The organism is Pseudomonas sp. EA_65y_Pfl2_P78 (assembly GCF_963970495.1).
GTDB lineage: Bacteria > Pseudomonadota > Gammaproteobacteria > Pseudomonadales > Pseudomonadaceae > Aquipseudomonas > Aquipseudomonas baetica_A.
The window spans coordinates 1-54,450 of the sequence record NZ_CAXAON010000023.1 but is presented as its reverse complement, the minus strand read 5'-3'; the positions used below and the strand labels follow the sequence as shown (position 1 = coordinate 54,450).

General features: G+C 57.2%; 53 protein-coding genes, 1 tRNA gene and 9 pseudogenes (1 of these 63 only partly in view). 35 read left to right on the top strand and 28 right to left on the bottom strand.

Annotated features, from left to right (window positions below):
- Positions 1–494: the 3' portion of a DUF2786 domain-containing protein gene (locus tag AACY02_RS17660; protein ID WP_339433047.1), read on the top strand. Its footprint begins 283 nt before the window's first position; only the last 494 of its 777 coding nucleotides appear in the window; its start codon lies off the left edge, out of view; it ends in the stop codon at positions 492–494.
- Between the two features lie 323 nt (positions 495–817).
- Here the strand turns inward: AACY02_RS17660 and AACY02_RS17655 are convergent, their stop codons facing one another.
- Positions 818–1,576, bottom strand: coding sequence for a hypothetical protein (locus AACY02_RS17655; protein ID WP_339433046.1), 759 nt, complete (start codon positions 1,574–1,576; stop codon positions 818–820).
- Positions 1,577–1,636: 60 nt separating this feature from the next.
- Between AACY02_RS17655 and AACY02_RS17650 the strand changes: the two genes are divergently transcribed.
- The gene (locus AACY02_RS17650) at positions 1,637–2,266 is read left to right on the top strand and encodes a hypothetical protein (protein WP_339433045.1); all 630 of its coding nucleotides are present in this window, start codon (positions 1,637–1,639) and stop codon (positions 2,264–2,266) included.
- A 51-nt stretch (positions 2,267–2,317) separates the two neighbouring features.
- Here the strand turns inward: AACY02_RS17650 and AACY02_RS17645 are convergent, their stop codons facing one another.
- Entirely contained in the window at positions 2,318–2,965 is a 648-nt protein-coding gene (locus AACY02_RS17645) for a hypothetical protein (RefSeq protein WP_339433044.1), read from the bottom strand.
- Positions 2,966–3,381: 416 nt separating this feature from the next.
- Between AACY02_RS17645 and AACY02_RS17640 the strand changes: the two genes are divergently transcribed.
- The 4 genes from AACY02_RS17640 to AACY02_RS17625 all read left to right on the top strand — a co-directional run bounded on the left by AACY02_RS17640 (position 3,382) and on the right by AACY02_RS17625 (position 5,525).
- Positions 3,382–3,816 carry a hypothetical protein gene (locus tag AACY02_RS17640; protein ID WP_339433043.1) on the top strand — a complete coding sequence of 145 codons (435 nt, stop codon included), beginning with the start codon at positions 3,382–3,384 and terminating at the stop codon, positions 3,814–3,816.
- A 147-nt stretch (positions 3,817–3,963) separates the two neighbouring features.
- The gene (locus AACY02_RS17635; protein WP_339433042.1) at positions 3,964–4,179 is read left to right on the top strand and encodes a hypothetical protein; all 216 of its coding nucleotides are present in this window, start codon (positions 3,964–3,966) and stop codon (positions 4,177–4,179) included.
- Positions 4,180–4,231: 52 nt separating this feature from the next.
- Positions 4,232–4,474 carry a DUF4224 domain-containing protein gene (locus AACY02_RS17630; protein ID WP_095190012.1) on the top strand — a complete coding sequence of 81 codons (243 nt, stop codon included), beginning with the start codon at positions 4,232–4,234 and terminating at the stop codon, positions 4,472–4,474.
- 1 nt (position 4,475) lies between these two features.
- Positions 4,476–5,525 (top strand): tyrosine-type recombinase/integrase, encoded by a 1,050-nt coding sequence (locus AACY02_RS17625; RefSeq protein WP_339433041.1) that lies wholly within the window; start codon positions 4,476–4,478, stop codon positions 5,523–5,525.
- A 323-nt stretch (positions 5,526–5,848) separates the two neighbouring features.
- On the opposite strand, the gene AACY02_RS17620 is transcribed toward AACY02_RS17625, so the two are convergent.
- A complete protein-coding gene (locus AACY02_RS17620; RefSeq protein WP_339433040.1) occupies positions 5,849–7,279 on the bottom strand; it encodes an aldehyde dehydrogenase family protein in 1,431 nt (476 codons plus the stop codon).
- A 122-nt stretch (positions 7,280–7,401) separates the two neighbouring features.
- On the opposite strand from AACY02_RS17620, the gene AACY02_RS17615 reads away from it, so the two are divergent.
- Positions 7,402–8,316: a LysR family transcriptional regulator gene (locus tag AACY02_RS17615; RefSeq protein ID WP_339433039.1), complete on the top strand. Its 915-nt coding sequence runs from the start codon at positions 7,402–7,404 to the stop codon at positions 8,314–8,316.
- A gap of 343 nt (positions 8,317–8,659) precedes the next feature.
- Here AACY02_RS17615 and AACY02_RS17610 read toward each other — a convergent pair.
- A pseudogene (locus AACY02_RS17610) lies at positions 8,660–9,131 on the bottom strand (aldo/keto reductase); the annotation flags it as partial.
- Between AACY02_RS17610 and AACY02_RS17605 the strand changes: the two are divergent.
- The 3 genes and pseudogenes from AACY02_RS17605 to AACY02_RS17595 form a co-directional block, all read left to right on the top strand.
- A pseudogene (locus AACY02_RS17605) lies at positions 9,128–9,671 on the top strand (LysR substrate-binding domain-containing protein); the annotation flags it as partial. The pseudogenes AACY02_RS17610 and AACY02_RS17605 overlap by 4 nt on opposite strands.
- 194 nt (positions 9,672–9,865) lie before the next feature.
- Entirely contained in the window at positions 9,866–10,435 is a 570-nt protein-coding gene (locus tag AACY02_RS17600) for a DJ-1/PfpI family protein (protein WP_339433037.1), read from the top strand.
- A 207-nt stretch (positions 10,436–10,642) separates the two neighbouring features.
- A pseudogene (locus AACY02_RS17595) lies at positions 10,643–10,759 on the top strand (transposase domain-containing protein); the annotation flags it as partial.
- A gap of 23 nt (positions 10,760–10,782) precedes the next feature.
- Here the strand turns inward: AACY02_RS17595 and AACY02_RS17590 are convergent.
- Both AACY02_RS17590 and AACY02_RS17585 read right to left on the bottom strand, forming a co-directional pair.
- The gene (locus AACY02_RS17590) at positions 10,783–11,265 is read right to left on the bottom strand and encodes a GNAT family N-acetyltransferase (protein WP_339433036.1); all 483 of its coding nucleotides are present in this window, start codon (positions 11,263–11,265) and stop codon (positions 10,783–10,785) included.
- 362 nt (positions 11,266–11,627) lie between these two features.
- Positions 11,628–11,759: pseudogene (locus tag AACY02_RS17585) on the bottom strand (LysR family transcriptional regulator); the annotation flags it as partial.
- Position 11,760: 1 nt separating this feature from the next.
- Between AACY02_RS17585 and AACY02_RS17580 the strand changes: the two are divergent.
- Positions 11,761–12,499 (top strand): annotated as a pseudogene (locus AACY02_RS17580) (oxidoreductase); the annotation flags it as partial.
- Here the strand turns inward: AACY02_RS17580 and AACY02_RS17575 are convergent.
- Positions 12,490–12,984: a DUF1652 domain-containing protein gene (locus tag AACY02_RS17575; RefSeq protein WP_339433035.1), complete on the bottom strand. Its 495-nt coding sequence runs from the start codon at positions 12,982–12,984 to the stop codon at positions 12,490–12,492. The pseudogene AACY02_RS17580 and the gene AACY02_RS17575 sit on opposite strands and share 10 nt — an antisense overlap.
- Between AACY02_RS17575 and AACY02_RS17570 the strand changes: the two genes are divergently transcribed.
- Complete coding sequence (locus AACY02_RS17570; protein WP_339433034.1) at positions 12,958–13,167, top strand: hypothetical protein; 210 nt, start codon at positions 12,958–12,960, stop codon at positions 13,165–13,167. The two genes, AACY02_RS17575 and AACY02_RS17570, sit on opposite strands and share 27 nt — an antisense overlap.
- On the opposite strand, the gene AACY02_RS17565 is transcribed toward AACY02_RS17570, so the two are convergent.
- On the bottom strand, positions 13,105–14,070 hold the full coding sequence (locus tag AACY02_RS17565) for a transcriptional regulator GcvA (protein WP_339433092.1): 966 nt from the start codon (positions 14,068–14,070) through the stop codon (positions 13,105–13,107). The genes AACY02_RS17570 and AACY02_RS17565 overlap by 63 nt on opposite strands.
- Before the next feature lie 109 nt (positions 14,071–14,179).
- Here AACY02_RS17565 and gstA point away from each other — a divergent pair, with 109 nt between their 5' ends.
- Positions 14,180–14,791 carry a glutathione transferase GstA gene (gene gstA / locus AACY02_RS17560; RefSeq protein ID WP_339433033.1) on the top strand — a complete coding sequence of 204 codons (612 nt, stop codon included), beginning with the start codon at positions 14,180–14,182 and terminating at the stop codon, positions 14,789–14,791.
- Between the two features lie 92 nt (positions 14,792–14,883).
- Positions 14,884–15,264 (top strand): RidA family protein, encoded by a 381-nt coding sequence (locus AACY02_RS17555; RefSeq protein ID WP_339433032.1) that lies wholly within the window; start codon positions 14,884–14,886, stop codon positions 15,262–15,264.
- A 109-nt stretch (positions 15,265–15,373) separates the two neighbouring features.
- Here AACY02_RS17555 and AACY02_RS17550 read toward each other — a convergent pair whose 3' ends face one another.
- Positions 15,374–15,640 carry a hypothetical protein gene (locus AACY02_RS17550; protein ID WP_339433031.1) on the bottom strand — a complete coding sequence of 89 codons (267 nt, stop codon included), beginning with the start codon at positions 15,638–15,640 and terminating at the stop codon, positions 15,374–15,376.
- A 442-nt stretch (positions 15,641–16,082) separates the two neighbouring features.
- Here AACY02_RS17550 and AACY02_RS17545 point away from each other — a divergent pair, with 442 nt between their 5' ends.
- Positions 16,083–18,071, top strand: a complete 1,989-nt coding sequence (locus AACY02_RS17545; protein WP_339433030.1) for a peptidase U32 family protein — start codon at positions 16,083–16,085, stop codon at positions 18,069–18,071.
- Between the two features lie 115 nt (positions 18,072–18,186).
- Here the strand turns inward: AACY02_RS17545 and AACY02_RS17540 are convergent.
- Positions 18,187–18,261, bottom strand: a tRNA-Gln gene (locus tag AACY02_RS17540).
- A gap of 445 nt (positions 18,262–18,706) precedes the next feature.
- Here AACY02_RS17540 and AACY02_RS17535 point away from each other — a divergent pair.
- A pseudogene (locus tag AACY02_RS17535) lies at positions 18,707–18,859 on the top strand (alpha/beta hydrolase); the annotation flags it as partial.
- A 7-nt stretch (positions 18,860–18,866) separates the two neighbouring features.
- Here AACY02_RS17535 and AACY02_RS17530 read toward each other — a convergent pair.
- Positions 18,867–19,877, bottom strand: a complete 1,011-nt coding sequence (locus AACY02_RS17530; RefSeq protein WP_339433029.1) for a GlxA family transcriptional regulator — start codon at positions 19,875–19,877, stop codon at positions 18,867–18,869.
- A gap of 81 nt (positions 19,878–19,958) precedes the next feature.
- Between AACY02_RS17530 and AACY02_RS17525 the strand changes: the two are divergent.
- A pseudogene (locus AACY02_RS17525) lies at positions 19,959–20,066 on the top strand (LysR family transcriptional regulator); the annotation flags it as partial.
- Positions 20,067–20,085: 19 nt separating this feature from the next.
- On the opposite strand, the gene AACY02_RS17520 reads toward AACY02_RS17525, so the two are convergent.
- Together AACY02_RS17520 and AACY02_RS17515 are read right to left on the bottom strand one after the other, a co-directional pair.
- The gene (locus tag AACY02_RS17520; protein ID WP_339433028.1) at positions 20,086–21,246 is read right to left on the bottom strand and encodes a radical SAM protein; all 1,161 of its coding nucleotides are present in this window, start codon (positions 21,244–21,246) and stop codon (positions 20,086–20,088) included.
- Between the two features lie 144 nt (positions 21,247–21,390).
- Positions 21,391–21,858, bottom strand: a pseudogene (locus tag AACY02_RS17515) (LysR substrate-binding domain-containing protein); the annotation flags it as partial.
- 7 nt (positions 21,859–21,865) lie between these two features.
- Here AACY02_RS17515 and AACY02_RS17510 point away from each other — a divergent pair.
- The 5 genes from AACY02_RS17510 to phnE all read left to right on the top strand — a co-directional run bounded on the left by AACY02_RS17510 (position 21,866) and on the right by phnE (position 25,675).
- Positions 21,866–22,267 carry a RidA family protein gene (locus AACY02_RS17510; RefSeq protein WP_339433027.1) on the top strand — a complete coding sequence of 134 codons (402 nt, stop codon included), beginning with the start codon at positions 21,866–21,868 and terminating at the stop codon, positions 22,265–22,267.
- A gap of 168 nt (positions 22,268–22,435) precedes the next feature.
- Entirely contained in the window at positions 22,436–23,299 is an 864-nt protein-coding gene (locus AACY02_RS17505; RefSeq protein WP_221732561.1) for a putative selenate ABC transporter substrate-binding protein, read from the top strand.
- Complete coding sequence (locus tag AACY02_RS17500; RefSeq protein WP_339433026.1) at positions 23,296–24,093, top strand: phosphonate ABC transporter ATP-binding protein; 798 nt, start codon at positions 23,296–23,298, stop codon at positions 24,091–24,093. The genes AACY02_RS17505 and AACY02_RS17500 overlap by 4 nt, the downstream gene beginning before the upstream one ends.
- Positions 24,087–24,911 carry a PhnE/PtxC family ABC transporter permease gene (locus AACY02_RS17495; protein ID WP_221732563.1) on the top strand — a complete coding sequence of 275 codons (825 nt, stop codon included), beginning with the start codon at positions 24,087–24,089 and terminating at the stop codon, positions 24,909–24,911. Before AACY02_RS17500 ends, AACY02_RS17495 begins: the two co-directional genes overlap by 7 nt.
- Positions 24,908–25,675, top strand: coding sequence for a phosphonate ABC transporter, permease protein PhnE (gene phnE / locus AACY02_RS17490; RefSeq protein ID WP_339433025.1), 768 nt, complete (start codon positions 24,908–24,910; stop codon positions 25,673–25,675). Before AACY02_RS17495 ends, phnE begins: the two co-directional genes overlap by 4 nt.
- A gap of 14 nt (positions 25,676–25,689) precedes the next feature.
- On the opposite strand, the gene AACY02_RS17485 is transcribed toward phnE, so the two are convergent.
- From AACY02_RS17485 to AACY02_RS17470, 4 genes are read right to left on the bottom strand one after another with little or no spacing between them, the layout of a single operon-like run.
- Positions 25,690–28,596: a bpX6 domain-containing protein gene (locus AACY02_RS17485; protein ID WP_339433024.1), complete on the bottom strand. Its 2,907-nt coding sequence runs from the start codon at positions 28,594–28,596 to the stop codon at positions 25,690–25,692.
- Positions 28,583–30,409 (bottom strand): hypothetical protein, encoded by a 1,827-nt coding sequence (locus AACY02_RS17480; protein WP_339433023.1) that lies wholly within the window; start codon positions 30,407–30,409, stop codon positions 28,583–28,585. The genes AACY02_RS17485 and AACY02_RS17480 overlap by 14 nt, the downstream gene beginning before the upstream one ends.
- Positions 30,409–30,843, bottom strand: a complete 435-nt coding sequence (locus tag AACY02_RS17475) for a bpX5 domain-containing protein (protein WP_339433022.1) — start codon at positions 30,841–30,843, stop codon at positions 30,409–30,411. Before AACY02_RS17475 ends, AACY02_RS17480 begins: the two co-directional genes overlap by 1 nt.
- Positions 30,840–31,961 carry an AAA family ATPase gene (locus AACY02_RS17470; protein WP_339433021.1) on the bottom strand — a complete coding sequence of 374 codons (1,122 nt, stop codon included), beginning with the start codon at positions 31,959–31,961 and terminating at the stop codon, positions 30,840–30,842. The genes AACY02_RS17475 and AACY02_RS17470 overlap by 4 nt, the downstream gene beginning before the upstream one ends.
- A 317-nt stretch (positions 31,962–32,278) precedes the next feature.
- On the opposite strand from AACY02_RS17470, the pseudogene AACY02_RS17465 reads away from it, so the two are divergent.
- Positions 32,279–32,530 (top strand): annotated as a pseudogene (locus tag AACY02_RS17465) (MFS transporter); the annotation flags it as partial.
- 43 nt (positions 32,531–32,573) lie between these two features.
- On the opposite strand, the gene AACY02_RS17460 reads toward AACY02_RS17465, so the two are convergent.
- The 5 genes from AACY02_RS17460 to AACY02_RS17440 form a co-directional block, all read right to left on the bottom strand.
- A complete protein-coding gene (locus AACY02_RS17460) occupies positions 32,574–32,804 on the bottom strand; it encodes a hypothetical protein (RefSeq protein WP_339433020.1) in 231 nt (76 codons plus the stop codon).
- Positions 32,801–33,730 (bottom strand): catalase family peroxidase, encoded by a 930-nt coding sequence (locus AACY02_RS17455; protein WP_339433019.1) that lies wholly within the window; start codon positions 33,728–33,730, stop codon positions 32,801–32,803. The genes AACY02_RS17460 and AACY02_RS17455 overlap by 4 nt, the downstream gene beginning before the upstream one ends.
- 98 nt (positions 33,731–33,828) lie before the next feature.
- A complete protein-coding gene (locus tag AACY02_RS17450) occupies positions 33,829–35,286 on the bottom strand; it encodes an aldehyde dehydrogenase family protein (protein WP_339433018.1) in 1,458 nt (485 codons plus the stop codon).
- Positions 35,287–35,305: 19 nt separating this feature from the next.
- Entirely contained in the window at positions 35,306–36,799 is a 1,494-nt protein-coding gene (locus AACY02_RS17445) for a GMC family oxidoreductase (protein ID WP_339433017.1), read from the bottom strand.
- A 116-nt stretch (positions 36,800–36,915) separates the two neighbouring features.
- On the bottom strand, positions 36,916–37,845 hold the full coding sequence (locus tag AACY02_RS17440) for a LysR family transcriptional regulator (protein WP_339433016.1): 930 nt from the start codon (positions 37,843–37,845) through the stop codon (positions 36,916–36,918).
- A 198-nt stretch (positions 37,846–38,043) separates the two neighbouring features.
- Between AACY02_RS17440 and AACY02_RS17435 the strand changes: the two genes are divergently transcribed.
- From AACY02_RS17435 to AACY02_RS17405, 7 genes are all read left to right on the top strand, one after another.
- Complete coding sequence (locus AACY02_RS17435) at positions 38,044–38,988, top strand: LysR substrate-binding domain-containing protein (protein WP_401137122.1); 945 nt, start codon at positions 38,044–38,046, stop codon at positions 38,986–38,988.
- Between the two features lie 225 nt (positions 38,989–39,213).
- Positions 39,214–39,432 carry a hypothetical protein gene (locus tag AACY02_RS17430; protein ID WP_339433014.1) on the top strand — a complete coding sequence of 73 codons (219 nt, stop codon included), beginning with the start codon at positions 39,214–39,216 and terminating at the stop codon, positions 39,430–39,432.
- Between the two features lie 127 nt (positions 39,433–39,559).
- Entirely contained in the window at positions 39,560–40,000 is a 441-nt protein-coding gene (locus AACY02_RS17425; RefSeq protein WP_339433013.1) for a hypothetical protein, read from the top strand.
- Positions 40,001–40,303: 303 nt separating this feature from the next.
- Positions 40,304–41,143, top strand: coding sequence for a glutathione-dependent disulfide-bond oxidoreductase (yghU, locus tag AACY02_RS17420; protein WP_339433012.1), 840 nt, complete (start codon positions 40,304–40,306; stop codon positions 41,141–41,143).
- Between the two features lie 186 nt (positions 41,144–41,329).
- Positions 41,330–42,571, top strand: a complete 1,242-nt coding sequence (locus AACY02_RS17415) for a cation:proton antiporter (RefSeq protein WP_339433011.1) — start codon at positions 41,330–41,332, stop codon at positions 42,569–42,571.
- A 167-nt stretch (positions 42,572–42,738) separates the two neighbouring features.
- Positions 42,739–43,932, top strand: a complete 1,194-nt coding sequence (locus tag AACY02_RS17410) for a GAF domain-containing sensor histidine kinase (RefSeq protein WP_339433010.1) — start codon at positions 42,739–42,741, stop codon at positions 43,930–43,932.
- Positions 43,933–44,085: 153 nt separating this feature from the next.
- Positions 44,086–44,772, top strand: a complete 687-nt coding sequence (locus tag AACY02_RS17405; RefSeq protein ID WP_339433091.1) for a phytanoyl-CoA dioxygenase family protein — start codon at positions 44,086–44,088, stop codon at positions 44,770–44,772.
- Positions 44,773–44,885: 113 nt separating this feature from the next.
- Here AACY02_RS17405 and AACY02_RS17400 read toward each other — a convergent pair whose 3' ends face one another.
- Both AACY02_RS17400 and AACY02_RS17395 read right to left on the bottom strand, forming a co-directional pair.
- Positions 44,886–45,227: a hypothetical protein gene (locus AACY02_RS17400; RefSeq protein ID WP_339433009.1), complete on the bottom strand. Its 342-nt coding sequence runs from the start codon at positions 45,225–45,227 to the stop codon at positions 44,886–44,888.
- An 86-nt stretch (positions 45,228–45,313) separates the two neighbouring features.
- The gene (locus AACY02_RS17395; protein WP_339433008.1) at positions 45,314–45,952 is read right to left on the bottom strand and encodes an ATPase; all 639 of its coding nucleotides are present in this window, start codon (positions 45,950–45,952) and stop codon (positions 45,314–45,316) included.
- 169 nt (positions 45,953–46,121) lie between these two features.
- Between AACY02_RS17395 and AACY02_RS17390 the strand changes: the two genes are divergently transcribed.
- Both AACY02_RS17390 and AACY02_RS17385 read left to right on the top strand, forming a co-directional pair.
- Positions 46,122–46,370: a hypothetical protein gene (locus tag AACY02_RS17390; protein WP_339433007.1), complete on the top strand. Its 249-nt coding sequence runs from the start codon at positions 46,122–46,124 to the stop codon at positions 46,368–46,370.
- A 135-nt stretch (positions 46,371–46,505) separates the two neighbouring features.
- Entirely contained in the window at positions 46,506–47,000 is a 495-nt protein-coding gene (locus tag AACY02_RS17385) for a PaaI family thioesterase (RefSeq protein WP_339433006.1), read from the top strand.
- A gap of 179 nt (positions 47,001–47,179) precedes the next feature.
- On the opposite strand, the gene AACY02_RS17380 is transcribed toward AACY02_RS17385, so the two are convergent.
- Positions 47,180–49,375 carry an OsmC domain/YcaO domain-containing protein gene (locus AACY02_RS17380; protein ID WP_339433005.1) on the bottom strand — a complete coding sequence of 732 codons (2,196 nt, stop codon included), beginning with the start codon at positions 49,373–49,375 and terminating at the stop codon, positions 47,180–47,182.
- 103 nt (positions 49,376–49,478) lie between these two features.
- A complete protein-coding gene (locus tag AACY02_RS17375) occupies positions 49,479–49,697 on the bottom strand; it encodes a hypothetical protein (protein ID WP_339433004.1) in 219 nt (72 codons plus the stop codon).
- A 167-nt stretch (positions 49,698–49,864) separates the two neighbouring features.
- On the opposite strand from AACY02_RS17375, the gene AACY02_RS17370 reads away from it, so the two are divergent.
- Together AACY02_RS17370 and AACY02_RS17365 are read left to right on the top strand one after the other, a co-directional pair.
- A complete protein-coding gene (locus AACY02_RS17370) occupies positions 49,865–51,991 on the top strand; it encodes a TonB-dependent receptor family protein (protein ID WP_339433003.1) in 2,127 nt (708 codons plus the stop codon).
- Positions 51,976–52,242 (top strand): hypothetical protein, encoded by a 267-nt coding sequence (locus AACY02_RS17365; protein WP_339433002.1) that lies wholly within the window; start codon positions 51,976–51,978, stop codon positions 52,240–52,242. Before AACY02_RS17370 ends, AACY02_RS17365 begins: the two co-directional genes overlap by 16 nt.
- Positions 52,243–52,435: 193 nt before the next feature.
- On the opposite strand, the gene AACY02_RS17360 is transcribed toward AACY02_RS17365, so the two are convergent.
- Positions 52,436–52,735, bottom strand: coding sequence for a hypothetical protein (locus AACY02_RS17360; RefSeq protein WP_221732576.1), 300 nt, complete (start codon positions 52,733–52,735; stop codon positions 52,436–52,438).
- Between the two features lie 178 nt (positions 52,736–52,913).
- Positions 52,914–53,357, bottom strand: coding sequence for a GNAT family acetyltransferase (locus AACY02_RS17355; RefSeq protein WP_339433001.1), 444 nt, complete (start codon positions 53,355–53,357; stop codon positions 52,914–52,916).
- 402 nt (positions 53,358–53,759) lie between these two features.
- On the opposite strand from AACY02_RS17355, the gene AACY02_RS17350 reads away from it, so the two are divergent.
- Positions 53,760–54,188 carry an SPOR domain-containing protein gene (locus AACY02_RS17350; protein WP_339433000.1) on the top strand — a complete coding sequence of 143 codons (429 nt, stop codon included), beginning with the start codon at positions 53,760–53,762 and terminating at the stop codon, positions 54,186–54,188.
- Positions 54,189–54,450 lie beyond the last annotated feature (262 nt).

Sequence of the window (54,450 nt, the reverse complement as noted above, 5' to 3'; positions counted from 1 at the left end):
GCCGGTACTGCAAGGAGAAGGATCGGATCATCGCCCGCACCTCCTTCGTCGGAGTGACACCTGCCCAGCACATTGCGTTGTATGCGTTCGAGGCGCTGCTGACAAAGCTGAAATTTGCCCGCAAGGAATACGTCGCTTCGGTGCGTGCAGGCGTGCACCGCAGCTCGTACTCAGCCGAAACTGCAGGCGACCACTTTGCCCTGGCATGGGTCAACGAGGTTTACGGAAAGCTGAGTGCCCTTGTTCCAAAAGGCGAAGACGATATCCCTTCAGCAAGCGAAGGCCGCGACATCATCGCCGTCGAAGCGCAAGACAAGGCACTGATCACCGAGTACCTCGCTAACAAAGGCGTGGGCAAAGCCCGCAAAGCGCGTGACGTCGATATCGACCTGAATGCGCAAATCGCGGGAATGCTCGCCGGCCGCAGGGTGGATCTGCACGCAGGCATTGCGCGCGGCGGCGACGAAACTCTAACGCTATCCGTAACCGCTTGACCCGTCCTCACTTACTGCTTGTGGGCCTTACCCGTTGCCATGGTCAAATCCACCTCCGTCGACCAATTGGACCTCAAACTGTTCGCCCGGAATTCCCGGTGAAGATGCGACCCAGCGAATCACATGCTGGGCACCGCATTTTGGGCAGCGAATTTCGATTTGATCCTTGCTGTCATCCAGATCGAACCGAAGTTCTTCATCACATTTTTTGCACCTGGCCATCTGAGTATGCTCACAAAGGTATGAGCTCAGCATAGCGCCTCCCCACTTCTACGAACCACGCCAGCCGGCGAGGTGATATCAGCTCGTAAAAGTAGTCGCGCCTATTTACCCGCCTTTGCCTTCTCCCATTCCTCTTTGAGAATGTGCTGACACCAGTTAACTACATTATTTGCAATCTCCTTAGCGGGGCCGCCTGCTTTATCACATTCGCTATATAATTCGTTGACCGCATTCATAAGCTGCTTTGAATCTATTTCCTCCGGGTTCAGTAAAAGCTCCACCTTAGCCTTCAGACTAACAAGTTCCTTAACTGCCTGTACATGTGAAGTCGACCACTCTGAACGTAGTCTGTCCATATTTGAAAAATCTATTACACCTCCACGCATGCTGATAGCTGACTGGGTAGACTCCCAATAAACATTTAGACGATTTACATTAAGGGCAGCCGCTATAAATAAGGCCGTCGTGCCCCTAAGATCATTGATCCAATTTTGCCTACTACTCTTCAGCGAGGCTTGACTAGCCACGCGCTCCTGGCTAGCGATCATTTCTTTTTGAACTTCAAAAGCCTGCTTTGCGGCTTCATCCTGACCAGATATAGTCTCTCTTTGCAAATCAAAATTTTGCTTCGCTGAAAGTTCTTGAGTCTCAATTAATTTCCTTTGCAACTCAAAGTTTTTCTGTGCAACCGCCTCTTGGCTAATAATAGTTTTACGGAAATTCCGAATCGTAAGATATGTACCCAAGATGAAAATAGCGATAGTCGCAGAGAAACTCCAAAAAGTTGCCCAATCGAAACCTGCATCAACGATTATTTTTGGGACTTGTTCAAGATAAACAACTGATGTTTCGTACTTCATCTCCAACTCCACATCTAATTATGATCCATCAATGTGGCATCATACTTCCGAGGTATCCCCATGCCCACAGAAAACAAGCCGGCCGAGCCGCTGAAGGTCGAGCGCTCGACTGTGACCAAGCTCGTGATCACCGGCGCGCCGCGTCTCGACGCGATTACCGTGTTACTCGAGGACTTCGGCCGCCGCGACTGCCCTACTGAATTCGACCCGAGGTATCAGACCGCCCAAGGCAAGATCACGATCAACTGCTGGGACAACAGCTGGAGCGCCTACTGGGGTGGTATGGGCCCGCGCACGGTGGCCGAGTTCGTGGCCGACTGTGATTGGCACTACGTCCTGAACTGCCTCGATCGCGGTATCAGCAGCACGCGATTCAGCGGGAGCGCTCTTCACGCCTTCGCGAAAAAGTGCATCGTCCAGCGCCGCAGGCAACAGACCGGCCGACACGACTGGGAGCTGGATGAGCTCTGCAAGGGTGAAGCCCGCGAGCTCTGGCACGACATCGATATTCTGCGCAGCGTTGAGTCACCAAACGGATGCTGGCATCACAGCAAGTTGCTAACCGAGCTTTTCGGTGATGAGTGGCATTACCCCGTCGGCGACAAGGCTATCGAGGAAAACCACGAATTCACATACCTGCAGCGCGTTGTCGAGGCAGTTCAGGAAGCGCTGCGGCAGGAACGGCCGTAGCATTTAGCAGACTGAAGGTGATGAGCGTTCATGAAACTATGGGATCTGTAATTAAGACGCCAGTTTTTTCAGCAGTAAGCGTGAGCTGTTTTCAAGATCCTGATACTTCGTACCGATCATTTCCGTGCCGTTTGCTGCGCGGCGGGTCAGTTTCCACCGACGCTTTTCATCCTTTTCTTCATAGGCCAAATCCAATAATTCGCTCACGAGATCTTTCGTAAGGTTGTCGATAATTCCCGGAGAAGTAGAAAACAGTTTCGTTTCTTCATCGGTAAGTATATCGCACATGTTCCGCCACGCGTACTGCAATGAGTCCATGTGGCGCCACCAAGCCCTCATCTCATTATCAGGCAACGGAGTGCTCGGAATAGCCTCTCCGTAAAGTTCGGCGTTGATCGTTTCGATCAGTTTGGCCCGAAGGGACTCGATAAAGTCTCGCAACAAGTCCGACTTTGACGCAACAAACTGAAACTCCTTAACTAGTTTATATTTTTCCGCATGTTTAAATTGTGGATACCATGCATGCAAAGCATATATCGCAGTTAAAGATGCGGCGATTGTAGCTAGGCTAGACGCCGCACTAAGAAATGCCACGAACCCAAATCCACCATCCTTAGAGAAAATAAAACCAAAAATTATTCCAGCAGAAAAAACTAGACAACAGTAGCAAAAAATCAAATAGCCATTTTTTCTACTCATAACAGGTTTCGCCTTCCATAGGAAATTCTCTGAGTCTAGCCCCAACTCCCTCCCCCTTCAAAGTCAGCCGCTATAGCGGCAAGGACGAAGTGTCAGTGATAAGGAACAAAATCCCCTAAGCGTTCTCGGGCGATTGGTACGGCGTATTCAAGCAGCTCAAGCGGTACATTCTCTACGAACAGGGTCACTTCAAAACGGAGTGTCTCGTCATTTCGAAAGATCTCAAATAACAGCCCGTTGTTACCTCTCCAGCATTCAAGCGCAAGGCCATCGTGTCCTTCAACAACGCTTGAAGCGCAGCAAAACCGATACTCGACTCCGTGAACGACCACTTCCCACCTCCATTTTTTAATGGCGGCAACGATACCTCTCTCTCATGTGAATTTGATAGCCGCTATAGCGGCAAGGACGAAGTCATGCCCGAACAAAAGATCACTTTCGTAAACGGTGGGCCGGCCAAGTGCGGCTGCAAGATGGAATTTAGCTCTGGCGGCGGACACTACTCCGACGTGCTTTACGTCACTCCATGCAACGCGCACAGCGGCAGCACGCCATTCGGACCGGTCGAGGTCAAGCGCGATGCGGATGGCTGGTGGTATCACCCCAACATCCCGAGCTTTGGAGAAGGCGAAGACCCTGCGCCATACACCGCCTGGACAAAGGAACAAGGTCTCCGGCTGAAAGGCTGGCACCTGAGTGACGATCTCGATAGCCATCCCTATGAAGATGGTGCCTGTCACTGTAACGGCTGGGAGCCTGAATCGCCGGGGCCAGAGTGGTTCTTGATGGGTATCTGCGACAGCGAGGACGGCCCCTATGTGCAGTGGGCACGCCGCGAGGTGGCGCCATGAAAGCCTACCCGCTTGACATCGAATCAATCGGTGAGGATAGCCGTCGATGAACCGTATGGTCAGCGTCCGCACCGAGAACTGACCGGCACGGCGCTGGACTGAGCAATCAACGCGATCGAGGGTGAGCAGCAGCCCAGTACCGGCCAGTTGCAGCTCTTCAACCTGCCCGACACCGAGCAATTGATAACGAAGTGCGGCGTCTGGGTCGATGTTAGTCACCGGCACCCGTGGCCGGCCGACCTCACCAAAGATCCGTTCAACCGGCAGCCAGGCGAATCCAGAACCATCACCGTGTTCCTCGCCGTGGTGTTCGCCAAGCGCGGCGCCACTGTGAAAGTCCCCGCCGAACTCATCCCGCGGTAACCCTACCGAATAACCACCTTCTGCCGCCACGCGCGGCATGGAGCAATACCTCATGGAAACCGAAATCCTCTCCGACGAGGAACTTGCCGCACTCACGGGCTACAAGGCGCGGGCTTACCAGCGCCGCTGGCTGATTGATCGCCAGTGGGTATTCGTCGAAAGTCGCGGCAAGCGCCCACTAGTGGGCCGCATGTATGCCCGCATGAAGCTGGGCATGATAAGCCCTACGGTTGCCGATCCGAACCCGCCGCCGGCTGCACCGGTATGGACACCAGACTACTCGCGAGTGAATTGATATGCGCCCCCGCAAGGCCGACACACGCAACTTGCCACCCCGGATGTATCAGTGGACACGAACACGAAAAAGCGGAAAGGTTTGGATCGCCTATTACTATCTGGATATGACAGGCAAGGCGATCCCGCTGGGCAAGGATCTGGACTTGGCTAGGGTCAAATGGGCGGAGCTGGAGGCGAAGGAAAAGCCGCTTGATCTACGCACCATGAAAGGCATCTTCGACCGATATATCCGCGACATCGTATCGAAGAAAGCGGCACGAACGCAGAAGGACAATTTGGCGGAGATCAAGCAGCTTCGGCCGATGTTCGACAGCGCTCCCATCGACTCAATCACCCCAGCAACTATCGCAGGGTACCGCGACGCGCGGACCGCCAAGGTTCGGGCGAATCGCGAGATTGCCACCCTCTCCCACGTTTTCAACATTGCTCGAGAATGGGGACTGACCACCAAAGAAAATCCCTGCCAGGGCGTACGAAAAAACAAGGAAACACCGAGGGACTATTACGCAAATGATGTGGTTTGGGATGCTGTTTACATGAAGGCAGCTCAAGAGCTGAAAGACGCGATGGACTTGGCCTATCTGACCGGGCAAAGACCCGCAGATGTCCTAGTCATGAGGAAGGACGATGTCGAGGGAAATTACTTGGGTGTGCAGCAGAACAAGACACACAAAAAGCTGCGTATCCAGATGACTGACGGTGATGAGCCAAACAGTCTGGGCCTGTTGATCGGGAAAATGGCTGAGCGCAATGCTCAACACATTTGCAGCTATTTGATCGTGAGCGCACGCGGCAAACGGATGACCGCGAAGATGCTTCGCGATCGATGGGACGACGCCAGAGAAAGGGCCAAGAAAGAAGCTGAAGAAAAAGGCGATGTTCAGTTGGCGGAGAAAATCGGAGGCTTCCAGTTCAGAGACATCAGGCCGAAAGCGGCGTCGGAAATCCTCGACGTCGGCGATGCGAGCCTACTCTTGGGGCACACCAAAGGAGACATTACCGAGCGCGTCTATCGACGAATTGGCGCCATTGCCAAGCCATCGAAATAGCCCAAAAAACCGTTACAAAACTCAAAATCCGCCCCTTGTAGAATGCGGGCTGTAGAGGTGTCAAAAAATAAACGTATCGTAACGGAAAGCGGCTACAGGCCCCGGTTTCATTGGCTTTGCATATCGGTCTTGAAAACCGTCGACTGTAACAGGTCCATGAGTTCGAATCCCATCGCCTCCGCCATTTTATGTACGACAAAGCCCTGATTATTCAGGGCTTTGTCGTTTCTGGGGTTTGAGACTTCTGCTTCGACCTACACGGATCGTTTCCGCATCTTTTCTGCCATTTGCGCAACCCTGCCTTTCGGACCCCACTGGCCCAGTCATTCCAACGGGTCGTACCTGAGTAATGTCTTGGGCTCCAGATACGCGCTCATCCCCCACTTGCCCATTTCGCGCCCAAGTCCTGATTGCTTGAATCCACCGAAGGGGGCACGTGGTTCGTGGGCCAAGGTGTTGATGAGCACGCGTCCCGAATCGATCTGACGGGCGACGTTCATACAACGTTCGGAGCTTTTTCCCAGCACCAGGGCGCTCAGCCCATAGTCCGTATCGTTGGCAATGCTGATCGCATCGGCATCATCCTCGTAGGGGATGATCGTCAGCACGGGGCCGAAGATTTCCTCACGCGCGATGCGCATCCGGTTGTTGGCATCAGTGAAGATCGTGGGCTTCACGAACCATCCGGCATGCAAGCCTTCCGGGCGACCTTCGCCACCTGCCAACAACCTCGCGCCTTCTTCCTGGCCAGTGCGGATGTAGCGCTGCACCCGCTCCCATTGTTTCAGGCTCACCATCGGGCCTATGTCGGTGTCGGCGTTTCGCGGATCAGCCGATAGAATCTGTGAGACACCCTCCTTCGCAATCCGCTCGAACTCTGCCAACCGGCTGCGTGGCACGAGGATGCGAGTGCCCGCGATACAAGCCTGGCCGCTGTTGAGAAATCCGGTTTGCATTACTAACGGCATCACTGCGTGGAAATCCGCATCGTCAAGCACCACGGTGGGCGACTTGCCGCCAAGTTCGAGCGTCACACGCTTCATGGTGTCAGCACCGGTTTTTACCAGATGTCGCCCGATAGCGGACGACCCCGTGAACGAGATCTTGGCAACATCGGGATGACGGGCGATTTCCTCACCTACTACATCGCCTCGCCCGTTGACGATATTGAATACACCCGGTGGCAGCCCCGCTTCGTGCAACGCACTGACCACGACCTGCGTCTGTAACGCGCTCATCTCGCTTGGCTTGATGACGGCAGTGCAGCCTGCTGCCAGCGCGGTGGCCAGCTTGTTGCAGATGAAACCCGCATTGCTGTTCCAGGGCGTGATCAGACCGGCAACGCCCACGGGCGTCAGAATGACCCTGGCCATGCCGACCTGCTCCTCAAAATCGAACGCCTCCAGTGCATCGATTGCTTGCGCGATCACATCGGCCGGGTAAGTCGCCATCGAGCGCGCGCGATTCGCAGGTGCGCCGTATTCCACGAGGATGGCTTCCAGCAGTTCTTCCTCCTTTGCCGCCACGGCCTGGTGCATGCGTTGCAATACCGAAATGCGTTCTTCCCGGCTTGTACGAGCCCACGCCGGGAACGCCGCCTTGGCTGCTGCGATGGCACGCTGTGCGTCCAATGCATCGCCCAACCGAACCTGACCAATGACTTCCTCGGTGCTCGGGTTATGAAGGTCGAACCATTCCTGACCGTGTGGCGTAACGAACTCGCCGTTGATGTAGATGTGTTCAATGCGCTGCATGATGACTCCTCGCTCAAAATGACTCGCCTGAATCGAGCCATTGTGATGAAGTCTATGAAGGGTTCATTAATCCGATAAGCCATCCTTTGGCATATGAACCATCCTTATATTCAGGACAATCCATGCACAGATCAGGAATGACCGAGCTGGAAGTCGTACTGGCCGTTTCGCGCCGCAGCAGTTTTCGCGGCGCTGCACAGGAATTGGGCATGTCCACTACCGCCGTGAGCAGCGCGGTGGCTGGTCTGGAAGCACGCCTGAAGGTACGTCTGTTCAATCGCTCGACGCGCAGTGTTGCCCTCACGGACATCGGCCAACGCTATGTGGCACGCATCGCACCTGCGTTGGCACAGATCAAAAGTGCCGGCGAAGAGGCCAGCGTCGGCCCCGATGAACCCAGCGGCACATTGCGCATCAATGCACCGCATGGCGCGGCCTACTTGTTGCTGGAGCCGTTATTGAAGCAGTACGCGCAGCGCTATCCCGAAGTACGCATCGACATCGTCAGCGAATCAAGCATGGTCGACATCATCGCCGGTGGCTTCGACGCCGGGATTCGCCTGGCAGAGTCTGTGCAGCAAGACATGATTGCCGTGGCACTGTCGGGTGACGTCCGGATGCTCGTGGTAGCAACGCCCGAGTACCTCGAACGCCACGGCGTGCCCGAGCATCCGCGAGATCTACTCACCCACCGGAGTATCGGTATGCGCATGGCCCATGGTGGCCTATACCAGTGGGAATTGGAGCGCGATGGCCAGAAAGTACAGATGGATCTGCCAGTGTGCTTCGCCTCCAACGAAATGCTGGCAATCAAACAGGCCGTGTTGTTGAGCCTTGGCATTGGTTTCATTTCCGAGTGGTTCATCCAGGAAGAACTGGCAAGCGGCGCCCTGGTGCCGGTATTGATCCCGTGGTGCCCGTCGTTTGGTGGGTTGAGGCTCTACTACTCGGGCCATCGCTTCGTGCCGGCGCGACTGCGCGCGTTAATTGAACTCGCGCAGGAGTTGCGGCCCAATCTGAGTTCGCGAGTATTTTGAGCCGATGACCACAGGTCTAATTGATGCCAACCTTCAGGATGTACTTGTGGTTTTTGAAGAAGTACCCAACGTAGATTTAAGCGTCATGTGTGAACAACTACAGACCGCTAGACGCGAGCTATTGAATCAACTGGCTATCTTCGTGGCTCGACTGTTTGTTGCTGCCAGGTAACCGGCAGGATCTCCAGGAGCCATCATCTGACTCCTGAGATCACACGCTGCCAAGCAGAAGGGGCCGGCGGTGTCTGCTTTGTCGGCCGCGATCCCTATCGCTCGCGGTCATCCCTTACCTCCCGCAATAGAGGTTATGTCAGCAACGTATCAATTGATTGACATTGGTTACTCAGGCCGCGCTGCTGGGTACATTTGTCCCTCTACCTTCAGGTAAATAGGGGCTCATTTCTTCTATTTCAGCGTGGCTAAGACGAATGCTGGTGGCATCGTTCAATCCATTCATGGACTAGGTCGGGCCGACGTACGCCTACGATACCGCCGGTGACTGCCGGATCACGTAGTACCCAAGCGATGGCTACGGCCGCCGCACTGACCTCATGTCTGGCCCCAATCTTTGCCATGACTTCTACCAAAGCGAGGTTATTGCTGAGGCGAGGTTCCTGGAAGTCGGCGCTACGCGATTTTCGCCAGTCGTCGTCGGACAACTGTGCAATCCGCTCACGGGTCAGGCTTGCGGTCGGTAGGCCAGATTGTAAAGTCGAGTAGGCAATCACTCCAACCTGCGCCGTTGCACAATAAGGCAGGTTTTGATCATCGATATCGCGCATCAAGGCTGAATACGGCGGTTGAAGGGAGGCAATACCCACGCATCAATGTGGAGCTGGTGACTGACGATGGGTTGAGCGACATCATCGACAAAGGGTTCGATGCCGGCGTGCACTTCGGCGAAATCCTCACTGGTGAAATGGTCGCTGTCCCGGAGGGCTCTCCCCAGGTGATTTGTCACAGTTGCTGCCTCCGGTTATCTCGTGGGGTGCGGGACACCGGAAACGCCACAGAGGCTGCTTGAACACGCTTGCATTGGCAGACGCTTTCCCAGCGGCAAACTGTACAAATGGGAATGTCTTGCCGAAGGCCTGCCCATGCGCCTGACCGTGACAGGGCCGTTGATACTGGGAGATGACACCATGATGATCCAGGCCGCGAAGGACGGTACCGGGATCGCGTACGTGTATGAGGAGATGGCAAGGGAGTACATAGCGCAGGGGCAGTTGGTGGAAATTCTTGAAGACTGGAAAGCCCTGCCAAGCAGGTTTTTTATCCATTATTCCAACCGGCATCACGTACCGCCGGCGCTACAGGCGCTCATCGAGTTTGTACGTGAAACGCAGCATCAATGACAAACTGAAGGCGGTACACTTGCTCGCCGTCTAGAAGCGTAGGGTTGTGAAGACGGCGTTCTGATCAAGCGTTATCGACAGGCCGTTTTTGGCCGATTGCTGCCTATCATAAGGCGCAGCAACCGACCCGAAGCAGCCTTGATGTCTGTTTATTGTCGCCATTCGTTATTGGCATTCATGGAGGATTCTGACTGATGGCACGTGTGGGTTTGATACTGACACCCGGTTTTGCGGACTGGGAATATGCTTTCATTGCTGGAACTGCGTCACCGTTTTACGGGATCGACGTCAGGTTTTTCGCTCCTGCTACGGGGCAGTTCTGCTCGCAGGGCGGATTGGCTGTAACGGTTGATAGCAGTTTGCAGCAATGTCTGGACTGGAAACCGGACGTTGTTGTCATCATTGGAGGAACGGTCTGGGAGCATGCAGAAGCACCGGATATTCGAGACTTTCTTCATGCCAGTCGCTCAAGTGGGGCGACAATTGCAGGTATCTGTGGGGGAACGCTGGCACTTGCCAGGGCCGGGCTTCTCGACACGGTTCCTCATACCTCGAACAGCGCTGACTTCTTACAACAGAATGCCGTAGGTTATGAAGGGCGCACGCTTTATCGAAACAGTCCGGTCGCTGTGGTTGCAGACCGCATCATAACTGCTCCAGGCCCTGCACCCATTAGCTTCACCTGCGCAGTGTTCGAAGGGGCCGGGCTATCTTCAAAGATCATTTCTCAGTTCAGGTCAATGTTGGCAGCGGAACATGCGTGATCGCGTCGCCCCGGCGCTGACTGGACGCCGCTCAAGTTAGCTTCACTAGGCCGACCCGGTCTAATCCTTGTTCCGCCAGACGGGTCACCAATGGGATTACGAGCGATATGAAGGCGATAACTGGAACGTAACCGAGTTGCCATTTATGCGGCAGCAGCTCTTCAATTTCACATGCCCGATGCGTAAGCGTACACCGAAGTCACGATGCATGACTCAGGTCGATATCTGAAAGACGTTCTCACGCGTCTGCCGACGCAGCGGGCGAGTGATATTTCCGACCTGTTGCCGCACAGGTTGATGCCCATCTGGCTGTACAACCTTTGACTGGTCACCGTATCAAGATTCGCCTAGTTACCCAAACTAACGGTATTACTGTTGGCGCGGACATAATAATTATCAAATTCACCGCTTTCGACAAATACGAAACCATGGCGAATATAAAAGCGATTTGAAGCGCTTTCTTTGAGAGCGCCAACCTTAATAGGGCGTCCGATCTCATCCGCCTCTCTGAAAATCTGAGTGAGAACTTCGGTGCCTATCCCTGCTCCTTGGGCGCTAGGTATCACATACAAGTGGTCAAGCAGAAGCTCGCTTTGATGGTCTTTGAGAACAACAAAACCGACCATATCACCTGATACTTCTATGCGGCGCGTGCTGCTAGCGTCGAAACCACTATGAAACCGTTCGCGCGCGCGATCAGGATCAAACCGCCCAAGCCGCTCTAGGCTTTCGCGCATGGCCTCAATCCGAATGGCTATCAGATCTTCTAGATCGCAGTTTGAAGCACGGCGTAAAACGACAGCAAATTTTTGATCAGGGGAAGTTGACATAACAAGCGCTCTAGGCATGGCCGGTGACTCATTATAGAGAGCGTGAGTCGCATAACCAGTCCTGCAAAATAGAAACAAATATCTTCTAAGCTGCTGAAAGATAAGGATTAATATTCGAACTTGAAAACAGTCGACGGTAGCAGTTCCATGCGTTCGAACCCCACCGCCTCCGCCATCTTTATACGACAAAGCCCTGATTATTCAGGGTTTTGCCGTTTCTGGGATTCGCAACTGTCAAGCCGGTCTTTCTGAACCGTTTGAGCACCTATTCAGTCAATTCCGCAGCCCTGCACTCCAACACCACCTCGTCCCGCTCAAATAAAATAGCTCCAGACAAAATAATCACTCGCGCATAGAGCCGGTCAAGCGTTGGTTATGGACGGGGCGTCAGGATTGAGGATTTCCACGAGAAAGTCGATAAACACATTGATGCGGCTCGATCCACGATGATTGGGCAAATACAACGCGTTGATGCAACTGCTGGCACTGCCTGGGCACGTCGGGCGGGTTTCGCACCCAAGCTTCCAACCCGACGCCGGTCTGCCGGTCGCGCCCAGCGCCTTACCCGTGCCCGGCAAGACTTTTATCGTCGATGAAAAGGGTAACGGTATCTGGAGCGGCGCGCAACGCGCTGGATGCCGGCATGGACGGCGTGGAAATCCATGCCGGAAATGGTTATCTGCTCGATCAATTCCTTAACAGCAACAGTAACCAGCGCGAAGACGATTACGGCGGCAGCGTTGAGAATCGCGCACGCTTTCTGCTGGAGGTGGTAGCGGCGGTCGCTGAAGAAGTAGGTGCTGAACGGGTCGGTGTGCGGCTGACGCCGATGGGACGATTCATGGGCATGGGCGATGACACACCCGAGACTACGTTCGGTCATCTCGTCGAGATGCTCAACCAATGGAATCTGGCCTACCTGCATCTGGTGGAGCCTGCGATGGTCGGGACGGTCAAGGACGAAAACTTCGACCCGCGCTGGGACGCGATCATCGCCCAGCTTCGCCAAGCCTGGAAAGGCGTTCTGATTCTGGCCGGCGGGTATGACGCCGAGTCCGCCGAGCGAGCACTGATCTCAGGTCGCGCCGACATCATCGCGTTCGGTAGACCTTTTCTGGCCAACCCTGACCTGCCGCGACGGATTCACGAGGGCTTACCGCTCAACACCCCGGACCCGAGCAGCTTTTTTGGTGGTGATCAGCGCGGCTACATCGACTATCCGTTTTACGCCTGAGATGAGGACGCCGCCCTTTCACGCGGCCACGCTCTCATTTCATGAGCAAGGCTGAGCTCTGCGCGAATTTCATCGACGAGTGCAGTTATTGCCTGGTTTCCTTTCAGACACGTGATGGAAATGCCTGTGACCATCAACTCTATCCGCCCCGATAGAGGGTCATGGATCTGCGCCTGAAGATAACCCTGTGGCTCAATCTGACATGTGCACGAGAGCGGCAAAAAAGCCGATTCGATGATGTGGCGCAGTTCAAGGTTTGACAGCATGTCGACCCCTTTGAGCAGGAGCCAGCCAAGGCACTCGCGCCTTACTGGATTGATTGTGGTGCCATCACCCATAACACCTGGCGCAGCAATGACATGATCAGCGTACGCCTTCGTGCTCGACACGTTATACCCTTTAGCAATCGAACCCCTTTTATCTCGTTTCCATAGCACGCACTTGCCGAGGATGTCGCAATGCCGAAGAAACAGCCGGTCGTTCAAGAGACCGCAACAGCCGCAGACATCGAACGCGCCATCCAGGCGTTGAACAAAATGGCCGAACGCCTCTGGGGGGATAGTCGAGAAGCGGAGGCCAAAGCCCTTCTCGACGCGCTTGATGCGTTAAACAGGGCCCTCGACAGAATCAGGATTGGAGAAAGTCGCAGGGTGGTCACGCTCCATTGAACCGCTCACGTTATTGTCCTGCGACGCCAGCAACCATGTCCTGAGGGCCACTATTTTTTGCGAATCAGCCGTTTCATGAGGCGCCACCAGATAGAACCCCAAATCATCTTTCAAGCGCAGAGCAAATGGCGCCACCAGTCGCCCTGCTCGCAGATCATCGGCGACATAGGTCGAACGCCCCATGCATACGCCTTGCCCGTCCACAGCGGCCTGCACCGCCATCATCGCCAGATCAAACGTCAACCTTGGCCCTTCGGCCAGTTGCGCTGGCTGACCGGCGGCACTGAGCCAGGTGTTCCAGTCTCCGGCGGTCATGCCACTGACTTGCAGCATCGTGTGGTTCGCAAGATCGGCTGGTGTGCTCAAGGCCTTCGCCCCGCCAGGCAATGCGGGACTGCATACCGGGAATATTTCATCAGACATCAAGAAGTCGGCGCGCAAACCCTTCCAGTCGCCCCGACCATAACGAATCGCTGCGTCAATGCCGCCCTTGCGAAAATCCACCAGATCGGTGGAGGCGCTGACCCGAACATCAATATGGGGATACGCCTGCTGAAACGACGGCAGACGTGGCAATAACCATTTCGACGCCACCGATACCAAGGTACTGAGGGTCAACACACTGTTGTTGCGCGACGCCAGTAATTGTTCGGTCGAATAGCGCAGCCCTTGGAATGCCGAACGGATACCGGGCAAATAGGCCTGACCATGCTCAGTAAGTGCCAAACCGTCCTTGAGGCGCAGAAACAGAGGCACGTCCAACGCCTCTTCGAGCCGGCGAATCTGATGACTGATGGCGGTTTGCGTGACGTTAAGCTCTTCGGCTGCCCTAGTGAAACTCATGTGCCTAGCGGCGGATTCGAAGGCTTTCAAGCCGTTGAGAGAAGGAAGTCTGGCAAACATGTGAAGTTCAATGGCCATGAGATTTTGTCATACGCTAACACTCGAAATGACCTTTGCGAAGCCTGAGACGACGAGTGATCCTGACACCTTCTTTCAGCCAGGAAGTGCCATGAAACTGTATTTCGCGCCCATGACCTGCTCCCTCTCCCCGCACATTGTCCTGCTGGAATTGGGCTTGCCGTTCGAACTGATTCGCGTCAATAACCAGAGCAAATGCACCGCCGACGGGCGCGACTTTCGCAAGATCAACCCCAAGGGGTACGTTGCAGCGCTGGAACTGGATAACGGTGAGGTCCTGACGGAGGGGCCGGCGATTCTTCAATATCTGGCGGATCAGGCACCGGGCCACGCAATGGCAGCGGCCAACGGCACCTGGGAGCGCTCGAGGTTGCAGGAACATCTGAACTTCATCAGCGCCGAAATCCATGGTGGCAGCGCCCCGCTGTTCAGTGCTGAGTTCCCGGAAGCGATCAAAACCGTTTTCAGGCAAAAGCTCTTCAAACGTCTGGATTACCTGAGCGGCAGCCTCTCGGATCAGGACTATCTGATGGGTACGTTCACAGTTGCCGATGCTTATCTGTTCACCGTGCTCACATGGCTACCAACCTTCAATATCGACATAGAAAACTGGCCGGCCCTCGCCAGTTATAGTCGCCGCGTCGCTACACGACCCAGTGTCCTGTCAGCCCTCGCGGCAGAGGCGGCGACGCTGCCTGTGTGATCCGGATTGCCAGTACGTTTTCTCTGAAGGGGCCATGTCCGTAGGGAATCTGTAAACTGCCGCGATATTCACTCGCTCAGACAAGGACTCCCATGGCCAACCAAAACATCACCTTCACCCCCGATCCGGACGCCGACTCCATTTCCTCCGACGTCGCGACGTTCGGCGGGATCATGGTCTCCACCCAGATTCCGACCCGCGCCGATGGCAACCTGGAACTGGGTGGCATTACCGAACAAAGCGAATGCACACTGCAAGCGCTGAAAGTTGCCCTGGAAAGTGCCGGTAGTTCGATGGATCGGGTCATGCACCTGACCATCTACCTCACCGATATGGCTGATCGCGCCGCGTTCAACGAGGTTTACAAGCGCTTCTTCGCCAAGCCGTGGCCGGTTCGTGCAGCCGTAGGCGTTGCCTCGCTGGCCGTAGAAGGCATGCGCGTGGAAGTGACCGCAATGGCCGCCAAGGCCTGACATCACACCACAAATTCCTTAATGAGCAGTTTGCGCATTAAGGCTTGCGGGCAGGCGACATCGACGCTGAATGTATCGCCGCCCTCAAGGGTAAAGCAGCACGTTGAGTTCAAAGTGGACCTGTTGCTTTGAGAAAGACGCTTTCACTTGAAATATGATAATGCTCTTCGTCATATTCGAAGTCCGTTTCAAAAACCACCTCAATTGTTTTAGATACTTTATCTCTCTTGAAAGAAACTGCGCCTTTGAGAAGGGTAATTATGCCGGCATGGGATACAAAGACTCCCGAAACCCCTTCGCCAAAGTGAACGAATTCGTACGTGCCATCTTCCATAGATCGCGCAAGCACAATCGAAAGCTGTACAAACTCATCCAATGGCGCGCTACGACCGATGATGCTGATAGTGCCCTCGCTTAATGATTCATATATAAACTGAGCCGCCGAAAAACCTCCTCGACCATCGGAAATGGTGTTGAGAATTTAACGTCGAAAACATTATTTCTCACGGCACAAGCCGTACCAGCCTTTAGCGTTTCTTCATCAAGATCATTCGTTGCATAATATTCAGTTTTTTTCATGACCAGGCACCCTTGATTCCCAAACTAACAAACCGGAATTTAGACAGCTGCGCACACCGGACTATCGGGCGATGAATGTGTTTGAATATTGGCGATTAAACAACTGATAGAAACCACAGTTATGGAATTTTCAGAACTGTGCCAGCGGACTCAATACACCTGAATCGGCATACGGGTGCCGGTCGGCCATTTCGCAGGTACAATGCGCGACTAACCGTGACAGCCTGACTAAAAAAACTATGTCCTTGCCCAAGCACCACCTGGAATTGCTCAGCCCTGCCCGCGATGTGGCCATCGCCCGTGAGGCGATCCTGCACGGCGCCGACGCCGTGTACATCGGCGGCCCGAGCTTCGGTGCCCGCCACAACGCCTGCAACGAAGTCAGCGAAATCGCCGAACTGGTGGAATTCGCCCGCAAGTATCATGCGCGCATCTTCACCACCATCAATACGATCCTGCACGACAACGAACTGGAACCAGCACGCAAGCTGATCCATCAGCTATACGACGCCGGCGTCGATGCGCTGATCGTCCAGGATCTGGGCGTGATGGAGCTGGACATTCCGCCGATCGAACTGCACGCCTCGACCCAGACCGATATCCGCACCCTGGAGCGGGCGAAGTTCCTCGATCAGGCCGGTTTCTCGCAACTGGTACTGGCCCGCGAACTGAACCTGCAAGAAATCCGCGCAATCGCCGACGAAACCGACGCTGCGATCGAGTTCTTCATTCATGGCGCGCTGTGCGTGGCATTCTCCGGCCAGTGCAACATTTCCCACGCGCAGACCGGCCGCAGCGCCAACCGTGGCGACTGCTCCCAGGCCTGCCGATTGCCTTACACCCTAAAAGATGAAAAGGGTGGCGTGATTGCCTACGAAAAACACCTGCTGTCGATGAAGGACAACAACCAGAGCGCCAACATCCGGGCCCTGGTTGAAGCCGGCGTGCGTTCGTTCAAGATCGAAGGTCGCTACAAAGACATGGGCTACGTGAAGAACATCACCGCCTATTACCGCCAGCGCCTCGACGACGTGCTCGAAGATCGCCCGGACCTGGCCCGTGCCTCCAGCGGCCGCACCGCGCACTTTTTCCTGCCCGATCCGGAAAAGACTTTCCATCGCGGCAGCACCGATTACTTCGTGACCGATCGCAAGATCGACATTGGCGCGTTTGACTCGCCGACGTTCACCGGTCTGCCGGTGGGCACGGTCGAGAAAGTCGGCAAGCGTGATATGCAGGTCGTGACCCACGAGCCGCTGTCCAACGGTGATGGCTTGAACGTGCTGGTCAAACGGGAAGTGGTCGGTTTCCGCGCCAACATCGCTGAGCCAAAAGGCGAGTTCGAAGAAGACGGCGAGAAGCGCTACCGCTATCGCGTCGAGCCTAACGAGATGCCGGAAGGCCTGTACAAGCTGCGCCCGAGCCATCCGTTGAATCGCAACCTCGATCACAACTGGCAACAGGCGCTGCAAAAGACTTCTTCCGAACGTCGCGTGGCGTTGAGCTGGCTCGCCCGCTTACGTGAAGAACAGCTTGACCTCACCGCCACCAGCGAAGAAGGCATCAGCGCCAGCGTCACGCTTGACGGCCCGTTCGGCGTTGCCAACAAGCCCGAGCAGGCGCTGGAGCAACTGCGCGATCTGCTCGGCCAGCTCGGCACCACGCAGTACCACGCCACCGACATCAAACTCGATGCGCCACAAGCGTTCTTCATCCCCAACTCACAGCTCAAATCCCTGCGCCGTGAAGTGATCGAAGCCCTGACTGCCGCCCGTGTCGCCGCTCACCCACGCGGCAGCCGCAAAGCTGAAACCACCCCGCCGCCGGTGTACCCGGACTCGCACCTGACGTTCCTGGCCAACGTGTACAACCAGAAGGCTCGCGACTTCTACCATCGTCACGGCGTGAAGCTGATCGACGCCGCGTATGAAGCGCATGAAGAGCCTGGCGAGGTGCCGGTGATGATCACCAAGCACTGCCTGCGCTTCTCCTTCAACCTGTGCCCGAAACAGGCCAAAGGCGTGACCGGCGTACGCACCAAAGTCGCGCCGATGCAGTTGATCCACGGCGATGAAGTGCTGACGCTGAAGTTCGATTGCAAACCGTGCGAGATGCACATCATTGGCAAGATGAAGGGCCACATCCTCAGCCTGCCGCAACCGGGCAGTGTGGTCGGCCACATCAGCCCCGAAGACCTGATGAAAACCATCCCGCGCGCACCGCACTGAGTGAGGGGCGCGTACGGTGCTCCGGCATCGTGCGCGCCAGCCCTCCTCCGTCGTGGCACAAATCGCAGGCATAAAAAAACGCCAACTTCTTGCGAAGTTGGCGTTTTTCGATATATGGCAGGGGCGGCTGGATTCGAACCAACGCATGGCAGGATCAAAACCTGCTGCCTTACCGCTTGGCGACGCCCCTACAGCTCTTGTCAGCGGCTCCGTGAGGATCACTGCGAGAACGGGGCGCAATTTACCAACATTCTTTTCGTTTGTGAAGTACGAAATGAATTATTTTTTGTTTTAAAACAGCGACTTATTATTCTGCCCGGCTTCGGGCCAGTGATCAGTGGGTTTTTCGCTGTGTATCACACTCTGTATGACCCCTCGCCGCGATACAGCGCCTTTCAACAATGACCTGCTTCGACACAGGCCTGATACGTCCCTGCGCTCAAATGCACTCAAGGTTTGAAGGATTTATAAGGAACCCTTGGCCAGGAGCTTGTACAGGAGACGTCACCATGAAGATGGCACGCCGTTGCTGGCGACCAAGGGTTATCGAGTGTTGATGCCCTAGGCGCGAGCTTATGGCGATACGCAGTTCCTCTCCAAAGACACCCTGCGCAATAGGCAACCAGCGGCGCTGGCAGGGCGAAGTAAAATACGCAGCGCTGGAGCAGAAACTGGCCACCGCACCGTCGATCAGTGTGCCGACGGTAACGTTGAAGGGCGATGCTAACGCCGCACCGCACCCGGCGCCTGAGAACTACACCAAGCGCTTGACCGGCAAGTATCAGTTCCCTCGGGTTATTTAACGAGGCGTTTTTCTCTTGAGGGGCGATAGCCGAAGTATGAGCTGTAGCATTTACTGAAATGGCTTGGGGAAACGAAGCCGCAGGCCACCAGCACTTCCACCTGGGAAAGCTCGGTGTGTTGTAGCAAACGCCGCGCTTCGGTGATGCGCAGTTCCAGGTAGTAACGTTGCGGCGTGGTACCGAGTTGCTCCTTGAACAAGCGCTCCAACTGGCGCCGAGATCGCCCGGCATACACCGCCAGTTGTTCCAACTCCAGCGGCTCCTCAAGGTTGGCGTCCATCAACTTCACCACTTCACGCAACGGCGCACTCACGCAGATGTTTTCATCCGGTTTGATCCGCCGGTACCGCGACTCTTCGAACGCCAGAATATCCTCGATGCCTTCGACCAACGCTTTGCCGTGCAAGCCCTTGATCCAATCCAGCGCCATGTGGAAAGCTCCGGACGGACTCGACGCGGTGAGCCGGTCACGATCAATTACATAGGGTTCGCTGCTGACTTGCGTGGCCTTGGCAATCTCGGTGAGCGCCGGACGATGCTCCGGGTGAATCGCGCAGCGATAGCCATCGAGTAATCCGGCGCGCCCGAGAAACCAAGCGCCATTCCACAACCCTGCGAGACTGACGCCCCGCTCCGCCGCCGCGCGCAACAGGCTGATCAATTCATCCGTCGCCTTAAGCTCGGTTCGATAACCACCGCACACCACCAGTAGATCAAGCTCTTGAAGGGCCGCCAGATCAATCCGCACATCCGGGCGAATGACCAAACCCAGATCACTGTTCACCTCACCTTCGCCTAACCCGAACGTGCGGGAAGCAAACAACTCTGCGCGCAACAGATTGGCGGTGATGATGGTATCCAGCGCCTGGGTGAAGGCCGGCAGTGAAAAGTGTTCGAGCAGCAGAAAACCAGTGCGGGTCACGCGGGTGTCAGCTGATTGTTCATTCAAATAGCGGAGGTTTTTCCCCTTCATACCTCCGCTGAATTGGCGTCGTTCGATCAAGGCAGGGTCCTTCGGTCATGTTGTTATCCGCCGATAGTTAGCCTGATGGAACAAAGAGTCAATCACGCCTACGGTTGATGGCTGGTCGAAGACTCGATTCGCGGCCCGAACTGGGCGTTACCGACCCATCGCGACAGTGAGAACGGTCCGATGGCCCAACGCTTTATCGTTTGGCTATCGGATCATCTGCTGTCCGCCTGATCGTTGTTTAAACCACTGTAAAGACACCGGCACCGAGTCTTCCCTCCAAACGGCCAAACAGCAAATAGTGCTGGTAGCCGCTGGAGAAAGCGCCGCTTTGAACGGCTTGCCTGACGTCTTCATTCAATTGAAAGTATTGGGCTTCATCGAAGTTTTCGGCACTGACTTCGCCGGCCCGGCCAAGTTGTTCGCTATCAATCGGCAGTTCGAGAATACTGCGTCGTTGAAAATCGATGATGCGATTAACCGCATGGCTCTCCAACACACCCCGATTGTTATTCATCGAGTAGATATGCATGCCCTTGCTGGCGCATCGATCACACATGTCGGCGCAGTTTTTCTGCGTGGATTTGCGTCGAGTCAGTTCATCAAGGGGCATGTCAAGGTACTTACCCACTTGATATTCGGTCTGATTGAAAATCGAACAACACAGTACCGTATTGCCATTGCAGTCAATTACCAGCCAATCGTCCTTCAGGACACAGATCTGCGGGGGATAGTTTTGGATGACATTCACAAGATCAGCATAAGGCGGCAACGCGAGCCTTTTCAGGGTCTCGAGATCGGTCTCGGTGACAGAGGAATCGCCCTCGACAATCGCCAGGGTCTTCTCCAGCGGCATCATCACGGAATAGCCAGTAGTGAATTTGAAACCCAAGCGCTCACTGAACTCGCGCATCAGCGCTTCTTCTTCCATGTTGTCCAGGTAGCGATGATAGTAAACGTCGACCTGGGTGGCTAAACCATATCGCTGTTTAATGTCATGCAAGGCAATCATGTTTTGTTTTACAACTTCAATATCACCACCCACATGACCCTTCTCATAAGTTTCCTGGTAGAAACCCGAGAGCGATATACGGAAGAACCCTGGCTCGGCCATCAAGGCTTTTTCCATGTTCTTGGCCAGATTCAAGTTAGTGCTGACACCGCTGTTCAAGCCCGCCGCGTTAACGATTTCGATAAACTCGCCAATCTTTGGATGAACCAGCGGCTCGGTCCAGTTGTAGAGAAATATTGAGCGAACACCTTCACGTTTGGCTTTCTCGACGATCTGCCTGAACATGTCGAGTTGCATGGATTTCTTGAAATTGAGGTTTTCCGAGTTACCCATCGGACAGGAAGGGCAGCTTAAATTACAGGCGCCGACGATATCGATGTACATGTTCATTATGGGTGCAGCTCCTGGAGGCGAAAACCATGCACATCACGACTGCAGGCTTTCAAGTCGCCATTTGTGTAAGTTATTTGACGGCATCGCAGTCGTACAAGCAAAAAGCAAACCAGTCACTCACTACGTCATCAACGCCACCACTCAATCGATAAACACTCGCAACTTCAGGGTTACATGCCGGCTGGGCGGATACGCTACATACAGAGGCATCGGCTCAAGTTGCCAATCTTCGAACAGCGGCACTCACTCACCCTCGTGCTACATGGGCGTCGGACATGTACGTGGGCAGCCAGAGGACTCCCATTCCGCGCCGTCCCGACGCGATGTGCCGGCGCGGGCCTGATAAGCAGGCGCGGCAAACACGCCCAGTGGCAAATCCGCGACCTTGCGGGCCATCAGCGACTGATCCAGCAGTTCACTGCCTTGCACCACGCAATCGACGTTTTCATCAATGATATCGACGATGCCAACACTAACGCCCATGTCGAACTGCATATCCGGGCAGCGCGCGTGAAATTCGGGCAATACGGGCATCAGAATCGGACGCGTAGATGGGCTAGGCACATCGACGCGCAGCCGTACCGTGGGTATCGCTGCCGCGCCAGGCAGACACCCCGTGACGCAGCGCGACGTAGTTTTTCCTCCTGAACGCAGAACGCTTTACGAGCGCAATTGCTACTCAGCGGCCATTCGCTCCAACAGCTTTCTCTTTGTCTCGGGACAAGTCGGCAGCACCGAGGACGGCTCACCCGAGCCGGATCTGCAAACCCGGGTGCGCCTGGCCTTCAGCCATTTGAACGCCATCCTCAATGAGTCCGGTTGTACCTTCGGCGACGTGGTGGATGTCACCGTCTTCATCGTCGACCCGCAATCGAAGCACGAGGCGATCAGGAATGTGGTTCTTTCAGAATTCTGGGGCGACGCGCCACATCCGACCGTGACCGCAGTGGGCGTGACCTGGCTGTATGGTTTCGATTTCGAGATCAAAGTGATTGCCAGATTGCCTGAGTCCAACTGACCTTAAAGCCCGGGAACAAGCTGCTCGCGCCGCGCTCATTTATAAGCGGCGCCTGTCAACACTGGCCTTTGGATCGTCGAATGCGTATAACCTCGCCGTTTCGTCTAACCTGACTTTGCGCCCAGTTACAGGCGCACCGACATTGACGCTTACGAAACGGAGATTCCCATGCTCAAGCGAACCCTGGCACTGACGGCCGGTCTGGCCCTGTCCTTTTCCGCTCTGGTGGCGCACGCCGCCGATGTGCTGAAGGTCAGCGCCATTCCCGATGAGGCCCCGACCGAGCTGCTGCGCAAATTCGAGCCACTGGGCGCTTATCTGGAACAACAACTGGGCATGAAGGTGCAGTTCGTGCCGGTGGCCGATTACCCGGCGGTAGTAGAAGCACTCGCCACCGACCGTCTCGACATGGCCTGGCTGGGCGGCTTCACCTTTGTTCAGGCGCGCTTGAAGACCGACGCCACCACCCCGGTGATTCCACTGGTGCAGCGCGAACAGGACGCGCAGTTCACCAGCAAATTCATCACGGCTGACCCGAACGTCAAGAGCCTGGCCGACCTGAAAGGCAAGACCTTCGCCTTCGGTTCCGTGTCGTCCACTTCCGGCAGCCTGATGCCGCGTTACTTCATGCTGAAAAATGACGGCATTAAGCCGGAAGCGTATTTCAGCCGCGTCGCCTACTCCGGCGCCCACGACGCCACCGTTGCCTGGGTGCAGGCCGGCAAGGTCGACGCGGGTGTGTTGAACGCCAGTGTCTGGCAGAAACTGGTGGATGCCGGCAAGGTCGACACCACAAAAGTGAAAGTCTTCGCCACCACCCCGCCCTACTTCGATTACAACTGGACCGTGCGCGGCACGCTCGACCCGGCACTGGCGGCGAAGATCAAAAAAGCTTTCCTCGATCTGGACCCGGCCAACCCTGAGCAGAAGAAGATTCTTGATCTGCAGGCGGCCAGCCGCTTCATCGATACCAAGCCTGAGAACTACAAGGGCATCGAGGAAGCCGCCCGCGCTGCCGATCTGCTGAAATGACCTTACGCCTCACCCAAGGTAGCCTGCGTCACGCCAATGGAGTCGACGCGCTTCGCAGCATCGACTTGCAGATTGGCGTCGGCGAACAGGTCGCCATCATCGGCCCGTCCGGCGCTGGTAAATCGAGTTTGCTCAACCTGCTGGCCACCGCTCTGCGGCCCAGCAGCGGTGAGATCCAAGTGCTAGGCGAGCGCGCCTGGCAGTTGTCTGCGCACCAACGGCAGCGCCTGCGCGCGCGTATCGGTCTGGTGCACCAGGCACCGCCCCTGCCGCCGCGTCAACGGGTGGTCACGGCGGTGCTGGCCGGCAAACTCGGGCAGTGGAGTCTGGGCAAAAGTTTGTTGAATCTACTCCATCCGCTGGACGTGCCCGGCGCCCGCGCGGCGTTGGCGCGTCTGGATCTGGGCGATAAGCTGTTCGCCCATTGCCAGCAATTGTCGGGGGGCCAATTGCAGCGCGTCGGCATCGCTCGGGTGCTGTATCAGGCGCCGGAGATTTTGTTGGCCGACGAGCCGGTTTCGGCGATGGACCCAGTCATGGCCGGGCACACGCTGTCGATCCTGTCTCGGCATGCCCGCGAGCACAACGTTACGCTGGTGGCGAGCCTGCACGCGGTGGATCTGGCGCTCTCGCACTTTCCACGCGTCATCGGTTTGCGAGAAGGGCAGATTCTGTTCGACAGTCCTTGCGATCAAGTCAGCCCCGAGATGCTCGAAGCACTGTACGCCAACGAAAAAATGCAATCGCCAACGGCTGCGGTGGCGCCTTTGACTGTGCAGATTCCACGATGCTGAGCGCTGATTCACGGGATCCCGCGGCATGGCCACGGCTGCTGTTGACCGTGTTGGCGATTGCCTTGTTGTGGCCGGGGATCCAGCTCAGTGAACTGAATCTGGGCGTGCTGCTACCCGACAGCCAGAATGAAATGGGCCGGTTTGTCGCGCAATTCTGGCCACCGGCGCACGACGAAGCGTTTGTGCAGTTACTGCTCAAAGCCACCTTGCAAACTCTGGCCATCGCCACAGCCGGCATGGCGCTGGCGCTGGTATTGGCGATACCGGCCAGCCTGATCGCCAGTCGCGCCCTATCGCTGTCCGCGGCCTCGAGGGGCGGTGTTCCAAGTCGGCTGGGGCGTTTGCTGCGCTGGCCGATTCGCGGCTTGCTGATCTTTTTGCGCAGCGTGCCGGAAATCGTCTGGGCGCTGCTGTTCGTGCGCGCCGTCGGGTTAGGGCCGGCGGCGGGTGTGCTGGCAATCGCCATCACCTACAGCGGCATGCTCGGCAAGGTTTACGCGGAGATTTTCGAGTCCACCAGTCAGCGGCCGGCACACGCGTTGTTGCAGGCTGGCAGTGGCCGACTGGCTGCTTTTGCCTACGGTATTCTGCCCAATGTGGCGGCGGAATTATTGTCGTACACGGTGTATCGATGGGAGTGCGCGATCCGCGCTTCGGTGGTGATGGGCTTTGTTGGTGCCGGAGGGCTCGGCCAGCAAATCGATCTGTCGATCCGCATGTTCGCTGGCGGTGAGGTCGCCAGTATTCTGCTGACCTTCCTGCTGCTGGTGCTCGCAGCCGATCAACTTAGCCGCTTGCTGCGCTGGAGACTGGCATGAATCGCCTGATCAATCTGTTGCTGATCGCGGGTATCGGTGTGGCCGTCATCGCTGCTTTCACTTACCTGAGCCTCGACATCAGCGAGCTGGGCAGCGCCACCAGCCTGAAACAGATGGCGGCGTATGTGCAGCGCTTTTTCAGCCCGGATCTGAGTGCGGATTACCTGAAAGCCATTTTCAAAGGCTCGATGGAAACGTTGGCCATGTCAGCTATTGGAACCCTGCTCGCGGCGTTGTTCGGCATCCTCCTCGCCCTGCCCGCTGCCGGGCGTTTCGGCTGGCCGCTGCAAAGTGTTTCGCGCCTGTTGCTCAACGGCCTGCGGGCGATCCCCGAGCTGGTCTGGGCCGCGCTGATGGTGCTCGCCGCCGGCCTGGGCCCAAACGCTGGCACCCTCGCCCTTGCCCTACACACCACTGGCGTGCTCGGCCGATTGTTCGCCGAAGCCCTGGAAAACACCCCGCCGCAACCCGCCGAAGCGATCCGTTTGCAGGGCGGCAACCCAATCCTCGCCTTCTGCTACGGCACCTTGCCCAACCTTGCGCCGCAACTGCTCGCCTACTGCCTGTATCGCTGGGAGAACAACATCCGCATGGCCAGCGTGCTGGGTTTTGTCGGCGCTGGCGGGCTCGGGCAGATGCTGTATGTAAGCCTGAGCCTGTTTCAGGAAGCGCAGGCCAGCACGGTGATTCTGGCGATGCTGGTGCTGGTGTTTGCGGTGGACTGGTTGAGTTCGTGGAGCCGCCAGCGCTGGGTTAAAGCGTAGGCGGCCCGGCCGGTTCAATTCAGCGAAAGGTTGTGTTGGGTGGCCGCGTCGACGTTGATATGACTGAAACGCCCATGGTGATCGAACAGCAAGAAATCGGGCCCGAAACAGCGTAATTGCGCACCGTGCAAAGGCCATTGCAACGTGGCGCAGAGTTGGTCGCTGCCGCGATGAATGAAATGCCACCGCATCTGGTGATCGTTGATCAGGTAACGAGTCAGCATCCATTGGCCATGCAGATGCAGATACACATCCAGCCCATCGCTTTCTTGCGCATCCAGCCCCGGTAACCGGTAGCCTTTGCGCCCGCCGATCCACTCAACCACCAGAACAGGATCTTCATTGTCAGCCAGTTTGAGTGTTGCGCCGAGTACCCGACCATCGGTGTCGAGCAACCGGAAACTGCCCACTGGCAAGGCCGGCATCAAATCCCGACTGATCAGCCGACGCTCGGGCAAGCGGTAGTGCCACAGATACAAGCCCTGGTCCGGGTGAGTCAGCCACAGCAGTTCGTTTTGCGCATCATCTTTCATGCCGCAGACCTGACCCGGCAAATCGCTGACATGCCACAGGGTTTCGAATCCATGATCGACATCGACTACCCGTACCTGCCGATCCCGTCCGACGGTCCAGGTCAAACCGTCGAATGACCGGGCGAACACGTCAAACCGCTGCACGCCCAGATCTGTCGCACTGCGCGTGACCAGATCGAGCTTGCTGATACGCCAGACATCATCGCGTCGGGCCAGCACCAGTACGACCTGCCGGTCATGGGCCAGCACTATGTCGTGTGCCGGCACCGGGAAATGGCACAGGCTCTGACCTTGCGCATCGATTACCATCGCCCCCGCCTCGCCCAACGCGAGCAAATAACGCCCCTGCTCCAGCGGCACCGCATCGAGAATCTTGCGGTTGCCCATGAACGGGGCTGTCCATTCAAGTGGCTCACCCACTTGCGACAACGAGACCCTCGCGGCGAGGGTCGGTAACGCCCCCGGCAGGTCGGCCTGCAACAGTTTGTCCTTGCTCATGCTGACCAGTGCCTGCAATTGCAGATGCGTCAAGCGACAATGGCCGTCGATCTGGTCGGCCAGCACCGCGTGCACGATGGCACCGGCCAGCCAGGCCAGCGCACTCACGTGCGTCTTGTGCTGCAACAAAATCTCGGCCAATGCCGCGCGCTCGGCGTGACGCGCCGGATCATCGCGCAGTTGCTCGACCCACTCGGCGTAAGCCTGCAAGGTATCGGGCAACAGCACCGCCCGTTTCACCAATGCGCCCAACGCTAGCTTCCCCCCCGCCGCTTCAGCATCCAGCAGCCACTGGGCAGCACGTTGGCGCTCTGCGGTCAGCGGCCAGATCACCTCGACGGCTTGCAGCCAGAGGCCCTTGCGGGTCAGCGATTCGGCCCATTCCAGACGCAAACGGTCGGCGCTGTCCGGCCACTTGCCTTGCAGCAATGTCACGGCGGCTGCAAACGCGTCGTCACGCCGGGCGACCAGCAAGGCGCGCTGCCAGTTATCGGCCAGACATAGCAGGCGCACGATCATCGCAGACGGCATATCCCAGGCCAGCGCGAGGTCGGCGGCTTGTTGCAGCCGTCCGTGCTTCTCCAGATAGTCGAGCGACTCCTGACGCACCTTGAGCAGCTCGGCGAGCACGAACACCGCTTCCTCAATGCGGCCCTCGCGATCCAGACGCTCAAAGGTCTGCCGGTAGATCTGCCGCAGATGCGCTTCCATGTCGTGTTCGAACCTGATCGAGCGCGTGGGTCCACGGCCGTGGTCGATCATCAGATCCTCACGGCGCTGCGGCGTACCGAACGATTGCTCGCCGCTGCTCTGCTCGCTGCCCAATGGAATAGCGTGACGCAGCGCCTCTTCGAAATCGCCGTCCTCGAACATATCGAGCATGCGCCGCATGTAGGCGGCCTGACGTTTGCCATACAGAGCCGACAGACGCGAATTTTCAGTCAGGCGCGTCACCCAGCGCCGCCAGCGCGACGGCTTGGCTTTGACCGGTGTGGCGCGGGCGTCGATGCCGGGCTCGGCGACACGGGGAGCCGAAGGCAGCACTGGCGCCGGTCGGCGCAACAGGTGGCGCAGCCCGGCCAATATCAGAGTCAGGGCAATCCCGCCGATCAACGTCCCGACCACGATGGCGCTGATTTGCACCGAGACCGGCGACGCTGTTTTCGCCGGCAAGCCTTGCAGTCCGGGATTTTGTCCCTGCGACCCCATCCATAAAACCGCTATCAGAATCGCCAGGGTCACAACGAGCTTCAGCCACGGCAAAGGCGTGTCAGCCGATTGCGTCCACCCCGTTTCTTTCGCCGTGACGGCTTGATAGGCCGGCTCCTTCGCCGCGATTTGCTGACGTTCCAGCAACGCTTTCATGACCTGTGCCTGCTCGGGGCTGACCGGACGCAACGCGTCGCCAAGAATTTCCCGAAGGTCGGTGACCACGGTCACGGGCTCAAGCACTGGCTCCGGCAGCACGTTGCGACAGTCATAGGTGTCGAGCAAGGTGAGGCCACTGATGTCAAGCCAGTCACCCGGTGCCAGGACCACGGCATCGCGCAAATGCAGGGCACTGACGTGACTGCCGCGCACCAGCCAAAGGTCGGCAGCCGGCAGGTTGCGCATTTCCTGCGGATCGAGCAGCGCCGAACACAGTGCGGTGCCTTGACGAGTCAGCGGCCAACCGGTCAACGCCTCGCATTGCACGGCGATGGGCTGGCGAAAGCGCAACAGATCACCGTCGGCGAAACGGTAGGCCCGGGCCTCGGTTTGCCAGTGTTCGAGGAGCAGTCGGGCGCGTTCGCTTTCGTCGAAACGATCGGCGGAAAACCACAGGCCCTCGATGTGTTGGTGCCCGGTCAAGAGCGGACGGCGGATCAATGCCGCGTCATGTCCAGTCATCGGTGCCTTCCTTCTTGTACGGCTGATCGTTGCAGAACGTTTGCAGGCGCATCAGGCGCTGCGGCACCGAATACACCAGCAACTCGCGGGTGCTGGTCAGCACGGCGAGCACGCCACTCATGGGGCAAAAACTTGATTTGGCGATGGTATCGGTAGTGGTGAATAACACGCGTTGCTCGCCTTCGTAATGAATGGCTACGGCCTGCCGACCGAGCAACAGCAGGGAATAGGGCTCATTGTCCTCTTTCAGCAGGCCGATACCTTTCCAGCCGGGTGCCAGGTCAATTCTTTGCGTTTCGAAAGCAGAGCCGTCGGCCGATACCACGCGCCAGCTCTCGCACTCGTCATTTTTCAAGGTCAGCAACGCACAGCTATCGAGATACCTGCGCCGCCCGCCGACAAACAGCACCTGACTGATGTGCTCGGCCAAACCCACGTCAACTGCAGCCGAGACCTCGCCGTCAGGGTCAACCGTGTGTGCGTGCAAGCGATTACCTTCGCGGCGCACAAAAGTCGCCGTGCTGCCGAACGTCTTGGCCAGACCCAAGACATTATTCGTCAGGTGATGAGTATGCCGGGGCAAGGGCTTGGCCGGTGAGCGCCCGGTCTCCAGCACCCAGAACGCCAGATGCCCCTGGGTATCGAGCAAGAACAATCGGCCGCTCGAGTGATTGCGCAATCCGGCCACCGGCAGGAATGTGGCAGTGCCGGGCAGCAGTTTCAGTTCTTCGGGGCATGGCTTGTCGACCGATTTAAGGCCCGGCATGTTCCAGAACGACAATTTCCATGCGTCACTCAGAACGGCACCCAAAGCTCTGCCAAAGAACGTCGGAGCCAACGGTGTTTTTCCGACAGCCCACAGATTGCGGCGTATCTCGATCGGCTTCTTCTGGTTCTGTGCCGGCAACTTGATCACCACCATGCCCGGTTCATCGAGCATCTTCATGGCGACATGGGTACCCGCGCTGGAAATCACTGGCGGCAAGGTCAGCGACACACGCGGAACGCACCCCTTGGCGGCTGGCGCAGTCGCGACCACTTCGCCTTCGAACTGGCCTTTGAGCAACTGCAAGGCCAGGCGCTCATCGGGAACCGGCAAAGTCACGCGCCGGGAGCCCGCCGCTTGCAGCGCCACCGACAGACTGCGTCCGTCGAGGCTGCGCGATACCTGGACGCGATGGGTGCAGGACAAGCCCTCGGTCGCGGACAAGCGCTGGCCCACCAGCCAGCACTCGCCGACGGGCTCCGGTTGCGCATTCAATCCGTCACGCCAGGCCTGCCAGTGCCCGGTGTCAACGGTTTTGAAGGTACGGGCGCTGAGCAAGCATTTGAGCTGTGCTGCACTGTCGAGCGCATGCAGTTCCGGTGCCTGCTGCAAAATGCCCCAGCGCAGCTCGGCGCCAGCGTCTTTGGCACGACGTGCAAGCAGGATCAGCAAGGCCATGTGAACCAGACGCGCGGCGCCCAGTTGCAGCGGCCCGGCATCGAACAGCACAACCATCAAGCGGCTGGCCTGATGCGAGCGATATTGCGGCGCGAGAAACAGATGCTCACCCACCACGGCCCGGCGCAGAAACTCGTCGGGCACTTCATCGGCCAGCAACCATTCACTCGACAACAACCGCTCATAAGGGCCACGACGTTGCAGATCGGCCAAGCCGTCGGGCTCGGGCACCCCGCCCTGCTGTTGGCCGCGCAGCGGACCCAGCACCGGATCCAGACGCCCGAACAGGTCAGCAAACAGGGGTAGTTGTTCTGGGGCAAACCATTGCAGCCAGTCGCGCCAGGGGTGCAGCGATTCCGGTAATTGCATCAGCGGCCCGCCCAATAAGCATCAATGCGCTGCAAATGCTGCGCAGTCACTGGCAACAAACGATCCAGCGGCACCACGGCGGCTGGCTCGCGCCAGAGCAGCAGCGGCGCCCGCGCGAATCTATTGGACAGCGCAAGCCCCAGCAGGTCTGTCGGCCGGTCGGGCTCCCAACTGGTTGGCAGCCACAGCCCCGGTGCACGGTCGTCCATCGCCGCATATGCCACGCCGTCGACCCACGGCAGATCCGTTGCGACACCGGTCACCACCAACACGTCACGATTGGACGTGGCTTGCAGGCGCCCGGCCTGTTCCTCGGGGATCGACAGCAACCGTGCGTGCAAGCGCCGCGCGACGTCGCCCCACGCCACGGCGGCCTGGGGTCTGACCGGCGTGCGCCGTGACTGCCAGGCCCAACTCATCGGTTTGATCGTCATGCCGCAGACGTCAGCAGACGCGCCACCTGACCGCGCACATCCTGCAACGACGACGGAATGGTCTGTTCGTTGAAATTGGCGTCGATTTCGCGCAGCAGGCCTTCGAGCAAGGCACTCGCCGGTGGCTCGTTGCGCGCCAGATAATCCTCGCCGGTTTCCAGCAAGCGACTGAGCCGCGACATCGGCTGCAAGGTGGCTTCTTCCACAGCGCTAAACAAATGACTGTTATTGGACTGGGCGAAGATCTCGCGCAGTACTTCGCGACCATGCTGCTGGGTTTCCTTGGTCGGCAGCACATACAGCAACGGCCACAGATCCGCTTCGCTGGCCTCAAGTCGCCCACCGAGCAATGCCGCGGCGGCGATCAGGCGCTGGGATTTGACGATGCGTCGATCCGACAACTGAATACCGGCCTCGCGCAGTCGGCGAATGGCCTGGGCCAGTGCCGGACGAACAGCCGTCATGACGACGTTTTTCAAAGCCTGGCCGAGCGTGTCCAGTTGGCTCAGGCCCAGCAGTTGCTGAACCGGCCGCTGCTCGGATTGCCAACCGCCGGCGAGCATCGCTTCAAGCTGATTGTCCGGCACCGACTCGACAAACAGGTGCAGCAGGAATCGGTCACCAAAGGCTGCCAGCGCTTCATCATCCGGCAGACCATTGGAGGCGCCGACACACACTCGCAACGGGCACTGAATCTGCGTGTGACCTCGACGAAAACGGCGTTCGTTGAGCACGCCAAGCAAGGTATTGAGGATCGCCGTCGAGCCGAGGAAAACCTCGTCGAGAAAGACGATATCGGCTTCCGGGAGCATACCGCTGATATCCGTTTCTACCGTGCCTTCACGGAGCTTTTTCAGGTCGACCGCGCCAAACAGCTCCGACGGCTCGGTGAAGCGCCCCAGCAGGTATTCGAAATAACGCCCACCCATCGATTGCGCCACCCGCCGCACCACCGCGCTTTTCGCGGTGCCCGGTGGGCCGATGACCAGAATATGCTCCTGCGCCACAGCGGCCAGAACAATCAGCTCCGCCAACTGTTCACGCCCTACAAGGCCTTCGGTGGCGACCCGAACGGCCTGACGGATTTGCGCGGCAGCGCTCTGCAATGAAGCATTCATGGGCGTCGTCCCTGAAAAATGGATTCTTGAATCGATGGCGATCGGCAGCTATCGGCCGCCAACAAGCGATCTTTAATCGAATCCACAGACCAGAGTGCGACAAGCAGTCCACCCCACAGCGGCGACATCACCAAGGAGGAGCGCAAGGCCGTCTTCGCGCCCTCCCTCGGCACGGTGTTCGAGTGCTACGACTTTTACCTCTACGGCGCCGGCGTTCAAGAAGATGAAGGCCGAAGGCAAGGCGCCGAAACCGCCGCTGCCCGAATCGTTCACGCGCTGGAGCAACCCAAAGTGGTGATCAAGGCGTTGCTCGGCGGTACAGCACGATTGCGGCGTGGCTGGTCGAACTGTTCCCGACCCGCATCCGCTACACCTCGATGTCGCTGCCCTATCACATCGGCAACGCTTGGTTCAGCGGCTGCCTGCCAACGGTGGCGTTCGCCATGGTCGCGGCCACGGGCGATATCTATTGCGGGTTGTGGTATCCGAGCGTGATTGCGGTCAGGACCGCAATACTTGGCACATTCTTTCTGCCGCAACCCAAGGATCGCGACAGACTTAAAGACTGAGCCTGGCGCTCCGCCCTCCTGAACGGAGGGTGGGGCACAGGCCTCAGCGCAGCAACCAGCGTGACAACAGCCGAGCACTTAATGGCAACATCCAGTAAACCATGTTGAAAGAGATCAACCCGGCCACCGCGACTTTGAACAGCCACCCTGGCCAATGTAAATCCGCCAGTTCCAGCAACGTCGCCAAGCCCCAGGGCATGCTCACCGTTAGCGGCAATACCACCAGCCATGACAACACCCATTGTTTCCAGCGAGCGCCCGAATGGCTGCTCATGGTCGCTGGCGCCTGAGTACCGCCCGCTGATAAACCCGATCGCGCGCCAGCGTCATCGGATCACTACTGAGGTTGATACCGTCTGGCAAACGCGCCGGACTGAACGCCAGACGTTGCTGAGCGAGTTGCTGTGTCTCGGCTGGTTCCAGTGCAGCAAGACTGAAAATCCCCAGTTCAACTTCCTTATTCTGACGCGACCACGGGATTGAGCCATCTTCGACTGCGTCTCTCGACGCTGCCAGTTGCAGCACCAATCGCATCTTCAACGAGCCCTCGCTCAGTCGCGCGCTGATTTCCTCCTGCAAGTAATCAGCGGACATCGTGGCCGCCTGGGTGTCATTCAGCAATGGCTGCTTGAGTAGGGGTTCGATGCGGTAACGGCCAATTAGCTCATCGCCCTGACGATTGCTGAACACCAGTGCGTTGACACCGAAGTATTCGAGCCCCACATAGCTGCGCGGTGGCAGTTTGGGCGTTTCCAGAAAATGCTGCGCCCGTGGATGGTTCGCCAAAAAGGTTTGAAGTGGCTGGGGATCCGGCGGTGTTGCGACATTGGCGGCAATGCCTTGCAGAAATCTCAGGAAGTCTTCTGGCGTGGCGACCGGGAAGCCGTCGAACGAGTGCGTCACGATATCGGTGGCCTCGCCGCTCGGTAGGGTAAAACGCACTGCCAACCCTCTCGGGCTGGCCATCGGATCCCCGTCAGCGGTAGCCGGTACACCACTGAAGTTGGAGAACCTAAGCACCACTGGCACCGTTTGCCCTTGCAGGTGGGCAGCTCGACTGATTGAGCCGGCGACGCGCGAAGCCTTGAATGTGCCATTGAGCAATAGGCCTTTGGCATGGGTGGCCCTGAATCCGGGGTGACGGCCGAACGTAGCATTGAGCGCATCGAGCAAAGCGTCGTACAACCGCTCTTGGGGCATAGCGTTATCCCTTGTTTCATTGGCGAACAGGGCCGAGGACGTTGTCAGCGTCCCGGCCAACACTGCCCCAACCAGTAAGTGTTGCAATCGTATGGCGCTCATCCCTGACGCAGACCGGGATTGAGTGCGATGTGTTTGTACTCAATGAAATCATCCATGGCCGCCACACCATTGAGACGACCCTGCCCCGACTGTTTGAAACCGCCCTCCTCGAACTCATCGAACACCATGGCCCAATCGTTGACCCAGACAGTGCCGACCTCCAATTCGCGTGCTACTCGCAGCGAGCGATCGACATCGCGGGTCCAAACGCTGGCGGCCAGGCCGAACTCGCTGTTGTTGGCCATTTCGACCGCCTCGACCTCACTGTCAAAAACCTGCAAGGTCAGCACCGGTCCAAACGTTTCACGCTGGACGATGGCCATTTCGGGATCGCTGACACGCAACAGCGTCGGTCGATAAAATGCACCCTTGGCGAGCGGCCCATCGGTGATCGGGCCGCCGCGCACGATCACTTGCGCACCGGCGTCAATCGCCTCCTCGACCACTTGGTTGACGCGTTGCACGTTAGGCTTGTCGATCAACGGCCCCATTTCGCTGGTCGGATCCGCCGCAGGCCCCACACGCACCGCCTTAAGGCGTGCAGCCAGACGTTCAATCAGCTCGGCGGCGATATCACGCTGGACCAATAACCGCGAACCCGTCATACAGAACTGCCCGGCGAACACGGTCAGGGCTTTGAGCAACACCGGTACGGCCACATCGAGATCGGCATCGTTAAACACCAACATCGGCGTCTTGCCACCCAACTCCAGACCGAAGCGTTTGAGGTGTTGCGCACCCGCTGCCGAGATCGCGCGGCCCGTGCTGGTACTGCCGGTAAAACTGATCACCGGCACCTTGGGTGATTCAACCAGATGGATCGAACCCGCCGCTCCCAGTTCGCTGAACAAATTGATGACACCGCGAGGCAATGACCGCGCCTCACTCATGATCCGCGCGAGCAGCGCGTTGGTTTGAGCGGTCTGCCCCGGCATCTTGATTACCGTGGTGCAACCTGCGGCCAGCGCCGGGGCCAACGAACGAATCATCAATACCACCGGCGAATTCCACGGCACGATGATGCCCGCGACACCCACGGCCTGACGCAGCACCAGGGAAATCCTGCCGGGCTTCGGCTCCGCTGAACGTCCGTACTCAGCACGCACCATTGCAGCGTAATAGCGCAATTTAGGCGGCACCATGCGCACTTCGAATTCGGCTTCTGGACGAATCTTGCCGTTTTCCAGCGCCAACGTGTCTATCAGCTCTTCGGCATTGCGTTCAAAACCATCCGCCAGCTCCAACAGTACCGTGGCGCGCAGAGTGCGATCATCTTTCCAAGATGTTTGTGCAAACGAACGCAACGCTGCCTCAATGCCCTGCTGTGCCTCATAGGCACCGCCCTCAGCATATCGCCCGATCCGCTCATACGTCGCGGGGTTAATGGAATCTTTGTAAACGCCTGAATCGAGCCACAGGCCATCAATCCAGTTCAAAACAGGTGTGTTGTTCATGGAAGTCGAGTCCTGAAAATTAGGCGTAAAGCGCGGCGATTTTTTCCGCAACGGCGATCACGGTGATGTTGGTCGCAACTGATGGAACATCGGGAAAGATCGATGCGTCGACCACGCGAAGCCCTTGCAAGCCAATGACCTGCGCCTGCAAATCGACCACCGCATGTGAATCACCGGGCCTGCCCATCGGCGCGGTTGAGGTCGGGTGGTGATAGGTGTCCAGGCTCGCCCGGACACTCGCCAACAGCGCTTCGTCCGACTCAGTGCTCGGCCCCGGATTAAGCTCCGAGTGAATAAACGCGTTCAACGGTGCAGTGGCGCCAATCTTGCGGGCCAAGCGAATACCCTCAAGCAGGCGTTGGCGATCCTCAGGGTCGGCGAGAAAATTCAGGTCGATGCTAGGCGCCACGAGCGGATCACGGCTCGCCAGCGTTACGCTGCCTCGCGATTGCGGGCGGGTCAGTGCGACGGCGAGCACAAAGCCCACATGGGTCGGACTCTGATCGTGAGGAAATAGGTGCGTGGCGGTGATGTGCAGATCGAGTTCATCCTTTTCGGCTCGGCGGCTGCTGGTCCAGAGCTTGGCGCCGATGACCGGTGATTGTCGACCGATCAAATCCGCACGGGCTGCATAGGCGTTGTAATAGAAAGGGTGATCTATCAAACGCTGACCCACCGGAAGATCCGCTACCAGCGGAATCTGCAACGCGGCCAGATCGGCGGCAGGACCAACACCGGAGCGCAGCAGAATCGCCGCACTGCCATAACTACCCGCGCAAAGGATCACTTCACTGGCCAACAGTTGCGCGCCATCGCTCATTTGTACACCTATGGCACGTCGGCCCTCAAACAGTACTTTATCGACCAGACTGTCCGCCTGGATCTGCAGGTTACTGCGGGCTCGCACCTGTTCAGTGAGGTAGGCCATGCCGGTATTGATACGCACGCCGTCGACGATATTCATCGGGTACGGGCCGACGCCGTTCGCATCCGCGCCGTCAAAGTCATCGATGATCTTGTAGCCATAGGCGAACGTCGCCTGAATGAACGCTCGCTGCATTGGCGTGACGTCCAGATTGCTCAGTTGTTTAACCGGCAGCGGCCCCTCATGACCATGCAAAGCGCTGCCTCCACGACTGTGGCTCTCGAGTTTTTTGAATGCGGGCAACATGTCGTCATAACTCCACCCAGGTAGATCCCAGCGCGCGAAATCACTGGGGCGAGCACGAATCGCTACCGCGCCATTGATGGCAGAGCAGCCCCCCAAGACCTTGCCACGCAAAGCGCCGATGGGATGATCGATGTAACCGGGCTGGGTTTTGTAGCCCCATTCGAGCTCCGAACTGCTACTGGCCCCAACAATGTCGCTGCTGGTAACAACGTCGGGATAGTCGTTCGGCACAAAGCTTTTCCCGGCCTCAAGCAACAACACCTGACGCTGATTGCTCTCGCTCAATCGGCGAGCCAGCACTGCACCGGCCGAGCCCCCACCGACGATAATTACGTTCTTCATGCGTTTCTTCCCTGTCAGGCGCTAGAGATTGCGTCTGTTGGGGAAAGCATATGTAAGCCTTCAAAAGCTCATAAGCAGGCAAAAAGTGAATCCACGTTTCGTCAATTGCGAACGATTCAATCAGACTGACTTGCATGGGCTGCCAGCATTTGCTCCCACGCTGGCGGGTTGCCGATCTGCTCGCAGAGAAAGCCAGCCAGCGCCAGCAGCTTGGGCGATGCGCGCAATGAACGTCGGTACACCATGGAGATATTTCCTGCGCGTGGTGCATAGGTCGCCAGCACCTCTTGCAACTCGCCGGCCACAATCGCTTGAGCAGCCAGAAACGTCGGCAGGATCGCTAGCCCCATGCCTGCCTTGGCGGCTTCCATTAACTGATGTGCATTGTTGGTGCGCATGCGACAGCGCACGCGAAATGACTCCAGCGTGTTATTCACCGGCAACATCCACATGCCGTGGGGCTCACGGTTCACATAGAGCATGGCGAAATGACGGGACAGCTCCTGTGGGGTTTGTGGAATGCCATGCGTGGCTAGGTAGTCTGAGCTTGCGCAGATGATATGGCGGTTTGGCGTGATGGTTTTCGCCACCAGCGAAGAGTCCGGCAACTCGCCAATGCGGATAGCGGCATCGTAGCGTTCTTCGTGCAAATTGACGTGACGATCATCGAACTCGACGTCCAGCTGCAAATCGGGGTAGCGCACCGCGAAAGCAGACAGAATCGGCGTCAGATAACGAATGCTGAATGCCATCGGAGCGGCCAGTCGCAAACTGCCACGCAGGCTCGACTGCGAGGACAATACCGCGCCCTCCGCGTCGTCGACATCGGCCAGAATGCGCACGCAATAGCGATAAAACACATCGCCAGTTTCGGTCAGTCGCGCGCGTCGTCCGCGCTCAAGCAGAATACTGCCCAAACGCCTTTCCAGTTGCTGAAGGCGTTGGCTGACCATCGACTTGGCAATGCCCAAGCGTCGCGCGGCTTCGGAAATACTGCCGGTGTCGACCACCGTGACAAAAGAATGCATCTCACAGAGTTTGTTCAAGTTCAGATCCAGAGAAAACCGCAGCGCGGGCGAGCTGTTGACGTCGTCGATACCACTTGCCGACCTTACACATGCGGTCATCGAGCGGCTGCAATCTAATGTCCGCGCAGCTCGCGGCACCAGATACAAAAAACTGACTGGTGTTTCCCATACAAGGGACGATCAGACTTGTATAGTTGGTGCCTTCTGTCTCAATGGATGTCGACCGTGCTGGATCTCAATGACCTTCAGTACTTCGTTATGGTGGTGGATCACCGAGGCTTCGCGCCCACCGCACGTGCGCTGGGTATTCCGAAATCCAACCTAAGCCGACGGATCGCTCTACTTGAAGAACGGCTCGGCGTGCGCTTGATCATTCGTAACACCCGCCATTTTTCGGTCACCGAGCTGGGGCAAATCTACTATGCTCATTGCCGAGCAATGCTCAAGGAAGCTGAATCGGCGGAAGCTGCGATAGCGATGACCCACGCAGAGCCTGGCGGGGTCCTGCGGGTCACCTGCCCCACGGTGCTACTAGAGGAATGTGTCGGCGCAATCATCTCGCGCTTCATGGTCAAGCACCCGCGTGTGGAGGTGCATCTGGAAGCCAGTGATCGTCAGGTCGATGTGGTTGCCGAAGGCGTCGATCTGGCGTTGAGGGTCCGTCCCCTGCCCTTTCAAGATTCCAATCTGGTCAGCCGCGTCATGTCCCAACGCCCCCAATGTCTGGTAGCCAGCCCGAAGCTTTTGAGCCGCTTGGGTACACCCGACCGGCCAGAAGATCTGGCGCGTTTGCCCAGTGTTCATCACGGCAGTCCACAACGCGATTACAGCTGGACGCTGTTCCATGCTGACGGCTCGGAGTTCACCCACGCGCACCGACCGCTGCTCATTACCAAAGGCCTGCTGATGTTGCGTTGCGCGGCTATCGACAGTGTTGGTGTCGCGCAGATGCCAATGTCACTGGTACACGATTACATCGAGCGCGGGGATCTGGTCGTGGTTTTGCAGGATTGGGCACCCAGAACAGAAATGATTCATGCCGTATTTGCTTCAAGACAAGGCATGCTGCCGTCAACACGGCTACTGCTCGATTTCATACTTGAGCAATTTCGTCTACTGGATGACCCGATGCGAGGCATGAAAAAGATACCGCTTGCTTAATGGCTGGCTTCTGCTGCAAAACCTCGAGTGCAGACAAGCCGAGCAACGTTGCAAACAAGGTGTTTGGGCGCATGATGATATTCATCCCGACAGGGTCTGGTTAAAACAGATTTAGCCGTTGGAAAGGTGCAAAGTTTCTGCAACGTCGATTCAGCGATTTAAAGAAATATCGAACGCTAGCCTCAAACCGCCCCTCCAACGATTACACCCATGGAGGTCTGCGATATGAACAGCAATGACGACAAAACCATGAATGCCCAGCCCACCGACGCTTCCGGGAAACCGGTGAATGTGGTCGAACGTGATCTTGAAGACAAGGACGGTGACACCAGAGCCGTGGATGAGGTGATCACACCGACTTCGACCCGGGTCAAAGAGCAGGACGCGGAGACGTTAAAGCGCAAAACCGATGAGATTGAACGCAAGGTAGCGGACGGGAATTGATTTTTTCGCCGTATCAGGTGGATCTACCTCACCATCCTGGCCCCTCTCCGAGCATGAGCGCAGGGATCTGTGCGCTCATGCTCGCCCTTCTGCATCGCGGGTCTTCAACCTATTGAGTTGAATTACAGTGATTAAACCACGCTATGCCAAAGGCTCCGGCCAAGCGCCAGCGCACCTGGCATCGATCAACGCTGCAGACTCACAAACCGGCGACCTGGTTTTTGCCGGCGCTGTTGCCGGCCAGCGCCACGTTTCCTTCGCTTCGCATGCAGAGTTGCTGGCCATACTCAACGCCCTCATCCTCGAGCGGGTACCTTTTGCGGTCGGCGGCATGTGCCCGGGGCCGGCGGATGAAGTCGGCTTGCTGATCGCCAATAAAGAACTGGCCGGCCCTTACCTCGAGCTGTCCTGGACTGGCCCGCAGCAATGGCTTGTGCGCCAGATCGGATACGCCTCAAGCGAATGGCAACAAGTCCCTGACGCGTGTGAAATCGCCAATATTTCATTTAGTGAAGAAACTCTCATCAGAAACATACTGGCCCGCCATTCGGAAACGGACACCCGTTGAACATTTCGAGAAAAGCAGCTCGGCACCACTATGACCCAAAGCGTTACACCGCCCCATTCGCGCGAGGTCTCGACACTGTCCGCTTATTGTTGGGCCCGCGAGCCCGACTCCAGCGTCGAAACTGATACCCCCGATACAGCCGCAAAGCATCAGTGTCATAGCGGTATTGAGTTCAGATGCCCGGCAGAAGCGGTCTTTCACGCAGGCATCAGCTCAAGAAATGCGGAATTTTTTTGTGACGTAAGCGACAAACACGCTACGGTGTCCCTCTGTTCTCAGCCAACAATCGACGAGACCAATGTCATGAGCAAAACGCCCTACGTTCCGCCCCTGGTCTGGAAAAACGAAGCGCCATCCGGCGGTCAGTTCGCCAGCATCAACCGCCCGACTGCCGGCCCGACGCATGAAAAGACGTTGCCGGTGGGCAAGCATCCGTTGCAGCTCTACTCGCTCGCCACGCCCAACGGCGTGAAGGTAACGATTCTGCTGGAGGAACTACTGGCGTTGGGGCATACCGCTGCCGAATATGACGCATGGCTGATCCGCATTAGCGAAGGCGATCAGTTCTCCAGCGGTTTTGTCGAGATCAATCCGAACTCGAAAATTCCTGCCCTGCTCGATCGCAGTGTCGAGCCGCCGATTCGGGTGTTCGAGTCGGGCGCGATCCTGCTCTACCTCGCAGAAAAATTCGGCGCCTTGCTGCCCAAAGATCCGGCAGGACGCACAGAGACGCTCAACTGGCTGTTCTGGCAGATGGGCGCAGCGCCTTATCTGGGTGGCGGATTCGGGCATTTCTACGCCTATGCGCCGGAGAAAATGGAGTACCCGATCAACCGCTTTACCATGGAAGCCAAGCGGCAACTGGATGTACTGGATCGGCGTCTTGCCCAAAGTCCTTACCTGGCCGGCGACAGCTACACCATCGCCGACATCGCGGTCTGGCCGTGGTACGGGCAACTGGTGCGCAACAATGTCTACTCGGCGGCGCAGTTTCTGGCCGCTCACGAATACACTCATGTGCAGCGCTGGGCAGAGGACATCGCCAAGCGGCCAGCGGTCATTCGTGGGCAGCGCGTCAATCGGACATGGGGCGATGAAGCGAGCCAGGTGCCCGAGCGACATCAGGCTGGCGATTTGAATTAAGCCACCGGCGCAACACTGCTCTGGTTAATGGCGGCCGATCAAAAACTCATTTGATCGGCCGCCCACGCAAACATTTACTCGCATCTTTCATGAGTGGCATTTGCGGGTGCCCATATGGCATCACGCAGAACGCAGAAGGTGCCAGTGTCCAACCCCCACCCGGTGCGCCTGGGAGACATCAAACCCATGCTGGACATCATTGCAATATTTCTCTGCATCACCGCGACCCTCGCCTACCTCAATCGTCGTTATGTGGGGCTGCCCCCGGCTATCGGCGTGATGGGCATTGCTTTGGGCCTCTCGCTATTGAACATGGCCTCTGATGCGCTGGGCTTTCACACGTTGCACACCATCGAACAATCATTGATCGAGTCCATCGACTTTTCCGAGTTACTGATGCAAGGCATGTTGTCCTTGCTGTTATTTGCAGGTGCATTGCATGTCAATTTGTCGGAACTGCGCTCCTACAAATGGCAAATTGCATGCCTGGCCGTCGTTGGTACAACCCTATCGACGCTGATCATCGGTTTTGGGCTCTGGGAACTGCTGTCCCTGACCAACCTTGAGTTACCCCTTGCATACTGCCTGGTGTTCGGCGCGCTGATTTCGCCAACCGACCCGATTGCGGTCATGGGCATCCTGGAATCAGCAGGTGCCCCCCGCAGTGTTGAGGTGGTGATTTCGGGTGAGTCGCTCTTTAACGATGGCGTCAGCGTTGTGCTGTTTTCGCTGATACTGGCAATGATTGCGAGCGGTGAAACGCCCTCTTTCAGCGGTGCGTCGCTGGTTTTGCTGAGGGAAGCGGGTGGCGGCGCGCTTTTAGGAGCTGCAGTCGGGTACATCACGTACCGAATGCTCAAGAGTATCGACAGCTATCAGGAAGAGGTTCTCATCACGCTGGCCGCTGTGCTCGGCGGCTATGCCCTCGCCACGTCTTTGCATGTTTCGGGGCCATTGGCGATGGTGGTGATGGGATTGATCGTGGGGAACCAGGGACGCACCTACGCGATGTCTGAAAAAACCGAAAAAAACGTGGATATGTTTTGGGAGCTGATTGATGAAATTCTGAACGCGTTGCTGTTTGTACTCATTGGCCTGGAAGTTGTTCTGATTCAGTTCTCCAATCCTCTGATTGTCACGGGACTGATGGTGATCATGCTGACTTTATTCTCGCGGCTAATGACGGTCGGGGTTCCGATTGCAGTTCTGGGCGAACGTTTTCGGCTACCAAAGGGCTCATGGAGCGTGATGACGTGGGGCGGCCTGCGCGGCGGCATTTCGGTGGCGTTGGCGTTGACACTGCCGCCGGGAGAGGCTCGTGATGTCGTGGTATCGCTGACCTATTCGGTCGTGGTGTTTTCGATCCTGGTCCAGGGCATGTCCATAGGCAAACTGGTCAAACGCGTGATTCCATGCACCGACCGATGAAGTTCGCTCCAGCCTTGGGCCATGGCAAACAGGCCCATCCACCGCCATATGAAGCGAAGGCACTGAGCTGAATTGCAAAAACCTCACACTCAGTCGGCCAACGCGCCCATTCGCCATGAGCGGCAATAAAAGATAGTCTTTGGCCCACATCCTTGAAGCGTCACCCCATGACCAATCCCGAGTTTTCACCCGACATTGAAGCCATCCGCAGCATTGACGCGGTGCCCGTGATCCTCCGCATGGTCAAACACCTGACCGGCATGCGCTTCGCGGCAGTTGCTCGCGTGACTGAAAGTCATTGGGTGGCGTGCGCTGTCGACGATTCGATTGATTTCGGTCTGCAGCCTGGCGGCGAACTGGTACTCGAATCGACCATCTGCCATGAAATCCGGCAACACAAGCAGCCGGTCATCTTCGGCAAGGCCAGCGAACACCCTGTCTTTTCACTTCATCACACACCGAAAACCTATGGGCTGGAGAGCTACATTTCCATTCCGATCGTTAAGGCCAATGGCGATTTTTTCGGGACGCTGTGTGCCATCGACTCACTCGCGGCCAATGTCGAGGAACCGGCCATTACCCAGACGCTCACACTGTTCGCGCAGTTGATTGCCATGAACCTCGACAGCCAACGCCACCTTCACGCCACCAGAACCGCGCTGGACACTGCCAATGAACTGGGCAGGCTGCGCGAGCAGTTCATCGCGGTACTGGGGCATGACCTGCGAACGCCGCTGAGCGCCATTCGCATGAGCACCGATCTGCTGGAAACCAAAACCGAAGACAAGCGCTCACTGAAGTTGCTTTCGGCGATCCGCAAAAGCTCTGTGCGCATGGGTGTGCTGATCGAAAACATCCTCGATTTTGCCCGGGGACGGCTGGGTGGCGGGATTCCAGTCCAACGAAAACTGGTGGATGACTTGCAGCAAACACTGCTGATGACGCTTGAAGAGGTTCAGGCATCCCACCCGCACGCAACGTTCATTCACGCGCTGGACGTGCCGGCAGGGGTCTATTGCGACGCATTGCGTATCAGTCAATTGCTCTCCAATCTGCTGGGCAATGCAGTCACTCATGGCTCAACCACTGCACCGATCATCCTCAACGCCTATTCCGAGAGCAACGACATTGTCATTACGCTGACCAACCAGGGCACGCCGATTCCGGCGCAGTTGATGCCGCTGTTGTTCGAGCCCTTTTCCCGGTCCGAAGCCGGACAGCGCTACGAGGGTTTGGGTCTAGGGCTCTATATCGCATCGCAGATTGCGGCGGCGCACAACGGTACCTTGAGCGTCACCTCGGACCTCGAAACGGGAACATGCTTTGCGGCGAGATTCCCGGCTCAGTTCAAATGGGCTTGACCAGGCGCCACGCACTTACGCCGTCTGAAGGAGATTCGTCAGGATCTCCGCCCCCTGATCGATAAACTGCGGCAACAGCGCCGCCGAGCGATCTGGCGCTTGAATCAGTCAATGGCTATACCTTCTGTGCTGCGACATCCTGCCGAGGAAACCATGACTGAGCGTGAACAACTGCATCGCGATGGCTATGCCCTGCTCCGACACGCCATCCCCACCGAATGGCTGAATGAGCTTCGCAGCGTGTTCGATGCGAACGTGATGCCCTCAGATCAGTGGCCAACCCCGCGAGGCGCTCAGTGGCGCCATTCACTATTGGACCTTGATCCAACGATTCAGGCTGTGTGTCGCTTGCCGCTGTTGCTGGCCGTGGCAGGCGAGCTGATCGCGCAACGGTTTTTCCTCGCGCAAGTGGAGGGTCGCGAACCGCTCGCGGGTAACGGATATCAACCGTTGCACCGCGACTTGTCGGCGCAACGGCCGGGCGACATGGTCAACGCTCTGGCTTTTTTCGACGACTACGGCCCTGAAAATGGCGCGACGCGTATCGTCCCCGGCAGCCACCGACCTGAGCCGGAGCCATCGCCCTTGGACTTCAATGATGAGTCGCGGTCTGTGCAGCTTTCAGGCGGCGCTGGTGACATTCTGGTGTTTGATGCGGATCTGGTGCACGCGGGCAGCCTGAACCTGAGCGGGGCACGCCGGCGTAGCGTCCTGATCAGCTTCCGTTCGGAGTCGTTGTATGCGTCGCATCTGCAAACCTTGAGCCTGCGAGCCGTGCGGATGGACACCCGCGAGCGCTTCGAACCTTGCGGCTTGTATTCATTCTCAGCGGGCACCTGATCGCCAGACAGCGAGCAAAAAAAAGCCCCGCGACCGAATGAAGGCGCGGGGCAAAAAATTGGTTGGTTGCGGCCAACCAAAGGAGCTCTTTTACATACGGCTACCGGGCGAAATCAGATGCAATCCTGAGCGGCCCGTTCAAAAGTCGATGGCAGGAAGTTCGAAGCCAGCAAGTGGCGCTCATAAAGAAACACCTTGCCGCCACTGCCGGCCTTGTAGGCTTCCAGTACGTTATCGGCCGCCACCTTGCTCGGCACCACGATCCGGAAGCTGCGCTGGGTCTGCGAGACGGTCGGGTTCAGCGCACTGCCCTGCAATTTCGGTACGACGCAATCGGCGTACTGTGCGGGCGTCTTGCTGGTCTGCAAGGTCAGGGTCGGGTCGTTTGGCGCGCTGGCGCAGCCGCCGAGCAACAAGGTCATGAGGGCCATGGCTGGCACGAATAAAAGACGCATCAGTGTCATCCTGAAAATAAAAGTTCGGTTCAACCGGCAACGGTCTCGCTTCACCGCGTCGCCGATGCCATTGATGTGTTAGGTGCTCAGCTCGCGGACACCAAGGCCTTGAGCGAGTTGTCGAACTGCTTCAGCGCGCTGAGTTGCAAGTCACGTTGTTTCTCGATCTGCGCGGCAATTTGCAGCGGTGCCTGGTTGTGTACCCAGGCCGAGGGCAGTTGTTTTTCCACCGCGCCTTCAGCTTTGCCGATGTATTGCAGGTCGACATCGTAGAAACGTGCAGTGAAACGCGCTTCGACCAGGCTGTTGCGTTGGGTCAACAAGCGATTGAACGTGTCGAGTTTGACCACAACATCCGGGTGCGCCTGCACCAAGGCATCGAGGCTGTCGTAAACGGTTACCGACAGAAACTGTTGTTGCAACGAACTCATCAACCAGTCGATGGCCAGTTCCGGATCAGAGCTTTCGAGGAAAGCTTCGCGAATCCGCGAGTCGAGCGCATCTTTCGCGCCGTTGACCGCCATGGCGTGGTAACGCTCAAGGTATTGCAGGTTGTCCCGAGTGTTTTCGCTGTACAGCACACCGACGGTTTGCGAGCGCTGCAACGTGGCACTGCTGCCGGTAATCGATTGAAAGTGACACGAGCGGGCATCGTCTGCGTAGGTCGGTGCAGCGGCAGCGCTCATCAGCAGGGCGGCCAGTACCAGTCGGGTCAACGTGTTCATCGCGCAAATTCCTTGAGTTGCGTATTCGATGGAGGCGATTTTCCGCCTCTTGCCGACAAAGCAGAACTTGCGTTTCTTGATGGTGACTATTACTTCTAGCAATAGTTACGCGCCTTGCAGACTGATACACACTCAATACAAATAGAAAAACATGAATGAGGAAACCTTCTTGAGAACGTTCGACCTGATCCGCGACGCCGTTCTACCCGATTTTCGCGAGCGAGTGTCTGAATACCTGGTCCAGTACGAAAGCGTATTGCTGGATAAAACCATCTCCGATCCGCAGTACATCCGCGATACCGCCCATCAGTTGCGCGGTTATCTGCGCGGTCTGAACACCACGCGGGTATTGGGGATGGCGTATTGGGAGGAACTTGATCGACGGGTTGTCGATACGTGGCTCGCTCCCGAGCAATGACCTGCGGTGCCGATGCGCTGCACATCAATACGCGTTCGGCGAAAACGGCCCTAACGCTTACAATCGCCCCTCCGACCGGCCTTGCAAGAAATGCCTGCGTCTGACCGGACTCACCACGCCAGGATGACCAACCCCATGTCCAGCCTCGACACCTCCCTGCAAGACAGCGCCGCGCCTGAAGGCGTTTGCTACGGCTGCGGCGGCCGCAATCCGCACGGGTTGCACATCAAAAGCCACTGGCATGAAGACGGCGTGCATGTCCTCGCCGAGCATATGCCGGACGCCAAATACTGTGGTTGGCCGGACCTGGTCTACGGCGGTTTGATCGCGATGCTGGTCGACTGCCATTCCAACTGGACGGCAATGGCCTATCACTACCGTGCGCAAAATCGCGAGCCTGGCACCCTGCCCCGCATTGACTGCGTGACCGGCAATCTCGGCATCAAGTTCATCAAACCGACGCCGATGGGCATCGCGCTGACCTTACGGGCAAAAGTCGAAGGCGAAGTCGGGCGCAAGACCCGGGTGATCTGCGAGGTGTTTGCGGGGGAGGTGCTGACAGCGGTGGGTGACTCGGTGTTTGTGCGGGTTGATACGGGGCAATTGGCCGATGCTGCGCATGGTCGCTAAGTATTGGCGGCTGGAAGAAGTGCCAATGCGTATGAAAGAGCAAGTGACCCTTTTCCTGCGCGCAATCGGCGGTGGCGACCTTGAATTGAAGTGACCCGATTCGACCTGATCAGACCGTCAACCGGTGGCAAGGAAGCTTGCTCCCTCGCCACCGGTCATCACGGCCACGGTTTACAGGATCAGCCCTTCACATTTGCCCGCGCCGAATGCAGCTTCTTGTAGCTCTCGATCAGACGCAAATGCCGATCCAGACCTTCCAGTTTCAGACTGGTTGGCGTCAGACCATAGAAGCGCACGCTGCCGTTTACCGAACCGATCGCCGCGTCCATCCGCTCGTGACCGAACATACGGCGGAAGTTGGCTTCGTAATCGGCCAGTTCCAGGTCTTCGTCGAGCTCCATTTCCAACACCACGTTCACGGCTTGATAAAACAGGCCGCGCTCAACGGTGTTGTCGTTGTATTGCAGGAAGGCTTCGACCAGATCTTTGGCCTGATCAAACTTCTGCAAGGCGAGGTAGATCAGCAGGCGCAGCTCAAGAATCGTCAGCTTGCCCCACGGCGTGTTGTCGTCGAACTCGATGCCGATCAGCGTGGTGATATCGGTGTAGTCGTCCAGCTCGCTTTTTTCCAGGCCCGTCGCCAGGTTTCGCAGGCCGACTTTGCTCAGGTTGTGCAGGTTGAGGATATCGGCGCGAAATTGCAGGGCTTTGTTGGTGTTATCCCAGATCAGGTCTTCGACCGGATAGATTTCCGAGTAGCCCGGCACCAGGATGCGGCAGGCCTTGGCGCCAATGTGCTCGTAGACCGCCATGTAGGCTTCTTTGCCCATGTCTTGGAGGATGCCGAACAGTGTGGCGGCTTCTTCGCCATTGGAGTCTTCACCTTGGCCGGAGAAGTCCCACTCGACGAATTCGAAGTCCGGTTTGGCGCTGAAAAACCGCCACGACACCACACCGCTTGAGTCAATGAAATGCTCGACGAAGTTGTTCGGCTCCGTCACGGCCTGCCCCGAGAAGGTCGGCTGCGGCAAGTCGTTCAGGCCTTCGAAACTGCGCCCTTGCAGCAATTCGGTCAGGCTGCGCTCCAGCGCGATTTCAAGGCTCGGGTGCGCGCCAAACGACGCGAACACGCCGCCGGTGCGCGGGTTCATCAAGGTGACGCACATCACCGGGAATTCACCGCCCAGCGACGCATCCTTGACCAGTACCGGGAAACCCTGCTCTTCCAGTGCCTTGATACCGGCCAGAATGCTTGGGTATTTCTCCAGCACGTCCTGCGGTACATCCGGCAGCGCCATTTCGCCTTCGAGGATTTCGCGCTTGACGGCGCGCTCAAAGATTTCCGACAGGCACTGCACTTGCGCTTCAGCCAAGGTGTTGCCGGCGCTCATGCCGTTGCTGAGGAACAGGTTTTCAATCAGGTTGGACGGGAAGTACACCACTTCATTGTCCGACTGGCGCACAAACGGCAGCGAGCAGATGCCGCGCTGAGTGTTGCCGGAGTTGGTGTCGATCAGGTTCGAACCACGCAACTCGTCATCGCGGTTGTAGATATCGAGGCAGTAGGGGTCGAGGATTTCACTCGGCAATTCGTCTTTCGGGCCGGGCTTGAACCAGCGTTCGTCCGGATAATGCACGAACGGCGCATTGGCGATCTCTTCGCCCCAGAACTGATCGTTGTAGAAGAAGTTGCAGTTCAGGCGCTCGATGAACTCGCCCAGTGCCGAGGCCAGTGCGCCTTCTTTGGTCGCGCCCTTGCCATTGGTGAAACACATCGGTGACTGTGCATCGCGAATGTGCAGCGACCAGACGTTGGGAACGATGTTGCGCCACGAAGCGATTTCAATCTTCATGCCCAGGTCGGCAAGGATCCCCGACATGTTGGCGATGGTCTGCTCCAGCGGCAGGTCCTTGCCGGCAATGTAAGTGCCCGCCTGCGAATCCGACATCGGCATCAGCAATGCCTGAGCATCGGCATCGAGGCTTTCGACCTCTTCGATGATGAACTCAGGACCGGTCTGTACGACTTTCTTCACCGTGCAACGGTCGATCGAGCGCAGGATGCCCTGGCGATCCTTGTCGGAGATGTCCGCCGGCAATTCAACCTGGATCTTGAAGATCTGGTTGTAGCGGTTTTCCGGGTCGACGATGTTGTTCTGCGACAGGCGAATGTTATCGGTAGGAATGTTGCGAGTGTCGCAGTACAACTTCACAAAGTAAGCCGCGCACAGGGCCGACGACGCGAGGAAGTAGTCGAACGGCCCCGGTGCCGAGCCATCGCCCTTGTAGCGAATGGGCTGATCGGCGATCACCGTGAAGTCGTCGAACTTGGCTTCAAGTCGAAGGTTGTCGAGAAAGTTGACCTTGATTTCCATGCGGGATTACCAGAATACGGCTAAACGAATGGCGGCCATTATCCGGTTTTTGAGCGGGAAGTCTTGTGCTTTCGGGGTTGGCCGCCAGGTGGCGCCACCCAATCTATTGGCCTTGTGCCCGGCCTACGCCCTTGGTGAATACGCTGCCCGCATCCCGTACCAACTGCCGCCACTCGGTGCTGCTGATCAGTCCTTGTGCCTCCATATTGTCGGCGGCCTTGAGCAACTCGTCATACTGCTGCTCCGGGTCCATCTGCGAGTTCGCCTGAGTCGCCAGTTCGCGCCACGCTGACAGTAATTCTTTCTTTCGCTGCTCGAACATTGGGTGATCTCGTTTGGGACTTGCTAGATAGAAACAAGGGACACCCCGCCGGTTCAGCGCAGTCGACGGGCGGCGTCCTGGGCAAAAACCGAATCGCCATGTGTTTCCTTCGTTCTTTCTTGCGTCGCACTGTTCATTGCCCGTTTCTCTTTGCTGGAGTTCTCTCGATGCCCTCGCCTAAATCCCTGCCCACTGCCCTGCTGAGCCTGGCCCTCGCCTGCCCGGCCATGGCCGAGACTCAAGGCATTGAGTTGGGACAGGTACTGATTTCGGCAGAGGATCGCAGCGCTACGCACGCTTCTGTTGAAGACGCCAAGGCCCGCTTGGAGCAAGTGCCCGGCGGCACCAACGTGGTCGACATGCGTCAACCGTTGCAAGGTCGTGTGGCGAGCAATCAGGATGTGCTGGCTTATCAGCCGGGGGTTTACGCGCAGTCGGCGGGCAATGAAGGCGTGAAGATTTCAATCCGTGGCTCGGGCATCAACCGCGCACCGGGCGCCCATGCGTCGGGGCTGTACACGATGCTCGACGGCCTGCCTCTCAGCGGCCCCGGCGGCACACCGTACGAATTGCTCGAACCGTTGTGGGTCGACCATGTGCAAGTGCTGCGCGGGGCAAACGGTTTTGATCGTGGTTCGCTGGCGCTGGGCGGTGCCATCGATTACGTCAGCCACACCGGCTACGACGCGCCGACACTGCAAGTGCGTTACGCCACCGGTAGCCATGGCTATCAGCAGCGTCAGGTCAGTTCCGGACAAGTGCTGGGCGACTTCGATTACTACCTATCGCTGACCGACTCGAACGCCGACGGCTATCAGGATCACACCGCCAGCGAGAGCAAAGGCGTGATCGCCAACGTCGGTTATCGCTTCAACCCGAACCTGGAAACGCGGTTCTACATCCGCTACCGCGAGACCGACAACGACCTCGCCGGGCGCGTGACCAAGCACGTCATCGAACACGATCCTCGCGCGGCCAACCCGGCTTACGTGTCCCGCGACGACAGCCGCAAACAGCCAGGCAGCACCTTCATCGGCAACAAAACCACGTTCTACATCGACGACGATTCGAGCATCCAGACCGGTCTCGTCTACCACGATTACCCGATGGACCTGCGCGAAGGCCCCAACCGCCTGAAGGTCGCCTACACCGACGTCAGCGGCACCTTCGACTACAAGCGCCGCGACACCCTGCTTGGCATGGAAAGCCGCAGCAGCGTTGGCCTGCGCGTGACCAAACACCTGCCCAACGACGGCGCCAGTGAATTTGTACGAATCCCCACCGGTAATACGGCCCACTACGCGCCCGGCACGCGCATGCGCAACTTCACTTATCAGGGTTCGGACACCGTTCTGCATGTTGGCAACGACCTGGAAATCGCCGACGACCTGTGGCTGACCACCGGCCTCGCCGCCATCTACACCCGTCGCGAAAGTGCCGTCACCTACCCCGACGGGGGTGGCAAAACCAGCATGAACGACTGGGACTACGCCCCGCGCCTCGGGCTGCGTTACCAGATCGCGCCTGAGGTGCAAGTGTTCGGCAACCTCAGTCGCGCGGTCGAGGCGCCGCACCCGTGGTCGCTGATCTACAGTTCCAACGTGCGCTTCCCGGCGGGTAACGGCGCCGCCACCGGCACCCAGAAAGACCCGATCAAACTGCAAAACCAGACCGCCACCACCCTGGAACTCGGCGGACGCGGCGACAGCGTCCTCGGCGAATGGAGCCTGGCCTGGTACTACGCACACGTGCGTCACGAATTGCTGTCGGTGCTGCCGGACGCCAACGCGGTAACGCCTTACGAACTCAATGCCAGCCCGACCATCCACCAAGGCGTCGAAGCCAGCCTGAACAGCAAACTCTGGTCAGCCGCCGATGGCCGACAGTTGAGCCTGCGTCAGGCATACACCTTCAGCGACTTCCACTATCGCGATGATGATCGTTTTGGCGACAACCGTTTGCCGGGGCTGCCGATGCACTACTACCAAGGGGCGTTGCGTTACGACTGGCCGCAGGGGTTCTTCGCTGCTGTGAATACGCAACTGGTGTCAAAAGTAGCGGTGGATTACGCCAACAGCTACTACGCCGATCCGTATGCGCTGTTTGGCGCAACTGTGGGTTACAACGCGCCGAAGGGTGACTGGCAGACTTGGGTGGATATGCGCAATCTGACCAACAAGCGCTATGCGGCGACGGTCACGCCGGGGTATGACGACAAAGGGCTGGATGCTGCGCGGTCGACGCCGGGTGAAGGGATGGGGGTTTATGTCGGGGTTTCGTGGAGTTTGCTCTGAAGCCAATCAGCGGACTGATGAGTGAGGTGCAGATGGAGCGCCAATCAAAACTGGAAATCGAGCGCGCCGCCTATGACAACTTCCTCCGTCTTTGGGATCTCGGCGAGTTCGAGGGCCAGCGTTTTGGCCAGGCTTTCTATAACTACTTCCGCTTGCATCGAATTACCGATCAGACGCTTTTGCACCGGCTCTACAATACTGACGGCAAACAGGCGTTAAAGGTAATTGGCAGCGTATTTCAGATCCCGTAAGCCTTAGAATATTCAGGCTTGGCATGCATTGAATGTAATACGCACTTTGCTCGAAATAAAAACTGCCCGACCAGCCGTTGTAAAAACAAGTTCTCAAGCAAAACCAGAGCAATTAAGCAATCAGGAAAACCCTTAAGTGGGCCTTGATAAAAAAGAGCGCGTGCGAGTCAATAGAAACCACGCGCCTCCTTGTTTAGTGCAGATTTAGCAATGCAAACAGTCCGACGATTACCATGAGTACCGAGAGGTACTGCATGGGCACAAAAAACAACGTGTGCTTTTTGCGAAAAACCACTTCGCCACCGGTGGCTGGATCAATATAGGTTTTGCCGGGTGCATTATTCAGCTTGTGGCCAATATAAGCATTGGCAGCCGCCGCAACCAGTAAACCGATACCGACACCAAGACCATTGGGAAGCCCGGCGAAAGATATCAAGCCCACCAAAGGAAAAAGAATAGAAAGGATGCCCCAGCCTTGCCAGATAAGAAACATAACGTGTCCCTGTTAATTTTTAAGGCGCGCAATCTAACAACAATCAGCCGCCTCAGCAACATCTAGCAATATATTATGCAGATCACAGCGATCATTGCTTTCCGAGAGCCGCCAAAGACACTAAAGCGTCCCGTCTTTACGCACTGTTCCTCGCTCTTCGGCTTTGGCAGAGCGTAATTTATTCCCTGGGTATCGTGATATTCGACTCGATCTTCTTCCCCATACTGATACGCGGTTCGGTCGAGTAGCCCAGAGACTCGTAGAAGCTTTTGACGCTTTCATTTGTGCTGACGATCTGTAGATTGATTTTCATACAGCCACGCAGGATCAAAGCGTTCTCAGCATGATGTACAAGTTTTGCGCCCAAGCCTTTTCTACGATGGACCGGATGCACTGCAACCGCATACAACCACCCACGATGGCCGTCGTACCCCGCAAGAACGGTACCGACAACCTCATCCCCTGCCAGCGCCACAAAACAAAGCCCATCCGTAACGGCCAGTTTTTTGTCTATGACAAGGCTGGGGGTGTTATGCGCGGTTTCGTAGCCGAAAACAGCTTCCCATAGCGCCATGACGGCGACGCGATGGTGCTCATTTGAGTAGTTGGCAATAACATCCATGGCGCAGCCCCTGAGTCGAATGGGACGACTCTATCTCTCTGTGAAGCCTTTGTCCATTGGACTCGTTGGGTCGAAAGCGGCTCAATGCCGACAGAGTGCTCTGTGTCATTGCATGGATTTGACCACACTTTTGCACTCGACTTGATCTGTTGTTCGCGTCGTATTTGACCTGCACGATTCGTGGCCTTGACCGGCAGAGGTCGGCCAAAAGCAGACCATGGACACGCTGCTAATGCGCCAGTAATGTGTGCCCAAATCATGTCGCGTTACCTCACATCTGTTGCGTTTCTGGCGCGACACTCAAGCCGAACAAGGGTTACACATGGACAAGGAACGTTATCAGACGCAAACAGCGGAAAATATTATGCCACTTGTGTCGTCTACTTATAGTCAGGCATAGCCATGAATACCTTCGAAACGAATGAAAAGTTAATTGCCGAAGGCTGCAGCACTCAAAACTTCGCAATCAACAGCATTGGAAGTGACGTGTATTGCCTGTGCAATACAAATGGTTTTTGGTCAGTTTTTTATACGGAGCGCGGGATAGATCACCCTCCAATATTCAGCTCGATATCCGAAGAAGAAGCTTGTAATTTTTTCTATGACCACGTTATGAAAATGGAGCATTGGCACCTCGTAGGCTTTTACAAGGACAACAACTTGGTAGAAGCCATGGAATCTAAGCTTTCTAACCTTGGAATCCGATTTGTGCGCAATGACATACCTGCATACCAAGCACAAAACGACCCAAGATTTCGGATATTTATAGTGGGTAAAGATATTTTCAGATTCAAGGATGTATTCGGTGAGCCGTATATCAGCTATGCCTAACAAGGCGCTGAAATCGCTCATTTCATTCGCTGGGACGGCGCGCCGCCCCCCCCTTAGTTTACTCGTTGGTCAGCGTCCGCTATGGGTCCAGGCTGTGTGAAAACGTTTTAGAGCTAGTTTGAACGTCAGAACCGCGTAAGCGTCTGGCCAAGTCACCTTCAAAACTCCAGCATTAAGGGCGATGGTGTCCGCGTATTTTTAAGCGGACACCATCGCCCTTAATCGCCAGGATTTTCATGCGCCAACGAAGCTCTTATCCCAA

What these genes read in the sequence shown, in the direction of transcription:
- AACY02_RS17590 (WP_339433036.1), bottom strand. Translation starts at nt 11,265, where the DNA reads ATGTCAACTTCCCCTGATCAAAAATTTGCTGTCGTTTTACGCCGTGCT.
- AACY02_RS17355 (WP_339433001.1), bottom strand. Translation starts at nt 53,357, where the DNA reads ATGGATGTTATTGCCAACTACTCAAATGAGCACCATCGCGTCGCCGTC.
- AACY02_RS17630 (WP_095190012.1), top strand. Translation starts at nt 4,232, where the DNA reads ATGGAAACCGAAATCCTCTCCGACGAGGAACTTGCCGCACTCACGGGC.
- AACY02_RS17350 (WP_339433000.1), top strand. Translation starts at nt 53,760, where the DNA reads ATGAATACCTTCGAAACGAATGAAAAGTTAATTGCCGAAGGCTGCAGC.
- AACY02_RS17545 (WP_339433030.1), top strand. Translation starts at nt 16,083, where the DNA reads ATGTCCTTGCCCAAGCACCACCTGGAATTGCTCAGCCCTGCCCGCGAT.
- AACY02_RS17460 (WP_339433020.1), bottom strand. Translation starts at nt 32,804, where the DNA reads ATGAGCAGCCATTCGGGCGCTCGCTGGAAACAATGGGTGTTGTCATGG.
- AACY02_RS17650 (WP_339433045.1), top strand. Translation starts at nt 1,637, where the DNA reads ATGCCCACAGAAAACAAGCCGGCCGAGCCGCTGAAGGTCGAGCGCTCG.
- AACY02_RS17620 (WP_339433040.1), bottom strand. Translation starts at nt 7,279, where the DNA reads ATGCAGCGCATTGAACACATCTACATCAACGGCGAGTTCGTTACGCCA.
- AACY02_RS17385 (WP_339433006.1), top strand. Translation starts at nt 46,506, where the DNA reads ATGTCCAGCCTCGACACCTCCCTGCAAGACAGCGCCGCGCCTGAAGGC.
- AACY02_RS17400 (WP_339433009.1), bottom strand. Translation starts at nt 45,227, where the DNA reads ATGCGTCTTTTATTCGTGCCAGCCATGGCCCTCATGACCTTGTTGCTC.
- AACY02_RS17555 (WP_339433032.1), top strand. Translation starts at nt 14,884, where the DNA reads ATGGCCAACCAAAACATCACCTTCACCCCCGATCCGGACGCCGACTCC.
- gstA (WP_339433033.1), top strand. Translation starts at nt 14,180, where the DNA reads ATGAAACTGTATTTCGCGCCCATGACCTGCTCCCTCTCCCCGCACATT.
- AACY02_RS17495 (WP_221732563.1), top strand. Translation starts at nt 24,087, where the DNA reads ATGCTGAGCGCTGATTCACGGGATCCCGCGGCATGGCCACGGCTGCTG.
- AACY02_RS17380 (WP_339433005.1), bottom strand. Translation starts at nt 49,375, where the DNA reads ATGGAAATCAAGGTCAACTTTCTCGACAACCTTCGACTTGAAGCCAAG.
- AACY02_RS17505 (WP_221732561.1), top strand. Translation starts at nt 22,436, where the DNA reads ATGCTCAAGCGAACCCTGGCACTGACGGCCGGTCTGGCCCTGTCCTTT.
- AACY02_RS17470 (WP_339433021.1), bottom strand. Translation starts at nt 31,961, where the DNA reads ATGAATGCTTCATTGCAGAGCGCTGCCGCGCAAATCCGTCAGGCCGTT.
- yghU (WP_339433012.1), top strand. Translation starts at nt 40,304, where the DNA reads ATGAGCAAAACGCCCTACGTTCCGCCCCTGGTCTGGAAAAACGAAGCG.
- AACY02_RS17370 (WP_339433003.1), top strand. Translation starts at nt 49,865, where the DNA reads ATGCCCTCGCCTAAATCCCTGCCCACTGCCCTGCTGAGCCTGGCCCTC.
- AACY02_RS17640 (WP_339433043.1), top strand. Translation starts at nt 3,382, where the DNA reads ATGCCCGAACAAAAGATCACTTTCGTAAACGGTGGGCCGGCCAAGTGC.
- AACY02_RS17520 (WP_339433028.1), bottom strand. Translation starts at nt 21,246, where the DNA reads ATGAACATGTACATCGATATCGTCGGCGCCTGTAATTTAAGCTGCCCT.
- AACY02_RS17445 (WP_339433017.1), bottom strand. Translation starts at nt 36,799, where the DNA reads ATGAAGAACGTAATTATCGTCGGTGGGGGCTCGGCCGGTGCAGTGCTG.
- AACY02_RS17655 (WP_339433046.1), bottom strand. Translation starts at nt 1,576, where the DNA reads ATGAAGTACGAAACATCAGTTGTTTATCTTGAACAAGTCCCAAAAATA.
- AACY02_RS17645 (WP_339433044.1), bottom strand. Translation starts at nt 2,965, where the DNA reads ATGAGTAGAAAAAATGGCTATTTGATTTTTTGCTACTGTTGTCTAGTT.
- AACY02_RS17455 (WP_339433019.1), bottom strand. Translation starts at nt 33,730, where the DNA reads ATGCCCCAAGAGCGGTTGTACGACGCTTTGCTCGATGCGCTCAATGCT.
- AACY02_RS17600 (WP_339433037.1), top strand. Translation starts at nt 9,866, where the DNA reads ATGGCACGTGTGGGTTTGATACTGACACCCGGTTTTGCGGACTGGGAA.
- AACY02_RS17570 (WP_339433034.1), top strand. Translation starts at nt 12,958, where the DNA reads ATGCCGAAGAAACAGCCGGTCGTTCAAGAGACCGCAACAGCCGCAGAC.
- AACY02_RS17375 (WP_339433004.1), bottom strand. Translation starts at nt 49,697, where the DNA reads ATGTTCGAGCAGCGAAAGAAAGAATTACTGTCAGCGTGGCGCGAACTG.
- AACY02_RS17410 (WP_339433010.1), top strand. Translation starts at nt 42,739, where the DNA reads ATGACCAATCCCGAGTTTTCACCCGACATTGAAGCCATCCGCAGCATT.
- AACY02_RS17485 (WP_339433024.1), bottom strand. Translation starts at nt 28,596, where the DNA reads ATGACTGGACATGACGCGGCATTGATCCGCCGTCCGCTCTTGACCGGG.
- AACY02_RS17480 (WP_339433023.1), bottom strand. Translation starts at nt 30,409, where the DNA reads ATGCAATTACCGGAATCGCTGCACCCCTGGCGCGACTGGCTGCAATGG.
- AACY02_RS17475 (WP_339433022.1), bottom strand. Translation starts at nt 30,843, where the DNA reads ATGACGATCAAACCGATGAGTTGGGCCTGGCAGTCACGGCGCACGCCG.
- AACY02_RS17360 (WP_221732576.1), bottom strand. Translation starts at nt 52,735, where the DNA reads ATGTTTCTTATCTGGCAAGGCTGGGGCATCCTTTCTATTCTTTTTCCT.
- AACY02_RS17625 (WP_339433041.1), top strand. Translation starts at nt 4,476, where the DNA reads ATGCGCCCCCGCAAGGCCGACACACGCAACTTGCCACCCCGGATGTAT.
- AACY02_RS17565 (WP_339433092.1), bottom strand. Translation starts at nt 14,070, where the DNA reads ATGTTTGCCAGACTTCCTTCTCTCAACGGCTTGAAAGCCTTCGAATCC.
- AACY02_RS17615 (WP_339433039.1), top strand. Translation starts at nt 7,402, where the DNA reads ATGCACAGATCAGGAATGACCGAGCTGGAAGTCGTACTGGCCGTTTCG.
- AACY02_RS17450 (WP_339433018.1), bottom strand. Translation starts at nt 35,286, where the DNA reads ATGAACAACACACCTGTTTTGAACTGGATTGATGGCCTGTGGCTCGAT.
- phnE (WP_339433025.1), top strand. Translation starts at nt 24,908, where the DNA reads ATGAATCGCCTGATCAATCTGTTGCTGATCGCGGGTATCGGTGTGGCC.
- AACY02_RS17415 (WP_339433011.1), top strand. Translation starts at nt 41,330, where the DNA reads ATGCTGGACATCATTGCAATATTTCTCTGCATCACCGCGACCCTCGCC.
- AACY02_RS17405 (WP_339433091.1), top strand. Translation starts at nt 44,086, where the DNA reads ATGACTGAGCGTGAACAACTGCATCGCGATGGCTATGCCCTGCTCCGA.
- AACY02_RS17430 (WP_339433014.1), top strand. Translation starts at nt 39,214, where the DNA reads ATGAACAGCAATGACGACAAAACCATGAATGCCCAGCCCACCGACGCT.
- AACY02_RS17435 (WP_401137122.1), top strand. Translation starts at nt 38,044, where the DNA reads ATGTCGACCGTGCTGGATCTCAATGACCTTCAGTACTTCGTTATGGTG.
- AACY02_RS17500 (WP_339433026.1), top strand. Translation starts at nt 23,296, where the DNA reads ATGACCTTACGCCTCACCCAAGGTAGCCTGCGTCACGCCAATGGAGTC.
- AACY02_RS17395 (WP_339433008.1), bottom strand. Translation starts at nt 45,952, where the DNA reads ATGAACACGTTGACCCGACTGGTACTGGCCGCCCTGCTGATGAGCGCT.